Genomic DNA, 57671 nt, shown 5'->3' on the forward strand with positions numbered 1-57671 from the left:
GGGCGGAGGGGCATAAATGCCCCTAAAGAAATTTCTGGCGAAATTTCTCGCCCCGGAATTCGCCTGGCGGCGAATTCGTTGTGGTTTATGTCGGGCCGCTGACGCGTCCCTTAGTTAGGCGTTTGATTTGCCTGGCGGCAAATCTGGGTTGTTTGGATTGTTTATGATTGGTGTTGCTTTGCCTGGCGGCAAAGCGTTTATTGGATTAATGTTCTGGGTTGCAATTGGGGTTTCTTCGGAGTTTATCTGCCACGCCTGCCGGCATGGCTTCTTTTTTATCTGGTGCTCTGTATCGTTTTGTTTACAGGGGTGCCGATCTGCCGATCGGCTTGTTTTTGCGGAATGGTTTTATATCTGGCCTTGTGGATGTCTGGATGGCCTTGGTTCTTTTTCTGTATCGGCCTGGCGGCCTTTTATTTTCTGGGGTTTCTGGGTGTGGTGTGGTTTTTGGCTATGGGGCCTGGGTTTGGGCATCCGGGCGCATGTCTGTTCGAGTGTGCTTGTTCAAGCGGGTTGATTCTGGTGTTTGTTGCCGCGTTTGATCGCTCTGTTGCTGATAGGTAGTCAATAAGCCTGTTGTGGTGGTTTATTGCTCAACTTAGGGCGTTATGGCATCAGTTGGCATGCATCAGTGAGCGGTCGCGCTGGCGCGCTGGGTAGTTGACGAGCAGTAAGGCTCGGGTGGGTTGCGGGGCGGCTGCCCAAGTGGCGTCGTGTCAAGGGGTGGTGGTGGATCTTCAGAACTGGTCGCCGGCCAGCTGTGGGTGCTAGCCGGTGGTCCATATTTGGAATCGGAGGCGTGCCGTATCTCGCCTGCGCAGGCTGCAACCGGCGTGTGCGAGGACGGCACGGATGCCTCTGATGGGGCACCTACCCCGTCTGGACCAAGAGGACGTGGTGCTGCTTGCTGCGGCGGGCAGCACCACGTCCGTTTCCGTAGAACGGAGCAATGTCATGTACACCAACGCCCAGCATCCGCAGCCTTCAGGCCCGTCCCCCGTTGGGGCCGGGCCGTTCGTGGTCGTGGATGGCCGTGTGCAGCCGTGGGTCCCGTCGCAGGAGCCGGCCGGTGTCCCGGTCGGCTCGACGTTCTCGGGCCAGTCGGCTCAGGTCTCTTCCATGGAGGGGCCGTTCATCATCGTCGACGGGGTCATCCGTCCGTACGCCGTGGCCTCTTCGGGCCCGGCGACGGCGCCCGTCGGTTCGGGTCCGTACGTGATCGTCAACGGCGCCACCCTGCCGTATCCGGTGCCCTCGGCGGACGGGGACAGGTCCTCGCGTCCGGCCGCGCCGTCGTGGCAGGCCGTGGCGATCACGGCGATCATCTCGGGGGTCGTGGTCACATGCATGATGGCGGGGATGGAGATCGCCGCCATCATTGCCGCGGTGGCCCTGATCATCATGATGGGCAATCAGGTCCGTGTGTCTCTGACCGCCTGACGTCCTCCCTGTTGCGGCCGGGGCTTTCGGGCCCCGGCCTTCGGGCCGGATGGAAGGAGACCAACATGGCCCGTACTTCAGACCCGCTGCTCCACCGGGACGACCCTGAGCATGCTCTGGCCCGGTTCCTGCGTGGCCTCCAGGCCAAGGCCAGTACGGTGGCGGAGCCGATGACGCTGAAGAAGATCGCCGATGCCTCCGGTGTCTCGCAGGCTTCGCTGTCCAAGGCCAGCCATGGGGATCCCCGCACCTCGTGGCGCACCGTGGAGGCGTGGGTGCGTGTGTGTGAGGGTGACCAGGCGACCGCTCGGCGGCTGTGGGGCAAGGTGCGCGACGCCCAGGAGGAGCCGAGCAGCGACGCCGAGGCCGCGCTGGTGGCGCGTGCCGTGGCACATTGGGCACGTACCAGCACGCTCGGGGTGCCCCAGTACCTGGAGAGCGAGGAGGAGTTGCGGACAGTGCTGCAGGCCCTGCGGCGCTACGTGGACGTGCCGCTGCGGGTGCTGGCCCAGGCCACGCTACAGGGTGGTATCCCCTACAGCCGCACCACGCTGAGTGCGGTGCTCAGCGGGAAGCGTCCGATGACGTTCGAGCACCTGGCGGCGATCTTGTTCGGCTGTAAAGTGCCGGTGCGTCAGCAGCTCGGATGGGCGCGGGCGTTCGCCCGGTTCGGTGTGAACCGGGATGTCGGGTCGCAGTGGAACCCCAGGCACCTGCGCAAGCTACGGGTCCAGATGCAGCCGGCGGAGGTGCAGGTGGCGGTCGTCGTGGCCTCGCCAGCGCGGCAGCGGTTCGCGGTCACGCTGGAGCAGGCGCTGACGGAGCGGGGCGCGACCATCAAGGCCTTCGCGGCCGACGCCCGGCTGGACATCGAGATGGTCAACCGCATCTTCGCGGGGATGTTCGTGCCGGCATGGATGATCGCGAGGGCGAGCGAGGCGGGCATGGTCGGGGCCCACACTCGGACGCAGATGGTGCTGCACACGCTCACGAAGAGACTGGTGCGATCGCCGAGTCCGGAGGAGCGCCGGGAGTGGAACCGGTTCACCGCGACGCATGCCGGGCACGCCGACTGGGCTGCGTAGACGCCGGATCGGAGGAGAGGGTGGGGCAGGCATCATGAGGCGCCTGCCCCACCCTTCTGTGTGTGCCGTGACGTGTACGTCCCCCCGCCGGGATGGGCGCGGCGTCCAGGGCGGTCTGGCGGTCCGGCTTGTCGTACGCGGACACGGAGGGTGCGCATTCCTCGCGTGTGTGTACGCGGTGGCAGGGCCGGTCCGCGTCGCCGTCACGGCGGTGACCAGCTGGGCACGGCGCGGGGGTTCGCGGTCCGGGGCGCACGGCATGGGCGCCGAGCTCTCCATCGACGCCGTCATGGACGCCGAGGCGACCTCGGTGTAGAAGGTCTCCACGGAGACGGTGGGCATCTTCTCGTCCTTGTACCTCGGCATCGACTCCGCGGTCAGGTGCGACCACGGGCTGAAGTCCGCCTCGGGTGCGTGCGTCACGCTCACCGTCGAGTCCACCGGTCGTGGCGATCGGCTCGAAGGCGGACGGAGACCGGCTGGTCTTCTTCTGCGGGCCCCGGTCGTGTTCTGGACCGTGTGGAAGGCCTCCGGGACACCCCCGAGGCCCAGGGCGGGCTCCTGGGCGCGGAGCTCGAGCTTGCGGTGCCTCTACGCCCTGGGCCCGGCCGAGGGCGTCGCGGCGGTGACGGTGTCGTTGGCCGGGGCCGGGGTCGTGCAGCACGCTCGTGGCGTGGTTGCCGCTTCTGCCCGCGCAGGTGTCTCCGATGCAGGCGGAGGGCCGGGCGGCTCCGCAGGCGCGGGCGGTATCCCTGCTGTGAATGGACGGGCCGATATCACTCCTGAACCACGTGGCATTGTTCTCCGCGAGTCGTCGTCTGCTCGAGTGTTACTGCCCTCTCTTTCCTCCTCGTGCCGTTTTCTCTGCTTCTCTCCGTCGCCGCCATGTGTAGCCGCACGACCGGCAGTAATCATGCCTAGAAAAGGTTGTCGGAGTTCGGGTGGTTGATTCTGCTCGGGGCCGGGGCACTGTCTATTGTGTCCTTGGTCTTTCGAGCGGGATCCTTCTTCCGTTCCGCTCCCGGAGGGCATCCGTCTTCTCTACCCCTTCGGCAGGCGTTGGCGTCGTGACGGTCCCCTCGGGCTCGTCAGGTCGGGCGTTTTCACGGACTAGGTGCCGCCGGATATTTTTTCAGCGGGCTAATTCTGCCTCGCTCCCCCTTCTCCGGTGCCTCCTCGAGGTTTTTCAGAGGAATGTAGCTTCGCTACCCTGCGAGTGATCGTGGCGCTCCGAAGCCCGGTTCGGTGATCTGACTCCTATATTTTCGCTCCGAGAATTCACACTGTGCATAAATCGAACATTCAAGTGTTAACTTTAGTAAAGCACCGTTCCAGTTGAGGGAGGGTTTCGGCAGCGGCGCACCGCCGGGGGTAGGGGCAGGGCCCGCTCTGTGTTCGTTTGGGCGCACCGGCGGCCGCGTGCCGTGAGGGGCAGGGCCCGCTCTGTGTTCGTTTGGGCGCACCGGCGGCCGCGTGCCGTGAGAGGACGGGACTGGCGGCAGTCACGCCCTGAAAGGAGGTGCCTGGTGTCCGGCATGCGCTCGCACTCGGGCAAGACCGGGGAAGAGACCTCAGGAGGTCTGCCATGAGGGCCGGGAATGCCGGCAAACGCCGACCGGCGGGCTCGTCTGCTGCCCTTGGCCCGCCGTCGTCGTCAAGGCGGCTCAAAGGACAGTGACGTCGCCGGCGTGGCGGGCTTTGCCGGGGATCCTGGGGGGAGCTGCTGCGTTATAGGCCGCCTCTTGCAGCATCCCCCCGTGGGGGGCTGAGGGCACGAGTCGCTCCAGGAGGCTGTGCCGCCGTCCGCATGGCACTGCTGTGCCGAATCTGTCTGCTGCCCGGCTCTGCTATTCGGAGCGTTGCGAAGAGCCGTGTCTGCCGCGCTGAGCGGAAAGCGGGGCGTCCGGGCTCGAAGAGGGGGTTGGCACTGGTTTGCTGGACAGAAGCCTGTGGCCCGGAGAGTGCCGGTCGTCGGCCATACGCGGCGGAAGTCTTTCGGGGCCGACCGTGCGCCCGGCCGGTGCACGGTCCTCTTACGCGGCCGGGATACCGGCTGTCGGACTGCTCACGCGAGAAGGCAGGCGTCCATCCTGGACGCCCTGTACCTCCGGGCGTGCTGGGTACCGGCCGTCGCTGATCGCTCGGATCGGCAGTGCCGTGTTCTTTGCCCGGATCCCAGAGGTCTTTGGGGACGGCTGGGGAGGTGCGGCAAAGCCAGAACCCCGGTGGACAGCTCTCGACGGCGCAACCGCCGCCCGGCCGGTGACAGGCTGTGCGTCCGATGCCCCGCAACCCGCACGATCAAGGGCCCTGCCATTGCGCGGAGTAGGAAACAGTGGTCCATCACGCTCTCCCAGTTGAGCAGACAACCCCGTTTGTGTGTGGGGGCGGGCCCCGATCGGGACCCGCCCCCACACCAGGAACCGGAGCCTGCAGGCCGCAATGCGGCCGGTGGGCCGGGTCCGGCGCGGGCGAGGCTGCAACCAGCACCCACGCAGTGCTTCCTCGTCACCCCGTCTGGACCAACAGATGAGCAATGACGATGACTGGACACGAGCTTGAGGACAGACCTCCCCCAACTGAGGGGCGATCTGCAACCCGTGCCCACGGCAGTGTCTTTGAAGAAACCGGCTGCCGTCCACTCAGGATGGATGAGAGGGGGCCAAAAAGCGGAAAGCCGCGGGACACTGATGAAGATTCCACTCTCTGACCTGCAGCGAAGAGTGCTTGACCCTTCGCCAACAACCCCGTATTGCAGCGAGGTTGGCGCTTCCTCGATGCAGCACCAGCTGCAGACACGAGTGTTTCGGTTCGGGCCGAACACTGCACCGCACAGGGCTCAAGACGGGACAGTGTGAAAGATGGAGGGCAGCTGCGGCGCCTGTACAGGATGGAAATCCCACTCTGCTTCCTCCCTGAGTGCCACCTGGCATACCGCGGGACGCCGGCAGACACGGGGCCTACCGCTTTCCGCCGCGGCTCAGGCAGGCTGCGGGCCAACCACCAGATGCGAGGACGGCCTCACCGGGGCCAGTAAACTCCCTGACCTGCACGGTAGAGGCCGAGAGCACCATCAGCCGGGCAGCTGCGGCGGTGCCCGCCCGCTCCTTACGCCAGCATCCACGCAAGCACTCTGCGCCACCACAAGCCACAGCCAACGCGATGCCCCAGAATGCTTGCCCTGCCAGCCGTTGTCGCGTGATCGGGCCGCCCCAGGGCCACAGGACAGAGCACCCCTCATCGTGTAACGACCAGGACGCCCACGTGGTCACCGATAACCGAGACAGCCGCCTGGTGGCAGTCGCAGCGCACGCCTATACGGCTGCACTGCCCGACTGCAGGAGCAGACTCGGGCAGGCTTTCACCGTCCGGTCAAAGTCAGGCGGCCATAGATGCGGCAGCGGCCCACCTGCCACCGGCGCAAACTCCCGCCGTCGCGCCGGTGAGCGTCTCTCAACGAGCATGGACGGGCCGCTTTGACTCCCCCGGACCACGGTCCTGCCCCGGTGCCGCGTATGGCATGGCCTGCGCTTATACGCGATGCGGTATTGCCTGTTACGGCTGGAACCCGCCCACGGGCGCTCCGGCCCACATCCCACGCATGCCACCAGCAGCTCACCAGGTCCCAGCCGAAGACCGGCCGGGCCGATGGCGTTGTGACCGGGCGCGATGAAAAGAACAGCATCGCCCTTACGTCGAGCGCATCGTCCGCAGACGGACGGGGCTTTGACAGCCCCGCGGCTCTGCGCGGGGCACGGCCAGCCGGTTCTCGCCTCAGTGGTATCTCCGGAGCAGCACCGGTACCTCATCGCCTCGCCATACCAAAGCTCCGGCCTAACACACCGAAGCCGGCTGTCCGGCTCCCGTGGATACCCGCTGGAGCCGGACAGCCGCTGCTGTGGCATGCCCAAGAGCGCAAGCGACGGCGGTGTCTCCTTCCTCCAGACAGCCGTCGGGAACCCTCAGGGTTTGAGCGTCAGTGCTCGTATCCATCTCTCAACATACCTTTTCAATAGAAATTGCAATGGCTAACTACTGCAATCTTTTGGGCTCCTCTAATAATGGAGAAAGGTTGCTCCTCTTCGCTTCGGTCCAACATTATCCGGATGTGACCCTGTTCAAGATCGCTCGTGGTGGCTGAAGTCTGGTGCTCGAGCGGCTGCTCTCCTGGCGGGCTCGGGGAGAGTCCGGGGCCGTCGACGGCTGAGCCGAAGTGGCCCCCGGCACCCTGAGCGCACTTGCTCCACGCCAGAGGACACCGGATCGGCAATCCAGTTGGAGGGCCGGGGTGACGTCCGGGCAAAGGCCAGTCATGTCGTGGAATGCGGCCGCCTCTGCGGGCCTCCGACCGGTTCCACCGCAGTGAGCGAACACAGCGACGATCGGAACTGAGACAACCGTGGCGGTGCGGGGCGCGGTATCCGCCGTTCCGCCACGGCTGATGGGCTACTCCGGCATCAGGCGGGGCATCCTGGGCCTGCCGGTCCTTCCCACTCGTCTTGTCGGGCCGGCCGAGAAGGGGGAGCAACGTGAACGCCGATGACCAGACGGGCCCGAGCCAGTGGGCTGCCACGTCGCTTGAGCATTTCGACCAGCTGGCCCGCGGGGTGCTGAGGGCCGCCCGCGACGCAGCCCGGGAACTGAAGAGGACCCCTGCGGACGAGGACCGGAAAGCGTGGGCTCTCGGCGTTCTGGCGGGCCAGACACAAGCGATGCTGGGTGATGGCCAGCCGGTCCAGCCACCGGCCGAGGCCGCAGCGCAGAAGGCGTTCGTCTGCACCTCCTTGAAACTCGCTGTGCACGCGCTGGCCCACCGATGGAGTGAGGCAGACCTGGCCCTGGCGGGTCAGGCCGACGTGGCGCATCTCGAGGAACGCCAGATGGCCGACGCCTTCGACGCGCTCGGGCGACTGGTGCTCCCGCACGCCTCACCCGAGGGCTGGACCGCCACCATCTGCACCGAACTGGCCCGCGGGGACAAGGAGTGGGAGGCGGTGGTCAAGCTGGGCAAGTACATCCTGCATCCCACCCTCCTCGGCCTCGCCGACGACCTCACCCGTACCGTCGGCCAGGCCGTGCACAACATCAACGTGCACGAGCTGCAGCAACTGGGCGACTCGGTGCGGGACTTCACCGTCGCCGCTGAACCAGCACACCACGCAACAGAACCAGCCCCGGCGATCGAGGAACCAACATCCGAGGGTGATCAAGAGCCGACGGCGCTCGAACTTCAACAAGGGGATCGCCCCATTGCGGCTAACCGTGCGCGAACACGCAGGCGGGTTGTGAACCAAAACACGGCTGCCTCCGAACCTGCTCACGCGCCCCCGCCGGAAGAACCGTCGTCGAAGGAACGCAAGCCCCCGGGTACGACGCCCCCTCCCGTGCTCGGCCCCGGATTCCGTCCCTGACCGGCACCGCTCACCGGCCGACGCCACACGCCTCCACGAGACGCCCACGCTCCGGAGTAGGTTCCAACAAACCGGCACATCCCGGTGCTTGGCCGCCTGACGGTGTCTGCTCGGACGCCTGCCCGCTCCGCAAGGCCGCGCGCGTGCCCGCCGGCGTATCAGTCGCCCAGCCACGTCACCCGAACACCTCGACCGGCTGGCCCTTCGGGTGTTGAGAGCCGCCCGAACGCAGCCCGGGAGCCACGGCAGGATCCGCAAGCCCCGGACCGGCGAACACAAGCCTCGCCATGCTGGCGGAGCAGACGGGCAATGCTGAGCCCCGTCGTGCCGGACCAACTCCCCGTCGAGGCAACGGCGCAAGAAAAGTTCGTCTGGTGCCATCAACCGAGTCCAGCCACTACTCGCCACAAAGCCCACAGAGCTCGTCGGCGCACTGACAATTCGGCGTCAGCGAGAAGCGCCTCGCTGTGTCCCGAGCTTGAGCGACGGGCCGTCAGTCGCCTAACCAACCGGAAGCCGCCTACCACGACTTCAGTGCCCTCAGCACAAGCTCAAGAGACTCAACCACCACGTCGGCGTGCGCATCACGCAACCTCTTCAGTACAGTTTCGTTTCGGGCGTAGCCGAGGAATGGAACTGCGGCGTTCTGGCTTGCTTCGAGGTCGGAGGGCGTGTTCCCGATCATGAGGGCCTCCTGCGGGGATACGTCCATGGCGTTCAGGGCTCGGTTGAGGCAGTACGGGTCCGGCTTGAGGCGGTGCAGGTCCTGGGTGCGGCCGTAGATGTGCGGGGCGAAGCACTCGGTGAGGTCGCGGCTCGCCAAGTATGTGCGCACCACTCGCGGGGAGTTGTTGGTGGTGATCGCAAGGCGGGAGCCGACCGCACTCCAGGTGCGGATCAGGGGATCGGCGTAGGCCGTGGGCAACGCCGTTGCCGTGGCGCGCAGTTCCTCCTGGGTGAGGCGTTCCTCCAGCTCCGCCACCAGGTCGCTGCGCGGATGCCGGCGGTCCACCGCGCGCAGCACGACGTGCGGGTCCAGGGTCTTCAGTTCGGACTTCGTCAGCAGGCCGTGCAGGCCTCGCCCTTCGAGCCAGCCGGCCAGCTCGGCAGCCACCCGCTCCGCCGAATGACCGGCGAACAGGCGGCAGATCGGGCCGTCAAAACCGAATAGAACAACTCGTGCCCGTTCTACCAAGGCCCTCAATTCGATCTCCGCCGCTGCACCGGTCACGAGGCCACCGGCCGGAGCCTTCGGCCGGTGGGCCTGAACCGTCGCCTGCACCATCACGGGCGACCGCGGTTCCGTCGGCGGCACCGCAGTGCTCGGACGTTCAAGAGCCCGAAGCACATATGTCGCAGCATCGGACAGGGGGGGAGCACTTGGATCTTCTCCCAAAGGAGCGACCGCCGGCTCCGCGACGAGGGCATGCGGACGCTCCTGCCAGCCTTCCGGGCGATCCCGTAGGACCTCGAGGGCATCGTGGAGACGCCATGCCTCCCTGGCCCCAAGCAGGCTCCGGAAATTGGCCTGGACACCTGGGCGGAACTTCAGCCACACAGGGGCCGTGCCGTCGCCGGTTGAACGGCTGACCACCAGTGGCCCGGCCACGACGAGTTCGGCGATGTCGGACGTGGTGGCTTCTGGCACGAGTGCCTCGGCGACGAACCGGATCATGTCCAGATTGAACTCCGGGAATGGAGAGCAGAGCGCGGCCAGCCGCACCGCGGCGGGCGAGGCCAGGTACCGGAATCCTTCCGCGACGTCGGTGCCGGGCAAGGGCTCAGGAGGAGGCGGTTCGAAGGTGTCGTCCTGCGCGGCCACGAGCAAGGCGTCGCAGCCTTCTCGACTGCCGCGCATCAGGACGCGGGCCCATTGCCCTAGCGATCTGGGTGACAGGCTCAGGGCCGGTACGGGGAGCAGCTCCACGCCGCCGTAGATGAGGGGTTCAGCCGGGCGCAGGCCTGGGTTTCCTCCTCCGGGTGTCTCTGCTGCGCCGGTGCGTACCGCTGGGAGGTCCACGCCCACGTGCCGCCAGATCCCCGTGGGCAGCGGGTTGATCAAGGCGGTCGGTGCGTGCCGCGCCCAGCGGTGCAGTTGCTCCCACATGCGCCGCTCGCGCCAGGAGCGGGACGTGCAGTCGGACACCACCACGGTCAGAGAGCGTGTTCGGGTCGGATGGAGAGCAGAGAACGGGAATGCGTCATCGGCCGCGCGGCCTTGCCGGCGTAGAAGGGGCTCGGGGTGGTCGGTGCGCAGCTCCCACACGGTGACCGTGCGAAATGCACCCAGGTGGCGGAAGATCCGTGTCAGTTCCTCCGTGGTGTCCCGCCACACGGCCATGGACACAGAGCGGTCCAGAACGAGCGCCAGGTCGAACCAGCGTTCTTCGGAGGGAACGAACACTGGGAAGAGTTCTCCCGTGCGTCCATACTCGGCGACGGTTGCATCCACGTCGAAGCGCTGCGTGATCCCACGCCGCCAAGTCCGTTTGAACGGCTGGAGAGCGCGGGCGAGTCTGCGGGCGGGCAGTCGGGAGGCGCCGGGGAGGACGACGGCGTGCGATGGACGCCCGTCGCCGAGTCTCTGGCGGTCCGGAGCAGGCCGCGCCCAGGTTTTGAGGTGGTCCCAGCCACCGTCGCGTTGGCCCCGATGGGTCGGCCCGGACCGTTGTCTCGGGGTGCGGAGGGCATCGTCATCGCGTTGTGGCGCCCGGGAGGCGGCCAGCCAGAGGATCTCAGCGACGGCCACCGCGTCCAGGTCCGGTGCGGCCCGCAGGACGGCCTGGGCGGCTGCCGCCAGGCCATCGTCGTCTCTCGCCGCGCTTGGCCCCTTCCTGTCAGGCACCGCCGAGCGCCCTCATCAACAGCTGCTCGACTCGCTGGCGCTCTCCGGTATTGGCCTCCGGCACCCCCCGCAGCAGGTGCAGGGTGCCCAGTAGCTGGTCGACGGCGACCCGCTCCTTCGCCCGGACCCGGTCCACAAAGCGATCGATCAGATCCTTGGTGGGACCGGAGTCGGTGTCGATGCCTAGGTGTGCGCGGACGACCCGTCCGATGAGATCGGAGGTGGGCGCCGGCATGTCGTAGCGGACGCATCGGCGCAGGAACGGGGCGGGCAGTTCCTGTTCGCCGTTGCTGGTCATCACGATGAACGGGAATTCGGTGCACTGCACCCGCCCGCCTTCGACGCGGAAGGATTCGGCGCTGTCCCACAGCATGACGTCAGCGTCGTCCTGTCCTTCCCGGACGAGTTCGACGATGTGGTAGGTGCCGCGCTCAAGCACGTCGAGGAGGTCTCCGGGCAGGTCAAGGTCTGCTTTGTCGAGCTCGTCGATCAGGAGGGCACGGGGCCGCGGTGAAGGAAGCAGCGCGGTGCCGAGAGGACCCAGGTACACGAAGTCCGCGACATCGTCGACGACCTTCGCGGCGCGTTCGGGCTGAGTCCGCGCCAGTTCCTGATGGAGGCGTTGGGCATGGATGCGGCCGAGGGCGTCGTACCGGTACAGGGCGTCGCTGAGAGTGCTTCGGGAGGTCACGGTCCAGCGCAGGACGGGGCCGAGTTCGAGTTCGGCAGCCACCTGTTCGATGATGGTGGACTTGCCCGAGCCGGGCGGACCGGTCACCAACAGGGGGCGGCGCAAGCACAGGGCCGCGTTGACCGCATCAAGCAGCCCTTGGGGCGGCTGGAACACGTCCGCCGCGGTGCTCTGGCCCATCGTGCGCCATGGCGGAGGCGGGGGCAGCTCGACAGGGCCCGTCGACCTGCCGGTGCCTGCGTAGTAGGTGTTCCAGGTCATGTGGCCTCCTTGGATGGGCCGTGCGCCGGCTCTGTTATGGAGATGGAGAGGCGATGGCAGAGGTCCAGCCATTCACCGTTGTCCCACACCAGCCGCAGGTCGGCGATGGCTTCGCGCTCGCCGCTCTGCCAGGCACGGCGATAGGCGTGGAGAATGCCGTCCGGCAGGGAATGCCAGTACCGGTCCAGGTCCTGACGCCACTGCTGGGCGCCCCCGGCTCCCTGGCCGGGCCACACCAGGACGGGCGTGTAGGCGAGCAGCATTTCCATCAACTGCTCGCGGGCTGCTACGGGGTGGTGGTCCAGTCCGATGCCGCGCGGGTAGCTCCCACGGCGCAGTGCGGTCCGTAGTTCGTCCGGCCGCAGGGAGGTCTCGATCCCGATCCAGTCCACCGGGGCTCCTCGGGTGCAGGAGATCATTTTCTCCCAGCGGTCGCGTACCGTGCCCTGAAGGCGTCTCAGCAGACGGGTCGGGGCGAGGCGTCCGCTCCAGTGCAGTACGACCCGGTGGTTGGCGCCGAGTACCTCCACGTCGCCGGCCTCTTCGGGCCGCCAGTCGAGCAGCAGTCTGGCAGGCAGGGCGATGTCCACTTGGCGCAGCCGGAATCCGAGGGCGTCTGCCTCGTCCTGTGCCCACAGGACCGCGTCGTCCAGGGCGTCCTCCGCGCCCGCTTTGCCCGGTGTTTCGCACCGGAAGACCATGTGGTGGAGCAGGGAGCCGTCCCGTAGCAGCCAGCAGTCGAGGGCTTCGGGCCAATCGCCTGCCAGCGAGGAGTGCAGGCTGACGACGAGGTTCAGCCGTCGTTTCGCCCTGCTGGCCTGCGCGAAGGCGCGGGCGTCGTTGACGAGGACCTGCGCGTCGATGCTCTTCGCCCACTCGAGCAGGGCCGGGTCTTCAAGGTCGCGTTCGGCCTCCTGTGCCAGCAGCAGGACGAAACGTGTCACCCATCGGCGGGAGTTGTCCCCAATAGGGTGTTCGAAGGCCAGGTAGTCCAGGACGTCCTGCTCGGTGAGGTCCGGACTGTCCGAGGGGATGTAAGGTTCGGCGCTCAGGAGCAGGTGGAGAGCGCGGCGCAGCCGATCGGTCGTCAGGTCGGGGCCCAGCCAGGAGCGGATGAACTCAACGGTCTTGACGGCGGTGATGAGCCCGGTGAGGGCCGTTACCGCACGCTGACCAGCACTATTGCGTGCTGCGGCGTCTGGCAGGAGTTCGTTGCGCAGGTCGGCGGCCTGCCGTACGTCGGCCGGAGTCTGCCGTGGATCCTGGCCGGTCCCGGTGGCCAATGCTGCCAGGGCTGCCGTCACCTGTTCGCGGGCCCGGAAGCCGACCAGGCCGGCCCCGTCGTTTTCCCGGTGGCGGGCGTTCCAGGCCAGCCACAGCGGAGCGGTGGCGCTCTGGTCCCCGCAGTGCTGGTTGATGACGACGTCCTGGCCGGCGATCGGGCGGATAGCGTGTCCGGCCCTGACAACATCGACAACGGGTCCGCACTCGTCCACGCCTTGTGTGAGCACGCGGGTGAGGTTCTTGGAGAACTGGAGTTCCCTGGCGGTCTGCTGCACGGAGGAGGCCATCAACAGAGCGATACGGCTCTTGCCGTGCCGGGCTCCCAACGCGAGCTCGTGTGCAGACGGCATCGCGCCGCCAGCGTGGCACATGTCGAGCAGACCGATGACACCGCGCACGCCTGACTGCTCCACTGCCGTGGTCAGCAGCTCGTTGACGTTGACGGCGCCGTCCCGCACCCCCTCCACGGACTCCTTGCCCATGTAGTAGAGCGTGCTGGAGTCACCGGGTGTGAACCCGTGTCCCAGGAGGGCCAGGACAAACACCGCTCTGCGCTGTCCCGCGTACCGGTACCCGTCCCGCACCAGGTCGGTGATGTCGTCGCTGTCGAGTGACTGGCCCACGACGAGCGAGGCACTGTCACTCAGCCCGGGCTCACAGCCGCCCAGGCGCGGATCGAGCAACACCTCGTGCAGGCCTTTGGCGGTGTGGTCCAGGTCCTTCAGACGCTCCATGCTCGCGCACTGTGTCGCGATCACCAGTGCATGGCGCGGCGGTCTGCCCGCCGTCACCCACCCTCCCGGTCGGCAATGACCAGGGCTTCGGCCACCGGCCCGGCCACCCCGGCATGCACGAGATACGCCTCCGCCGGGTGCACCCACGGGCCGTCCGAGTCCACCCGGCAGGTTCTCGGCCGGACCAGGCGGGTGTTGGGCGCAATGTCCTTCTCCAGTTTCGGGCGAGCGGCAATGGGATCGTCACGGTCGTAGAAATTCAGCCAGCGCCCGACACACTCAGGAGTCCGCGGTGGGCGGGGACGCAGCTTCGGCCACACCGAAGCGCGCATGGAGATCGGTGAACCAAGCGTCGTGAACAGCGGGGCGTCGTGCGCATACCCATGCAGCGTTTCCCACGTCACGACGGTGCCCAGCGAGTGAGCGACGACCACGGTCGGCCCATCCCCCAGCGCCTGCGAGACCCGGCCCCTGATCCGCTTGTCCAAGGAGACACCGGACACATCATCGCCGCCGCGCTCCAAGTAGCGCACCACCTGGGCCAGTTCACGCACCATCGCCTTCGCCGCAACCCACTGCCCCAACCGGCGCCATGGCTTGAGCTCCAGGAGGGTCGTCGCCACGTTCAGGCTCCGCCGCACCCCGCTCATGACGCCCTGCTGCTGTCCACCGCCCATCGCCTCGGCGCGGGCGTGGGCCAGGACACGTCGCCCCTCTTCGGCATCGAGGCCCTCGCCGAGAGCCGTCGGCATACCGCCGTCCTGTTCCGGCTCGAACTCCCGCGCCAACTCGTCGACAAGGTCGACGAGGAATTCCAGCAGGTGTGCGGCCGTCTCCTCGCTGTCAACGCCCAGGCCGCCGCCTTGCCCCTGGTCCGGCTGGAACAGGTCGCCGTAGTACGCGAAGACCGGGTTGAAGCGCCCGCAGGACAGCTGCGCGGCCACCTCGGAATGGCCCGCTGCCCGCATGCCACGGGCCAGACAGCGGGTCCATGCCCGTAACTCCTCTTCCGCGTCCCGCGGACCACCGATGCCGTGCACGAAGACCAGCCGCGCCCCCATGAGCCCTCCCGCTGCCCCAGCTGTATCGCGATCAGATGAGCGTATCGCCCGTCCGGCCGACATGTCCGCCGATGGCACGGATCCTGGGCCGACAAGCTCGGACAGACCACGGGATGGGCAGCCGTCTGAAGGACGCAGTCATCAATGCGGGCAAGCGCGGCTCGTGCGCGAGCCCAGTGGTCTTCTTCCACTCCGCGCCGTCGACCGAGGACCGCATGCGGCTGGTGGCGGCGCTCAACGCAGGTCAGGCCGCCAGCACGCAGCTGGACATGCGGCCCGCCGACGGCGAGCACCGGGTCTGGGAGTCAGCGGGCTGATGTGACGGTGACGGGAGCGTCGGGGCAGGCGCTGAGCGCGTCCTCGAGCGCCGCCTGTTCTGCGGCGTCGACGCTCAGGCCCCAACGGGTCTTGTCGGCCACCCAGTTGGTGGCGTAGGTGCAGCCGTAGCCCTCGGCGGGCGGCAGCCACGTGCTGGGGTCCTGATCGGCCTTGGATCGGTTCGAGGCGGCCGACACTGTGATCAGCGCGCGGTCACTCAGATCATTTGCGTAGGCATCCCGCTCCCCCGACGTCCAGACGGAGGCGCCGGAGTCCCAGGCTTCGGCCAGCGGGACCAGGTGGTCGATGTCCAGGCCCTGGGACCGTCGAAGTACCGGTCGTCGTAGGGCGAGTACCACTGACCTCCGCTCAGCCTGCAGTTCGGCCCCTGCCTCGGGGCGATAACCGCTTCGGCCTTCAACACCTCGGCGCGGGTGTTGCAGCCGTCCTTGTCCGCGTCAATCCAGTGTTTGAATTTGGTGCGCTCGTAGCCGGTGCGGTCCCTTGTCCAGGCTGCTGCGCCTTATGCTGCCGGTAGACGAGTACGCGGCACGGCCGCACTGAACCACACCTTCCACGTCACGGACCGAGCTCTACAACGGCACCGGGACGCCATGTGGGGGGAATCAGCGCCAGCACGTGCCCGCCACGCATCTCCGCGACCGCGGCGTTCACGGTGAGTAGCTGATCACGGACGGCGCGGGGGGCAAGCTCCTTGTCAGCGGTCATGTAGGCAGCGGCCATGCCTGCAGCCAGCGCAGCGGCGAACGAGGTGCCGCTCCAGTGCGCGTACCCCTCGAACATCACCTCGTCCGGTTTGACCGGGGTGCCGGCTTCGCTCAACGCCCCGGTGTGGCGGGGATACTGGCAGGTGCAGGCGTAGCCGAAGCCGAAGCGGCAGGCGTCGTAGGTGGAGTGCTGGTACAGGTACGGCACCGGTGCGTCGAAGCCGGTCAGCGCACTGGTCAGGCGCTCGCCGGGGGCGAAGGCGCTCACCCAGGCGCCGTGGTTGGAGAAGCAGGCACCGAACTCGCCGTCACTGCGCAGCGCGCCGACCGAGAGGACGGCGTCCGCGAAGTCGGGCAGGGAGGCGTAGGCGGCGGGCCAGAACGGGGTGGCGCTGGCGTTATCGCCGGCCGCGGCGACCATCAGGGTGCGCTTCCCGCGCAGTTCCTGCATGAAGCCCTCGACGCCGAGCAGGCCGTCCACTCGGCCGTTGGAGGTGCCGGCGGACAGGCTGATGATGTCCGGCCAGCCGTGCTCGTCGACCGCCGCGAACAGCCGCTCTCCGAACTCGGACTCCAGGATCGCGCCCGCGTCGTTGAGGGTGCTGCGCACGGTGATGTCCGTGTTGGGCGCGACGGCCGCGACCAGGCCCGCGATGAAGGTGCCGTGGCCGACGTACTGCAGCAGGTTGCCCTGATCGTCCGTCTCGGTGCCGTGCAGGTCGCCCTGGACGTGCGCGAGGAGGGGCACCGCGCCGTAGTCGTGCGTGAGACCGTTGTCGACGATCAGGACGTCGGCGGCAGTGTCGACGTCGTAGCCGCCCTCGTCGGGACTCGGGTTGGTGCCCTGCGTGAGTGGGGCAGGCACCGGTTCGCCGCTGGAACTGCCCGCGATGGACACCACGTGGTTGCGGCTGACCAGCCGGCGCCCGGCGCGCCCCTCGTGCTCGCGCATGGCCCGCAGGGCGTGCGCGACCGCCCGGTCGCCGTGCCGGTCGCCGTGGCCCGGGTCGCCGACCTGGATGCGGGTGATGCCCGAACGGTTGGTCTCCGGGCCGACCCGCCGCACACGGTCGGCGGTCAGGCCGGTCGCCTCGGTGAAGTACATGCGCACGGTGTCCTCGACCAGCCGCGCCTCCTGACCGTCACGGGCGAGGACCACACCCTTCTCGTAGATGAACTCGGCCGCGTCGCCGGGCCCCAGGGCCAGGGAGACGTCGGGCATCGAGCGCTGGATCTGGTCGAACTGCTCGCGGAAACGCTGAGGTGCCCCGTGATGGTCGACCAGCGCAGGCGGAAGTATCGGCGGCGGAGGGGTGCGGGACAACGCCTCTTCGAGAGCGGCGCGAGCCGAAAGGGACTGGGGATGGCGCGCGCCCAGCAGTGTCGATGACCGTTGGGCCACGACCTCCAGGACATCTGTGGCACGCGTCGTGCTGTCCACATCGTCCTGCATCTCGCCCAACGTGCGGCTGGCCGTGGCCATCAGCGTGAGGGCTTCCAACGCCCGGGGGTGCTCATCGCCCCAGCGGTCAATCTGCTGACTGCAGACCTCTACAAGCTGTTCGGCGCGCTCCTGCATCGCCCGCTGATCCTGCGCGCCCGACCTCTGCTCCGCGCGAAAGTCCACGAACGCCGCATGCATCCGTATGTCGAGCCACGCCGCGCCGCTGCCGGCCGGAGGGATGAGGCTCTCGGCCTGAACGGCGTGCCGGCGAGCCTGGTCCCACTCCCCGAGTCGGGCCTCCAGCACACTCCGCTTGATGAGCGTGCCGGCCCTCTCCCAGGGGGTTTGCGCGGTGTTCCACGCAGTCCTGAGAGCCTCGCGTGCCTCACCCTCTTTCCCGCTTTCGGCGAGAACGGCAGCCATCCGAGTGTGGACGGCGCACACGTGCTGTGCAGGCACACGGCCACGCCCGACCCAGTCGATGATTACCTGAGTCGCATGCGCGTAGTCGGCCTGCGCCTCATCGCCCAGCTCGCGGAGCATGGCCACGAAATAGGACATGCCGTCAGCGGCAGCGGGGTTGTCGAGCAGATGCTCATCATCAGTGAGGCGGCCCACCTCGTCGTGCAGCTCGGCCCGGGCGTGCCAGTCGCCTCGCAGTGTCCGTTCAGCGACGTCGATCCTTATCTGCCACCGAACTGCCGAGGTCTCAGCTACACCCATCGAAGCTTCCTCCCAGCGCACGATCTTCGAGTCGTCGCAGAATGTGACGCCGATATTCCGCGGCCTCCGCCGGCGAGAGGGAGCCGGTCTCCTCCCACCGCTTCGTCCACCCGAGCAGCTCATCAGCCGCGCGCAGGAAGCCGTCGCCGGATGCATGCCCTCTGCTGGCCGACGGGATGTGGGACTCGTGGAGGGAGCCGGTCTCCTCCCACCGCCTCATCCACCTGAGCAGCTCATCAGCCGCGCGCAGGGACCCTTCGGGAGCACGCCCCATGGCGATCGACAGGGTTTCAGGCTCATGGGACGATGATTCTGAAGCAAGAAGCGAGTCTCGCAGTCGCGTGAGGCGGAATTCCGGGAACAGACTCATTGCCTCCTGCACGGACGCGGCGTAGAGGACGTTGGTTACCACCGGTGAGTATTCGCGGCTGAGCTGCTCATCCATGAGGATTCCCACGACGGGATGTCCCGGCTCGGTCTCCACGGGGCTTCCGGAGTACCCCTGGAAGTTCTTGAGCTCCTGCTCCACCGTCAGTTGGAATCCCTTGTAGGTGACTCCCTCCGCTTTATGGAAGTCGTACGGCTCGTCCGTCACGTTTCCGGTCAGCCGTGCGTTATCTCCAGGCGGAGAGTACGTAACGCGCCACCGTGCATTCGGACGGGGCCAGTCCGTCGCGGCCGGGCGCAGATCGCGGGCGCTTGATTCTTCGATGGCGATCAGGGCAAGGTCGGCCTGCGGGGCCGACCGGCGCAGGCGCCCGTGCATGACAGCCCCGTCCGGCAGTTCGAGTTCTAGCCTGGCTTCCTTCGACAGATCCCGCAGGCAGTGCATGGCAGTGAGAACGAACTGCCGCGTCATACGGAAACCTGCGCCTTTATACATGCCTTCTGCACGGATCCGCACCCAGTAGGCGCTCATGACTCGTCAGCGCTCCGCTTCACGGTGAGCGTCACTTCGAACGACGCCTCCGCTGACGCCTTCGAAAGGATCACCCCCGCCTCGGCCGCCAGTGTGAGCCCGAAGACCACTTCCATGCCGGTGACGGACCACCCGCTCCGCTCTGGCACCCGCGCAAGGGAATCCTGCGCAATCTCGGAAGCTTGCAGGATTGCTTCCTGTATGTCGCCCGCGCGATCAGCCAACGACGCTGACGGTCGTGTCCTGGGTCCGATTTCCCTGGTTCCATGGGCGTTGAGCTGCACGGTCTCAACTCGCACCAGTGGTGCGGCAGTTACCTGATGTTCCCCCATAGCGGTGTCCCCCCGCATGACCAGGCCGGTCACCTCAGCGTAGACCCGGGCGCCGCCGCACGGACACCTGTTGAAAGGCATCGGCCGACGGCGTCCCTTCAAAATGGCGCGCGGCGTTGGCAGTTCTGCCGCATGCGGGTCCGGTGAGCACTGCGGGCGGAAAGCCTGTCTGCAGTGGGTCACCTGTGTCCCGTCCGGCCCAGTCGAAGCGGCCTGCGCCCCCGCCGTACTCCACGCCGGGCGGGCAGGTCATGCGCTGGCGATGCGGCCTTGGACCGGTTGGAAGCGCGCAGGTACCCAGAAGCCTGAGCGAGGAAAGGCCCGAACCCGCTCGTTGGTAGAGGGCTGGAGCGGCTTAGGCGGCGGGTTCGCCGCAACCTAGGTTCGATTGTGGTTGCTGCTGACCGACCTCCGCTTGCAGCAGGCCGGACCTACGACGCCGGTCTCATCTGTGGGGGTACCGAGATATAGCCGCAGGCCAGCACGTTTCAGCCCGTGAAGGGACAATGCGGCACGTATAAGTGGTGAGGCGTCGCTTGCTCCCTCGGGTCACATCCCGCCGCAACTGCCCCCCAGGGTGCGCCTTCTCCGGTTTTGTGATGCCCTGAAAGGGAGGCGAATGTCCTGAGTGCGGACGCTTCCCCCGGCTGCTGCCGGTGAGCATCGGGGCTTTCCCCACTGGCGGACCACAACGGACATTGATCACTCCGGGCCTTGCCGTGTCGTACGAGCTGCTCTGTCTGACGAGGTACCTCATGCATGAGACCTTGAAAGCCGCGCTACAGGGATGGATCGATCAGATCGGTGCTGCTGGAGATCCCTTCTTGGCGTTGGAGCCGGGGGCTTTGGCCGCAACCCGTGAGCTCGCGGACGACATGCAGGCCGAAGATATGGATCTCGAGGCCCGGCGCATGCTCGGCTGGATGTACTTTTACCGGTCCCTTGCACTACCCAGACATCAGGGCGACTACGAAGCCGCTATGGCGGCGGTTGAGGAGTTCGCGCCTTGTTTCCTGGCCGGCGAGCAGGACCTGCCCCAGCCCATGGTCCCCGCCATTGCGGACGCCGCAACAGATGACGCCGCCACCACGGTTCACGGGCTGCGTTACTCCCACGACATTGCCCAGATCTCGACCGCGGCACGGGCATGGCAGCGCATCATTGCCGTCCTGCCCGATGACCACCCAGAACGGGCACTCCACCTGCGCTACCTGGCTCTGGCCCTGCAACTCCTGGCCGAGCAGAGCACGGGCCCTCAGTCCATAGGCCTCTTGGACGAGGCGATCGAGGCACGCGAACGAGCGGTGGACGTCATCCCCGTCGGCGCCCCCGGCCGGGCCTCGGCGCTGTGCGATCTCGGCGCAACTTGGCAACTACGGTTCGAGCGCACCGACGCGAACGAGGATGCGGACAAGTGGGTTGAGGCGTTCGAGCAGGGAGTGGAAGCCGCCCCCGCCCGAGACCCGCATCTCTCACGCCGACTCGCCCACTTGAGCATCGCACTGCGTAGCCGGTTCGAGCGCACCGGGAAGATGGAGGACGCGGACAAGGCCGCGCAGAGGGCTCGGCAGGCAGTGGCGGCTGCCCCGGGCCGGGACCGGCCCGACGCGCTGTCCGTTCTCGGCGCCGCGCTGCGCACCCAGTTCGAGCACACCGCAGACCCGGCACAGATCAACGAAGCGGTCGAGCAACACCGGCATGCCCTGGCAGCCGTGCCAACCGACGCCGACGACGCGAAGTACTTGTTCGGCCTGGGCATCGCCCTGGGCACTCGATTCAAGCTAACAGGCCGCCTGGAGGACATAGACGAGGCTGTTAGTCGGCTCCAGCAAGCGGTAGACGCCACCTCCAAGAGCGAGCCGGGCCTCCGCGCCCGCCGCCTGTCCCAGCTCGGTGCCGCCCGTAGCAGCCGCTTCGACCACACCGGGGCGATGGAAGACCTGGACGACGCCATCGCGGCAGGTCGGCAGGCGCTGCAGCTGGCCGCTGCGGCTGCGGCTGCGGCTGCGGCTGCGGCTGCCGCAGACGTGCCTTTGGCCACAGAAGTGCCTATGTACATGTCCAACCTCGGCTCCCCCCTGCAGCAGCGATTCGTGCGCACCGGGGCGAGCTCGGACATCGATGAGGCCGTGGACATCCTTCGCAAGGCGGTAGGCGCCACCACACGAGGCCATCCCGATCGTGCGGGTCGGCTGTCCACCTTGAGTAGCGCCTTGCAGGTGCGCTTCGAACGATATAGGCGGATGGCGGACGTTGATGAGGCCGTCGACACGGCCCGCCAGGCGACGGAGGCGACGGAGGCGACGCACCTCGGTCGAGTGGGCTGGCTATCCAACCTGAGTAACGCTCTGCAGGTGCGCTTCGAAAGTACCGGGCAGATGGCCGACCTGGACGAGGCCATCAACGTGGCCCGGCAAGCTGCGGACACCTCGCAGGCTAGTTCCAACCGCAGGGATTTGCCCGTCTGCCTGTCCACCCTGAGCGTTGCCCTGCTGATGCGCTTCCAGCGAAGCAAGCAGCCGACGGACGTGGACGAGGCCGTCAACGCGGCCCGGCGAGCGGTGGAGGCGACCCCTGGGAATAGCCCCGACCGTGCCGGTCGGCTGTTCAACCTCGGCACTGCCCTGCACACCCAGTTCCAGCACACTGGCGACGCCGCACACGCGCGGGGTGCAATGGACGCCTTCGCAGGTGCGTCCAAGACCGCCGATGCTGCGCCCTCGACCCGGATCCACGCGGCCCGGGCGGCGGCAGCGCTGGCCGTGGAGCAGGACGTGGGTACTCACTACGCCGCGGAGCTGCTGGAGAGTGCAGTTCAACTGCTGCCCGAAGTGGCTCCCCGGCAGCTCGAGCGGGCCGATCAGCAGTATGAGCTGGGAGGTTTCGCCGGGCTGGCCAGCGACGCCGCCGCTCTCGCCCTTGCCGATCAGGACACCGGCCTGGACGGCCACTGGCCCGCCAAGGCCCTGCGCCTCCTGGAATCCGGCCGGGCAGTGTTGCTCAGCCAGTTGCTGGACACCCGCAGCGACCTCACCGACCTGCAACAAGCCGACCCCGAACTGGCCAAACGACTTGCGGACTTGCGAGAGCGGCTCGACCCGGCCTTCGCCCGAGGTCCTGCCGCGGCACTCGGCAGGGACCCAGCTGTCGAGCGGCATGTGGCCGCCTTGTTCAGTGCCACGGTCGCCGAGGTTCGCGAACTCCCTGGCTTTGAGTCCTTCCTGCTCCCGCCGGATACCGAGACCCTCACCCAGGACGCCGCCCATGGCCCGATAGTGGTCTTCAACGTCAGCAGCCACCGCAGCGACGCGCTGCTGATCACGCCAGACGGGGTCACCGATCTCCCCCTCCCCAGACTCGATCTTCACTCCGTGACAAGGAAGATCAACCAGTTCCAGACAGCGCTCGAAGCACGCGACGAGGAGTCGTTGAGCGGCATCCTGGAGTGGCTGTGGGATGTCGCCGCAGAACGGATCCTCGAAACCCTGGGCTACCGCAATCAGCCACCGTCGGCGACATGGCACTGGCCACGGATATGGTGGTCACCCGGCGGTCTGCTCGGCCAGCTGCCTCTGCACGCTGCCGGCTACCACCGCCAGCCAATCGACCCGCAGAGCCCACGCACGGTCATGGACCGAGTGGTTTCCGCCTACACACCCACGGTGCGGGCCCTGCACTATGCCCGGCAACCGATCCCGGCCCCCTCCACGTCGCCGAAGGCATTGATCGTCGCGATGCCGACCACGCCCGGCGCGGGTGAGCTTCCCAACGTGGCCGCCGAAGCTGCCATGCTCAAAGATCGCCTTCCCCACTCCATCCTGCTCGAAGAAAAAGACGCGCCCTCTGGAGGGAAAGACACCTCCGACCCACACACTCCCACCAAGTCTCGCGTCCTGACGGAGCTGAGTGGCTGCGCCATAGCGCACTTTGCCTGCCACGGCCTCTGTCATACCACCGACCCGTCCCGGAGCCGGCTACTGCTCCACGACCACCACAGCGATCCCCTGACCGTCGCCAGCCTTGCCCCACTCAAGCTCGACTCGGCGAGCCTGGCCTACCTGTCAGCCTGCCGAACGACGTTCACCGGTGAACCGACCCTTGCCGACGAGGCCATCCACCTCACCTCCAGCTTCCAACTGGCCGGGTTCCGCCACGTGGTCGGGACCCTTTGGGAAATCGACGACGCTGTCGCCTTCCGCGTCGCCGATGGCTTCTATGACGCTCTACAACAGGCACCTGAAGCACTACGCAGCGGCGCGACGGCTCATGCCCTCCATCACGCCGTGCGGGCCATCCGCGACGGACAAGACCTTCGCAAACCCCTCGACCGTCGAGATACTCCCTCCCGGTGGGCGGCCTATGTTCATGCGGGCGCCTGAAGAACTGCCACACGGCAGGAGGCACGAGATGGACCAGGACATCATCGATGTCGCCCGCACAATCAGGTTCTACTTGCCGGAGCTTGTCGGCGACGAAGCCGACGCGTACGACAACGAGATCAAGGACCTGCTCGCCCGAGCCCGCGACGGTGTGGACGTCGCCGACGAGATCATGGCCGTTCTGACCCGCCCCAAAGTAAGAGAATGGGCAATACGAGTATTCGAGGACCAATACCACAGGCCACCCGCCCTCCTTCCTCGGGACCGGGGCACCGGCTACCAGTCGGCGCCCCCGCACCGCCTGGCCCCCACCGATAAGTACGAATGCCCGGTGGACGGCAAGCCCGCACAGCCTCGTGAGGAAGCGCGGTTTGTCAACGTATTTGTCTCCCGTCCGGGCAGAGAGGGAGCGGTATTCGATCTGGCTGTTTCAACGGACTACGAGGTCTTGCTGGACATTGGCTTGCGCCTTAATGCGAGCCTCCTGCAGGAGCAAGAGGCGGTTTGGCCTGAGGAACTCGTGCCCGAGGCTGGAGTGTGGTTGCGCGCGACACTGTTGCTGGACGGGATGCAGGAGTCCGTAACGGTCCCACTCTTCCTACCTCCAAACGGAGAAAGCTTCTGTTGTGCCTGTGAGCCTGGCTCTGGACATGGCGGGGGGTGCGCGAGGCGAAGGTGGGCCCGCTTTGCGGTCCGGACTCCGGAGCAACCGGCCACCGTCCGGGGCGAACTAGTCATCTACTACGAGGCCGCGGCTGTCGTCGCTGTCGAGTTGGAGCTACCGGTCGCACAGCCGGGAGCGGTGCCGAAGGCTTCGGTCATCGGGCGGCTGAGCACGACGTTCAACGACCTGGGCAAGCTGACTCGCCGCACGGCGTCCCTGCTCGTGTCGTCGACGTCGGAGCGGGTGGTGGTCAACGGTGTGGGCTTCTTGGACAACCCGTTCGCGATTGGCGCCGGCGCCGCGGATACATCCGCTCTCAATGCCCGCGAGGCCCTTTTCGACAGTCACATTGAGGTGCACGACGGCCACTTGCGGTCCCGCTACGACAGCACGTTCAGCAAGACGAACGCGGCCTACGAACAGGATCTGCGTCGTCTGGCCCGCGAGGGCGCCGAGTTGTATTCCCGACTGTTCAGTTCACCGAGCGGTGACCACACTGTCGCGTTCTCGCTGCCAGCCCTCCTGCGCCATGAAGCACGCTTACGTGGTCGCCCGCCGTTGCTGCAGATCGTCGACGACCGGTTCGACGAGCACGCCATGCTCTGGTCGATGGTGTACGACCTGCCAGTCGGGGGCGATGTTGACCGCTACCAGCCGTGCCCGGCGGTGCGCGAGTACGGGCCCAAAGGCAGGGGTGGCCCCCTTCCACCTGTCTGCCCCTGGGAGGATCAGCACAGGGACCGGGGCGATGTGCTGTGTCCATACGGGTTTTGGGGCTTGTCGTGCATGGTGGAACAGCCCCCGACGGTCCACCGTGATCTGGAGGCGGCGGTCTTGAGGGACCCCGAGGAGATCGCGGTCCTGGCCGCTGTCGGCGGGTCGCTGAACGAGCAACTCACCACTGCCCACTTGGGTCGGCTGCGCGACGGTCCGCCCACATGTGGCCTCTCCATCGCCACAGGCGCGGAAGTGGCCGATGCACTCGGGCCGGAAGCCATGGACATCGTGTACTTCTACTGTCACTGCGGTTACGACGTTCGCAGTGACACGGCCGCCGCTGACCGCTACCTCGACCTGGGCGGGGTCAGGATGCAGCCGTTGGACATCAACATGTGGGCGAGAACAGTGTGGGATGACCCGCACTGGCCGCGACGCCGCCCCTTGGTCGTCCTCAATGGCTGTCACACCACAGAAAGCACCAGCGGAACCCTGAACAGCTTCGTGCCCGCCTTCACGACGTTGGCCGGCGCATCCGGCGTTCTGGGCACCGAGGTGACGCTCGAGCAGGGCCTGGCCGGTTGGGCGATGGAAGAACTGCTCGCCCGGCTGCTGAGCGGCGCCACCATCGGAGAAGCCCTGCACGGGACCCGCTGGGCCATGCTGCGCCGGGGGAACGTCATGGGCCTGGCGTACACGGCATACTGTCTCGCCAATCTCACGCTGCGGGACCCGAAGGCCAGTCAGGGGTAGCTGTGGGCAGCTCACAAACCGTCATGTCCGTTGGCGCCTTCTGCTTCGGCGTCGCAGTCGGCTACATCACCTATCGCACCTTGGTCCGCGCCGAAAGATCAGCTGTCTCAGACCTGGCCACGGTGGTTACCGCTGTCGGCGGCGGGGCAGTGACCGGCCTGTTTGACCCACAGCAGGGAGACACGTTCGGCTGGTACTCCATCGGACTACTCGCAGGCATGGCCGCGTTCTTCCTGCTCTTCTTTGCCATGAACGGCAAGGCAGCCACAGCCGTCTTCATGGGCGCCCCAGACCTCGGCCGCCCCCAGGAAGACAAGACGCCGGAATCCGCCGGGACCGACGGACGTCCGCGCCGTTAACCGGTGCCCGGCTCCCGGGATCTGCAAGCGCAGACGCGGTCGTCTTTCAAGCTGCAGGTGGGAGCATCACCGCAGGTCAGGTCAACGCCACGCAGCACGGACGGCGTCCTGCTCACCGTCACTGAGGGATCAAGCAAGCGCCTTCATCCAATGCGTGTTTCGCCAATTCGACGTCGGATGGCTTCTGCAGGGTCCTCCCGAGTTGCGGTCCCACCAAACGACTTGCCACCGAAGCCGTCTGTGCCCAGGGCGAGGGCGCGGCGCACTGCGACGGTGCTGCGCTTGTCGGCCGCCGCGCCACGCAGGCCGATGAACGCCTCCAGTGCAGCACGGTGCCCGATCGAGCTGACCGCCGCACAGTGCGAGGACGCCCAACTCCTGGTGGAAATAGCCCTGTTCCGACACCTCACCGGCGAGCCGAGAGGCCTCGGCGCCTGACCGCAGCGACTCCCAGGCGCTCCAGTGCAGCCCCGCGACGAACGCGGGCGCCGCCGTGCGGGCCAACTGCACGGTCACGCTCTCCTCGTCCTCGACCAGCGCCGTCGTGCCCGGCACCAGGATGGCGAGGGCGGCCAGCAGGGCGTGAGCATCGGCGTCGTCGCCGTATCCGGCGGCCTCCAGCTGCGTGAAGACCCCTGCGGCGAGCCAGTACGACCGTGGAGACCAGCCCGCCGGCGGTCAGTTCGCCGAAAGCAGCGTCCGCATGGGTGTCACCGACCAGCGCGGGCAGATGCGCATGGTTCGGCACCCCGCCTGCCGAGCGCGACCACGGACCGCTGCGTGGCGACGGCCTAGTACTGCAACGGCAGCGGTACGTCTCCGCCGTCCTCGGTCCTCGATCACGCGACAGGCAGAGGCCAACCGGATGCACTGATTTCACTGTGGTCGCCAGCGACCGCGCGGCTCGTGCTTGTAGGCAATCTGTACGCCGCCCCCAACCTGCCGCGGGAATGACCTCGAGCGCCCCTATAGAGCGCATGCCAATTCGGCGGCCACATCAGGCAGTTGAGCCCCATCACAGTCCGACCGTTCAGGTGCCGCCACCCAAGGATCGGGAGTACGTTGCCGGTGCGCGTACCAGTCGGGGGAGGCAGGGATGACGCCTGGAGGACCAGCAACGCTCACGCTCCGCCCTCACGTCCGCCCGCGTCGCAGTTCGGGCGCGTCCCCCGTCGGGCCAGGTTCGTCGGGCACGTTGAGCCTCAACCTGCTCGGACCGCCCAGTGTGGTCTTCAAAGGCGAGGCCGTCCGGCTGTCGCCGGGGGCAACCATGCTGTGCGCCTACCTCGCCCTCGCCCCACAAGGAGGGCGGCCACGGTCCGTCGCCGCCGCCCAGTTGTTCGGAGACTGCTCCGAGCAGCCGGCCCGCCGCCGCCTCAACACCGCGCTGTGGCGACTCAGGGTCGAGGTCCGCTCAATGACGGGCCTTGAGATCGTGACCGGCGATGGCCGGAGTACGGTGATCCTGAGTCCCGATGTCGACGTCACCACCGACGCGGCACAGTTCCAGACGCTGATCGAGTTGGTCCTACGGGTGCCGCCGACCGACCTGGCCGACGCGGACGTGGCCCGCCTGGACAGCGCCGTATCGCTTCGTAGGGGCCAGTTGGTCGAGACCTGCCAGGACGACTGGGTCCTGGCAGCCCGGTACCGGATCGACAACCTCTACCTCGCCGCTCTCGACTACCTCATCCAGCACCACGGCGCACGTGGTGACGTCCCGGCGGTCAACGAGTACGGCGAGCGCGCCCTGGAACTGGAGCCGCTACGCGAGGACCTGCACCGCCACCTGATACGCGCCTACGGGACAGCCGGCCGGATGGACCTGGCGGAGCGGCAGTTCGAGCGGTGCCGCGCCATCCTGCTCGAGGAGCTTGGCGCCGATCCCATGCCCGAGACGGTCGCCACCTACGCGCGCCTACGCGGCGGGGGCGCCAACCGGTCGACGACCGTGGCGGCACTGGTCGCCGAGCTCGAACGGGCCCGCCGGGACGTCGGACGCCTGGCCGCCGCCGTAGACCGTGCGCTCGACCAGCTCCGCAGCATGCCCTGATTATCCGGCGCTGTCACCTTCCGCCGGTCGAAGGCATCCTTCACCCAAACGAAGGAGATGCCGAGTCAGACGTCACCCCCGACCACCTTGCCGTCTAGCCTGCCAATGAATTCAACTACTTTCCGTAACATTCTACTACGGTGCGTAACTGGACGGCGGTGATGGGCCGGTGATTGGCCCGTGGTCGTCCCGTGAGCGCGGCACGCCACGCTGACTGCACGAGAGAAGGGTCACGATGTGGCGCTGAGGGGCTGGAGACGTCGATTCCTCATCGATGTCTGGGCGGAACCGAGGGACGTCTCCGGCCTTCCCGCCGTCATGCGCGCCCGCATCCGCGACCTCACCACCGACGAGGAGCAGTACATGGGGTCGATTGCGGAGATCGAGCAGGTCATCGAGGCAAGCCTCGATGACGACGGCATCACCCCGCGGCGCTGGGAACGCTCGTGATCACCGAAGTCAGCGACGCCCTGCGCGACGTCATCCACCGGGCGACTCCCGACTATGGGAGCAGCTGGGTGGTCCTGCACTCGCTTTCCCAGGCCGACAAGACGCCGGTGCCGGAATCGAAGGGCATCCTGGCGCTGATCGCCGTCGAGGAGCACGACCACATGCGCAACCGGCCGCTCACCGAGGGCGGGGCCGGGCTGGTCCGCGCGCCCCTGTCGCTGAAGCTGCACTACCTGGCCACCTTCATGGGCGAGCACGACGAGTCCCAGCGCCGGCTGGCCCGTATCGTGCAGGCCTTCCACTCGACGCCGATCCTGCGCCCGCCGTTGCTCCAACCGCCTCTGGCCGACGAGGTCGAGACGGTCACGATCCGTCTGGTCGGCCCTACCCATGACCAACGCAACCAAATCTGGGGCGCGCTCGGCCGAGCCGGCCGACTCTCCCTGTTCTACGAGGTGGACGTCGCACCGGTCCCGGTCCTGCAACGGGACGGCGCGGCCCGCGTGGTCGAGCATCGCATCAAGTATGTGAGCGCGCCGTGATCACCGCGACGTCCACCACCCGCCTGAAGCACCACGTACGCATCGTGCACGCATCCACGGGCGCACCGATCGGCCCACTCACCGCCAGGCTCACCGAACCGCGGTACGGGTGGGGTACGCGGACAGTCCCCGACGGCGTCGTCGTCACCGCGCGCACGGATGTCGCCGCCCCGCCCGTTCCGCTGCGCCTCGCGGTCACCGTCACGGACTCCGTCCTGGCGCAGCTGCTTGTGTTCCCACCGGCTCCGGGCCAGCCGCCGCACACGGTGGTGGTCGAGCTCGCCGGAGCCGAGATCGAGCAAGCACTGCATCCCGTCCGGATGACCCTGACCGTGACCCTCGTGGCGCCGTCCACGGCCGATCCCCAAACGGGGCGTACGGTCACCGCCCGGGCCACGAAGGGCCCGAACCCCAAGCCCACGATCGCGCTGCCCGAAGTCGAGCCCGGCGTCTATGCCTCGGACCCGACTGAATGGACGGCCGCCTTCACCCCGGCTGAGCTGCTGGTCGACGGCGACCGGCTGCGCACCGTCTCCATGAACGGGCCGTTCGTGGCGACCCGGATCCGGCTGGTCGACACGACATGAACGATGAGCTGAGGAGGACCCGTGACGTATCAATCGCCCGGCGTGTATATCGAGGAGGTCCCGTCCGGGCCGCAGCCGATCGCCGCCGCACTGACCAGCGTGGTGGCGATCCTCGGCACGACGCGTAAGGGGCCGGTTCTCACACCGACCCGCATCACCGGCTGGACCGACTATGTCCGGACGTTCGGCGCCCCGACCTCGCGCGGCTTCACCGGGGAGTCCGTCTTCGGCTTCTTCGAGAACGGTGGACCGGCGGCGTGGGTGGTCCGGGTGGACCCGTCGACCGCGGCGTCCTGGAACGTCTTCGACGTGTCCGGAACGAAGAGCTTCGCCGTCACCGCCCGCTCGCCGGGATCCTGGGGATCGACGCTGGAGATCGGCGTCCGGCCCGACGCCTCCGCGGCCTCCGGGGCCTTCTACCGACAGCAGACCACGGGCGCCGCGGTGGAGGTGACCACTGCCAGCCCCTTCACCCTGCAAGTGCCGTCCACGGCCGGGCTGCGGCCCGGTGACGACCTCGTGCTCGTGCCGATCCCCGCCTCCGGTACGGTGAGCACGCCCGTGGCCGCGACCGTCGCCTCGCTGACGCCGACTACCATCACGCTGGACGCCACCGCCTCGGCGTCGATGGCCTCCGGCTCGACCGTCGCGAGCGCGCTGGCGAACCCCAGGACCACCCTGTTCCTCCCGTCCGGCAACGGATTCCACAAGGGCGACTTGGTCGTGATGACGGCCCCGAACGGCATGCGTGTCGGCGCTCTGGTGACGGACGTCGTCTCAGCCGGGACGTCGGTCACTCTCACCCTGGCGACCGCGCCGGACGCCATTCCCGGGGCCGCGTTCGTGCTCCGCCGGGCCGACTTCCCGGCCATCGCCACGGTCGCAGGCAGGCCGTCGGGCACGCCGCCCAAGACCAACGTGGCCATGTCGGCCCTGTCCTTCGAACGCCCCCTCACCGCACCGCTCGCGGACGACCTGCGGGCCTCCGCCCCGCAGAGCGCCGCCGCCCGGATCACAATGTCCGACGGGCGCACCGCGGTGTGGACGGGAGGCAACCGGTTCGAGGTGGTGGGCGCGGTTCCACCGCCGAGCGGGCCGGTCACGGTCAACGCCCCCGTGTTTGCGGTGCTGCTGGCCGACACCGGCCTGAGCATCACCAGGCTCAGCGAGGCCGTCGTAAGTGCCGGCTACGGATTCCTGCCCGCTGGAGCGAAGGTCAATTACACCGGTACCGGCGCCACCACCGTCGTCGCCACCCGCACAGCGACCGGCTTCAGCCTGAATCCGGCGCCCAAGCCAGGGGACACCTTCACCGAAGCCACCTTCATGCTGCAGGCCAACGCGGATGCCGGCATCGCCGTCCGTTGTGCCGTCGAGCCACGGATCGGTGACCGACTGAAGATCGAAACAGCCTTCCTGCCGATCACCGGCGTCATCTCCGGTAACGGCGACACGTACGTCTTGCGTTTCGCGAACGGAACGAACGTGAACACCACCCAGACCCGGTTCGGGCTGTTCGCGGTGGAGGGCGCTTCGGTAGTCGCCGAGAGGTTCGCGCTCTCCGTGACTTCGGACGGCGTGACCGAGCCCTTCAAGGGGCTGTCGCTCAGCCCCGACCATCCGTCGTACTTCGCCAAGGACGGCGTCGTGAACGGGGTTTCGGCGCTCGTCACCATCGGGCCACGGACGGCTGACGCTCCCGCCTTGTCTCTGGAGTCCGCGCCGTTCTACGTCGCGGCGGACATCATCGGCGCGGACAAGCCCGCGGCCAATGAAGACTTCCGCCAAGGCCTGACTCGCCTGGAGGAGGTGGACGAGCCCGCGATGGTGATCTGCCCGGACCTCGTCACCGTTGAGGATCCGTTGCTGCAAGCCGACATCGTGGGACAGATCGTCACCCACAGCGAAACCTTCCGCCGGTTCGCCGTGATCGACACACCGGCCAAGTTCGACACGCCGAACGAGGACTCCGAGCTGCTCGACTGGCGCAACAAGACATTGTCGTCCACCTACGCGGCGGCCTACGCACCGCACTTGCGGATCGTCACCATCGACCCGGACTCGCAGGACAGGTTCACCACGGTGCCGCCGTCGGGTTTCGTGGCCGGTGTCATCGCCAGGACCGAAAGGCTGCGCGGCGTCCACAAAGCTCCGGGCAACGAGATCGTGAGCGGCATCATCGGGCTGTCGCAGACCTACACCCAACGCCGGCAGGACCTCCTCAATCCCGGCGGCGTCAACCTCATCCGGGCCTTCCCCGGTCGTGGCACCCGCCTGTGGGGCGCCCGCAACGCGACCGACGACACCACCTGGCGCTACGTCAGCGTCCGGCGACTGTTCAACATGATCGAGACCTCGGTCGACCGGGCCCTGCAGTGGGTCGTCTTCGAGCCGAACACCGCCCAGACGTGGATCCGAATCAAGGTCTCGGTGGAGAACTTCCTCGACCAGCAGTGGCGTGCAGGCGCACTCGCCGGGACCAAGCCCGAACAGGCCTACCGAGTGCGCGTCGGTCTCGGCGAAACCATGACCGAGACCGACATCGACCTCGGCCTGGTGATCACCGAGGTCGCCATCGCCCCGGCCAAACCCGCCGAGTTCGTCGTTGTCCGGTTCAGCCACAAGCGACTGTCCGAGTAGGAGTGACGGATGAATCCCATGACCACCCTGCACTTCGCGGTGAGCTGGGGGGACAGGCAACAAACCTCGAGTTTCTCCGAAGTCAGCGGCCTGACGATGGAGGCCGAGGTCATCGAGTACCGCGGCGGCGCCGACCCTCAGTTCTCCGCGCACAAGCAGCCCGGCCTGCGCAAGTTCTCGAACGTCACGCTGAAGCGGGGCATTGCCCCCGCGGAGGCGGGCAACGGGCTGTTCGAGTGGTACAACTCGATCACGATCGGCGCCGTGGAGCGCCGTGATGTCACGGTCAGCCTCCTCAACGAGGAACGCGATCCGGTGATGACGTGGAAGATCAAGGAGGCCTGGCCAGTCAAGCTGGAAGGCCCGGGGCTCAAGTCCACCGGTACCGACGTCGCCATCGAATCGGTCGAGTTCGCCTGCGAAGGCATCCAGATCGAGACCCGGTGATCTCGTGCTGCCGCTTGCTTCGTCCCTCGTCACGCCCTTCACCACGGCGCATTTCGTCCTGGCCATCGACGGACTGGCGTCGGTGAACTTCGCCAAGTGCACCGGGCTGGCCGGGGAGGTCAGTGTGGAGGAATACCAGGAGGGCGGCGAGAACCGGTTCGCCCACCATTTCCCCAGTCGGGCCTCGTTCCCCAACCTCGTGCTCAGTCAGGGCGCCGGACCCGTGCAGGAACTCTGGGAATGGTTCGCCGAGTTCCACGTGACCGGGCTGGTTGCGCCGAGGGACGGGACCGTCGTGCTGATGAGCTCCGTGGAAGGGGCGATCGCCCCGGTCCGGGTGTGGGCGTTCACCAGGGGCTGGCCGGCCAAGCTCACCGGCCCCGACCTGGACGCGCAGTCTTCCGCGGCGGCGATCGACGTCATCGAGATCGCCCACCACGGGCTGTCACTCAAGAAGGTGCTCTGATATGGCCGTTGTGATCGGACAGATCGTCACCGAGACCGTCCTGGCCTCGGCGCCCACAGACGCCCCACCGCCCGGAGAGCCCCGCGGCGAGGCGGACATGGACGTCATCGTGCGCCGGGCGGTCGAGCGGGTGCTGGAGACCCTCCGCCGGGAGTGGGACCGATGAACCTGACCGCGACCCAGCTGACCAAGCTGACCATCGACGCCTTCGCGGACGTCAAGTTCCAGCAGCCCACCGGCCTTAGCTGGCAGGCACTGCTGAACCCGACCGAGCTGTCCTTCTCCCGCAAGAACGTGTACCAGGCGACCCAGTCCGCGGGGGCGTCGGCGCCGCAGCAGTCCTTCAGTGGCGGCGAGCCGGACCAGGTCCAGATCGACCTGCTGCTGGACGGCACCGGCGTGGTCGGCGAGCCCGGCAGCATCGGCCCCCTGCTCGACGCACTGCTGGAGCTGACCCGGTTCCAGGGCGACACCCACCAGCCCTACTACGTGCACACCTACTGGGGACGGTTCAGCTTCCGCGGTATCCTCACCCAGGCCGACGTCACGTACAAGCTGTTCGACCGGGCCGGCGAACCGCTGCGGGCCACCGTCAAGCTGTCGCTGAAGGAGGCGCTCTCCGCCGAGGAGGTGTCCGCGCAGGACCGGGCGTCCTCGCCCGACCTTTACCAGACCTGGCTGGTCAAGGACGGCGAGACGCTCGACGCCATCGCCTCCCTGGTGTATGGGGACCCGGCTTACTGGCGGCCGCTGGCGGCGGCGAACCGCCTGACCAACCCGCGCGGCCTGCTCACCGGCCAGCTACTCATGCTCCCCCCGCTGGCGGCCGGACGATGAGCCCGGCCGAGCAGGACCGCCCCGCGTTCGAGGTGCGCGTGGCCGGGACCGCGCTGCAACCGCTGGTGGCTGCGGACGTCGTCGAACTCGACGTGTCCGAGGAGGTCGGCCGACACGGTCGCCTGACCCTGATCGTGCAGAACTGGGACGCGGACAGCCGCAGCGTGCGACACAGCGACGACGGCCCGTTCGTCCCCGGGACGGCAATCGCTGTCTCGCTCGGCTATCACTCCCAGCTGGCCACCGTGTTCGACGGCGTCATCGCGTCGCTGACCACACACTTCCCGCGCGACGGCCGCCCAGTGCTGCGCGTCGAGGGGCGCAGCAAGTCCATCCTCCTTGAGCACCCGCCTCGGTCCCGTCAGCTTGCCGACGTCTCCGACGCGGACGTCGCTGCCGCCGTCGGCGCCGACTACTCCCTCTCCACGGACGCTGCGGACGGGATCACCAAACCCTTCGTGGTGAGCGACCGGATCAGCGACTGGGAGCTGCTCAAGCACCGTGCGGGCGAACTGGGTTGGGTCACCTACGTCCGCGGCGACACCCTCGTGCTGCGCCCGCCCGCGCAGAAGGTGCAACCGATCCAGGTGGAGCATGGACGCCACCTCGTCGAACTGCACCTGACCCAGGACCTGACGCATGCAATCAGCTCGGCCGTCGGCGTCGCCTGGGACCCGGCCGCGCTCGACGCCGCCGAGTCCGAGCAGAGCGCCGCCTCAGCGGGGGTCGACATCGGTGACCGGACCGCGCACGACACCGCCGCTGACGACTCCGGCTGGCCGTTGCGGGACGAGCGGGCCGAGTCGCCGGCCGTCGTCGCCTCGGACGAGGCCGACGCCCGCGCCGTTGCCACGCAGCGCAATGCCGCGCTGGCGCACTACTTCGGGTCCGGCGTCGTCCAGGGCAATCCTGCGCTGCGCTGCGACGGCTGGGTGTCCATCGCGGGTGTAGGCAAGCGGATGTCCGGCCCGCACTACGTCACCGCGGTGCGGCACCGGCTCTCGGCCGACGGCTATCTGACGGAGTTCCAGGTGGGATCGCCGCCCGCCCTGCTCCCCCCTTCCAGGACCAGGGACCGGGGCCTCGCGCTGGGTGTCGTGGAGGCACTGGACGACCCGCAGTCGCTGAACCGGGTGAAGGTCCGGCTGTCCTGGCGGGCGGACGCCGGGGACGGGGTCTGGGCCAGGCCGGCCAACCTCGATGCGGGCGACGGATACGGCGCGGTCCTCGTCCCGAACGTCGGCCAGGAGGTCCTCGTCGGGTTCGTCGACGGCGACCCGGCCACGCCCGTCGTCCTCGGGTCCCTCTACAACGGCACGCAGCAGCCACCGGTCGTCGTGGACGCCGACACCAACGCGGTTCGGGCTCTGATGACGCCCGACGGCCACGCCCTGCACCTCGAGGACGGCGACTCCGCCGCGGCAAAGCTCCTGTCCGGCAAGGGTCACAGCCTGGTGCTTAACGACAAGGGCTCCGAAGTCGTCATCACGCACGCCGACTCGGGCAACGCCATCCGACTGTCCGCGGACGGCATCGAACTCACCGCGGCGCAGGGCGACATCAAGCTGTCGTCGTCGGCGGGGACCATCACGCTCGATTCGCTCAAGCTCCAGGCCAAAGCTTCGGGGCCGTCCGCGATCGAGAGCTCCGCGACCTTCGAACTCAAGGCGTCCGGGTCGCTGGGCCTCAAGGGCTCACTTGTCACCATCAACTAGTCACCAGGGAGATGATCGCCATGCCCGCGGCAGCTCGAGTCGGAGACACCACGGTGCACGGTGGCACGGTCGTCGGACCAGGGGTCGCCACCGTGCTGGTCGGTGGCATGCCCGCAGCGGTTATGGGCGACACCCACGCCTGCGTGATCCCGTCGCCCCCGCCGCACCCGCCCGCGACGCCGTTTCTGGCCGGCTCGTCCACGGTGATGATCCTGGGCCGGCCCGCGCTGCGAGCGGGCGACTGCTGCGCCTGCGGGGCGTCCGTGGCGGTTGGTAACCCGACGGTGATGATCGGATGAGCGCCGGCGACTACCCGCAGGTGGGCCAGGGTTGGGCCTTCCCGCCCCATTGGGTCCGCCCGGTGCCGGGGCCCGCGTCCGTGGTCACGGATCACGGCGAGGAGCGCATCGAGAGGTCCCTTCAGGTCCTGCTCCGGACCCTGACCGGAAGCCGGGTCATGCGGCTGGGTTTCGGCTCCGGCGTGGACCGGTACGTGTTCGAGCCGCGCACACCCGACGCCTGCTACCGGCTCGCGGACGACGTGCGCCGGGCACTGCTGCTCGGTGAACCCCGTGTCATCGTCGACTCCGTCGAGGCGGTAGCGGCCGAGGACGCGGACGACCGGGTCGACGTCGTCATCGCGTACCGGATCGACCGCCACCGCCGCCCGAACAGCCTCGTCGTCCCGTTCTACCTGGCGGGTGCGCGATGACCCGGCCCGCGGAACGCATCATCGCGGCGATGGCGGCTGCGGCCCGGCTCACCCCCTTCGACAACGAGACCTCCTGGTACGACGCCCTGTTCGCGCACGTCGAGGGCGAGGACGTGCTGGCACGCCCGGATCTGCCCGACGGTGCCCTGCTCAACGCGTTGGCCCGCGAATACACCGCACTCGACGAACACGTCGCCACCCTGCCGGAGCGCACGCACGTCGCCTGGCTGGAGCGGATCCTCGGCATCCCACGGCAGCCCGTCGTGCCCGACCGGGTGATCGCCCACGTCACCGTCGACCCCAAGCTGGCACCAACCGTTGTTCCGCTCGGCACCCGATTGCGGGGCGGCAAGGACGCCTTCGGGAACGAGCGGCACTACGCCACCCTGGACAGCCTCACTGCCCACGGCGCGGCCCTCGTCGGCGTCCGCACCCTGCACCCAGGCGGGACTGAGCCCGGCCGACCGGGCATCGCGAACCAGGCGACGAAGTTCCCGCTCGTCCCCTCCACCGGGCCGGACGCCGTCCACACGCTGCGGATCTACTCCCCGGCGCTGGCCTTCGACGTCGGCGACCTCACCGCCCGGCTGACCTTCGGCGACGCCATCGGGATGCATCTGCTGGCCCCGGCCGTCTGGCGCTGTTCGAAGCCGGATGGCGGCGTCGGCCCGACCACCACGGGGACGGTCACGGACACGGACTCCGACCGGAGCGTCACGGTCACGCTGTCGGGCAGGTGCGGGGCACCGGAGGGCGAAACTCCGTGGATCGAATGCGTCATCCCAGCAACCGCTCCCGTACCGGAGGCGCTGGCGTTCATGACCGTCGACGTGGCAGTCGTCGGACGGACCCCGTTCGTGCCGCAGGCCGCCTCCTACAACGACGGCGCCATCGACGTCACCAAGGAGTTCCAGCCGTTCGGCGCCGTGGCCAAGCGCGGCGACGCCTTCTACCTGCGCTCGGACGAGGCGTTCTCGAAGCCTCTGAAGAACCTGACCGTCACCGTCTCCCTGATGCAGGCGAACGGCGGGACCCTGTGGGCCTCGGCCGGCGGCAGCGGCATCCCGGCGGCCACGGCGGGCTACCTCAAGGCCCAACTGGCCACCGTGCAGAGCCAGGTGGGCTCGGCCTACGCCAAGCACTTCAGCGACATCATCGCGGCCCTCGACGACACCGGCGACCCCTCAGTGGTGTGGCAGCGGCGGGTGGAAGGCCAGTGGCGGCGGATCGGCAACCCCAGTGACCGGTTCGGCTCGATCAGCACGGACGTGTCAGGGGCCATAGGGTCCGAGCGCTTCGCCGTCGCCGGCCAACAGGGGCACTATGTGCGGGCCTTCCTGTCGGAGGGCGACTTCGGCTGGATGGACTACCAGAACGCCGTTGCCGCCTTCGCCACCAAGGCCGTGGCCGGTACGACGCCGAAGCCGACGATGCCGACGCCGCCCGTGCCTCCGATCGCCTCTGGCGTGACGATCTCCTACACGACGACGCCGGTTCCGGCAGCCCGGGTGGAATCCCACAGCGGCTGGCGGCACACGGTCCAGCAGGACGGCACCACATTCCAGCCGTTCCGGCGCACGGTCTCGGACTCGGGAGCGACCGGCATGGTGGCGGTCGGCCTCGATCTGCCCGTGTCGGCCGTGGGTTCCAGCGTCTCGGTGTACTTCGATGTCGACTCGGCCTCACCCTGCGGCGCCGCCGACCCGGTGGACGCCCGCTGGGAGTGGTGGGACGGCGCGATCTGGCAGGACCTCGCCGTCGCTGACGGATCACGGCAATTGCGGGAGTCCGGCCTGCTGCGATTCATCGTCCCGGCCGGATCTATGCCGGGTTGCGCGGACGTCGACGCGGCGACGGGCCGCTGGATCCGCCTGGTCACGACCGCACCGGAACGACTCGGCACGATCCAGGGCGTGCACGTGGACACGGTCCTGGCGCAGTTCGTCTCCGCGGCCGCCGACCCGCAGGCCGACCCGAGCTCAGCCACCGCACTGCCGCCGGGCACGATCAAAGGCACGCTCTCGCCGCTGCGCGGGGTCAAGAAGGTGACCAATCTGTCGTCGCTGCCCGGCCGTGGCCCGGAGCCGGATCCGGCCTACCGCGCCAGGGCGTCGGCCAGAACCCGGCACCGCGACCGCGCGGTGCTCCCTTGGGACTACGAGCAGCAGGTGACGCTCGCCTTCCCCGAGGTCGCCGCCGTCCTGTGCCTGCCCCACACCAATCGTGACGGCGCGCGCGAGGCCGGGAAGGTCGGCCTCGTTGTCCTGCCGGACCGGCCGCTGGGCCCAGCGCCGCGCCCGTCGGTGAGCCTCACCGGACGCATCATGGACACAGTCGCCCCGGCCCGGCCGCTCGGCGCCGAGGTCGCCGTGCTGTGCCCGCTTTACGCCGCGGCCACCGTCGTCGCCTCCATCACACTCCGCCGAGGCATCGCCGCCCTGACCGGCAAGGAATCAATCACCGCCGCGCTGGAGGCGTCGTTGCATCCGGTCGGTCCTATGCCCACGCGGTGGGGACGGCCACTGTACGCGTCGACGCTGATCTCGTTCCTCGAGCGCCAGCCCGTCGTCGACGTCGTCACGTCCTTCCAACTGCACAACGCCGACGGGGCGCCCGTCGAGGTGATCGAGGTCGACCGATGCCGCGGCCTGTACTGCTCGTCCGCCGCACATGAGCTGACCTGTGAGGAGCAGCTGTGACTTCGCAGCAGGCGACGCCGATCGCGCCCTTCGTCCCCGTCGAGCCGGACGCCGACTGGGAGACCGTCCGAGCCCGGGTGATGGCCGACCTCACCGGCGCCGTCCCCGAGGCGTGGAGCGACCACAACCCAGTGGATCCCGGCGTGACGCTGGCCGAAGTCGCCGCGTTCGGCCTGGCCGACCTCCACTACCGCGTGGCCGAGCGACACTTCGACGTTTGGCCGCTGGAGGTGCGGGGTTGGGAGCGGGACGCCCATCGGTCCTGGCATGCGACGCTCCCCCAGGGCTCGTTGACGGCGATCGCGGGCGCATTGGCATCGCCTGGACCCACCTCGGCCGCCGAACTCGAGCCGCTGGTCCGGGCCTGCCCGTCGCGGGCGGAGGCCACCACGCTGATGTCGAAGCCACCGTGGAGCGCGGCGTTCAGTGTCGAGCAGCGCTCGCCTGTGATCGCACTGATGCGAGCCCGGCTGGTCCGTCAAGTGGCGCAGGAACAGGCCCACGTTGTCGCCGAGGCCGTCGCGGCACAGCGGGACTGGGCCGATCCGGTCGCCGTCCGGGACGCCCGGGCCGCCGCCGAGCTGGCCTACACGCTGCCGCTGTGGGACGAGGAGATCGTCGCAGTCGTACGGCGGGAGCGGCGCCGCCTGTCGCAGGAGACACTCCTCGCCCGGCTGGCCGAGGTCCGCGCCGCCACTGTGGCAACGGTCCCAGCGACCCGGGCCGCGCTCACCGAAGACGGCCTCGACCCGGCCGAGGTGGAGGCCGCACTGGCCGCCGAATCCCAGCCGCCGGGGATGCTGCCCGAAGACCTCGAGGACTTCCGGGGCCGCTCGCATATCTGGCCGCCGCACCCGATCCAGACGCTGACCTGCGAACCGGTGACCGCGGAGGACTACGCGCGGCGGGCCCGCGCACATCCCGGGGTCCACCGGGCCTGGGTCGTTCCCGGCAGGCTCGAGGGCATCGCCTGGAACGGCCTGCCCACCGACACAGACGTGCTGCCAAGCCTCGCCGTGGACGAGGACGCCCCGGCGATCACCCTGGTGGTGGAGCCGGTGGGCGAACTCACGGCCGGCCATCACGATTTCCTGCGATCCGTGCTCCGGACGGCGATCGGACCGGAGGCGGGAGTTCCCTTCCCCGACTGGCGCACACAGGTGAACGCTCTCACGCCCCGTCGCGTCATCTGCGACGAGGTCGGCGCCGGCCTGCTGACCACCAAAGCCGTCTTGGTCAGGGGAACACTCACCACCGGCATCGGGGCCGACCGCGATGTGGTGATCAAAGACGTCCGGGCCCGGATCAACTTGTTCTTCACCGAGGGCCGACCGGAGTCGCGGACACCCGCGCCCGAACCAAGCGTGGACGGTCCGTGGCCGCGGATCGACCAGCCCTCCACGGGCTGGATCCCCGGCACTCCGATCCGGTTCACCGAAGTGGTCGAGGCGATCGTGTCCAACACCGAGGTATGGGGCGTCGACAACCTCGGTTTGAAGCTCGAGGATGGGCCCACGTTCCTCACACTGTCCGACGGAAGCCTTGCCCTCCCCAGCAACGCCGTACCGAAACTGGCTGCCGCGGACTGCCTGCGGGTGCAGTTCTCACTGGTCACGGAGGGCGGACATGCGTAGCCCCGACTACACCCGGCTGTCCGCCCAACTGCCTCCCGTCTACCAGCAGGCCGAGGCGTCCTTCGCCCAGGTGGACGCGTATCTCGGACTGGCCGACGAACTGAACCGTGCGATCGTCGAGCGGTTGGAGGACCTACTGCTCACCCTCGGGCCGGACGCCTTGCTGCGCTGGCCCACCGACGTGCCCCTGGATGCCGGGGCTGACGCCCTGCTGCAGTCCTACCTCGCGACCTACGACGAGGTGGCGGCCTGGGCTGGCTTCGCCTTCCCGGCGAACTGGCCGAAGGACGAGCCGGGACTGGCCCGCCGCCGCGAGTTCCTGGCCCGGTCGGCGAGGCTGTGGCGCCGCCGGGGCACACCACGCGGCTTCCTCAGCTGGTTCGCCCTGTACTTCGGCATCGCCAGAGCGGACCAACTGCCCTACCTGCTCGAGCATTACAAAGCGCGCGGCACCGAGCAGACGATGCCGCCGTACTCGGCAACGCTCTTCGTCCCGAGCCCGCCGTTCGACGACTGGGCCAGGCGGGAGGAGGTGAACGACTTTGTGCACCGCTACGCGCCCGCCCACGTGTACATGCGGGTCTGCTTCGTAGACCCCGCGTTGTTCACGGAACCGCCCTTCATCGACCCACCGGTGCTGCCCCTCTCGCCGACCCAGGCGCAGCTGAACAACTACGCCAAGGCGGTCGCCGATCACGAGGCGCGACTCCACACGCTGGTGTGCTCAGCGGTGTCGGACATCGACCACAAGAACGGCATCCACATCCACGAATGCATTGATGAAGGCCGCCCCAACGACCGTCTCGGCGTCGGGCGCCTGCCCACGACGTAATGGCCCGCAGGCAGTCAAAGGGAGAATCACATGACCGCCAACCAGTACCCGTTCTTCGAGAGCGGTCAGACCCTCACCGCCGCCGATCTGAACATGGTCCAGGGGTTCCTGCACGCCCGGGACTGTTTGGTCGGGCGGATGACCGGCTTCGGCGTGAACTGCGGCCTCGGCGGCACCGTTTCGGGCGCAACCCTGACGATCCAGCCAGGGCTGGCGGTGGACCAGACCGGCGAGCCGCTCGTGCTGCCCGCCGCACAGCAGATCACCCTCGCACCACCGGCATTGACACCTTCCTACGACTTCATCGAAACCGCCCCTGGCGGTTTCAGCATCGTGCTGGAGGCGGCGGACGTCCCGCAGCCCGCCCCGGACTGCGGCGAGGCCGACTGCGCCGGGCACGCCACCCTGCACACCGTCGGCGTCACGCTCCGAACCGTGGCGGGCCGCGTCACCGGTACCCGGATGGACTTCTCGAACGAGGATCTGCTGAAGGCCGAGCCGATCCGCCTCGCTTTGGACTCGACGCCGACCAATTCCTACACCGCGCTGCGGGACGCCGTCGCGAACCGGCTCACCAACGGCACCGAGCCCCTTGCCGACACCGCGCTGATCGCGAAGCTGAAGGCGACATCGATCGCCACCACCGACTCGCCCGGAATCAAGGGCTACAAGAGCGGCTGGCTGAACATGGTGCTGTTTGCAACCCTCGACCTCCTCCGGGTTCGGGCCCTGCTGCAGCTCGGTTGCGACCGGGAGACCACCCGCCCCGGTGTGGTGCTCGGCTGGGTGCAACAGGTGGACGGGGCCTGGGTGTTCGAATGCGGCTACCGGCACGTCTGGGAGCCGCCGCGGGGCCTGACCGAGGCGTTCTTCGGAGGGAGCTGCGTCAACCCGGTCGGTCGTTTCCAGGACGGGTTGGAGGCACTGCTCGCGGGCTACGCGCCACCCGATCCGGTGCCGAAGGGAAACCTCGACCCCCCGGTGTTCTGCCCGCAGGGCTCGATCCTTTTCAAGGGCAAGTGTGTCAGCGTCTACTACCCGCCCAAAGTCTTCCCCGGCAAGTGGGCCGAGAAGTGGAAGATCGACCCCCTCGGCCCGATCTGGTACCCGCCTCACGAGGAGAATTGGAAGGAACCCTGGAAGATCTACGAGACGGAAGGCTGGGACTTCTTCGAGGACGGGGTCATCGGCGCCACGGACTACCTGGGGCGCAAGGCCGACGCCGTGCAGGACGTGCTGAAGAAGTTCATCTCGGACAAGGGCGGTGTAGCGGACATCCAGGTGGTCGCCGTCGGCGCGGTAGAGAACTTGAAGGGCTACCTGCCATCGGGCGGCTTCAGCCCGTCGGACACGATCGTCCTCACCGCGAACGCCGCTGGGAACGTCATCGCCACCGGCCGCGTCCCCGCCGTGCGCAACACCCGCAACGTCGGTGCGGCGCTGCCCGCGGCGATGATCGCCGCCACCGACGCAAAGGCGGCCGCCACCGAACTGCGTGGCCTCACTCAGGCGGTGGAGACCCGTATCGATACCGCCGAGGCCGGATTCTCCGGCCTGATGCACGACTTCACCGCGCTGCGGGGCGAATTCCAGTCCTACAAGGGCGGCACCTTCGATACCAGCGGATACGGGGTCCGAATCGCCACGATGGAACGGCAGTTGACGAAGTTCGAGGAGGTCAATCGCCGAGTCTCCACGGTCGAGGGCAAGGTGGACGTCCTGGCGAAGCTGCCCACAGGCGGGGGCAAAGGGATCGAAAAGGATCTCGGCAAGGGCATCGCCGAGTTCGCGCGCACCACCGTGGCCGCGATGCGGTCGCTGCCGGAGGTGGAAAACCGCAACTTCCAGCGGTACACCGCGGCTGCCGACAGGGCCCGCGCCGACCTGGAGAGCGCGATCGCGGCAGACGACCCAGAACTCATCAGCGAGGCCACCCTCGCAGTGCTGGACACCGTCCGCACGATGGTCAAAGCCTCCGGCGCCGGCCCGGAACACGGTCGCACGCTCGACACGCAGCTGCGGAACCTGGGCGGGCTGATCACGTGACCGATGTCGCCGTGGACACGGTGCGCCTGCGCGGACCGCACGCGCGGCGGCTCGCCGCCGTGGCCGCACGCGCGTTGCCGACAGCGCTCGATCGCGCCCTGGCCGACGTCGACGACGTCCATGTGGACGAGGTCGTGGTCACGCTCGACCTCGATGTGACGGCCTATGACGATGAGACGCTCGCCGTCCTGTGGGCGGACGCCATCCGCACACAGGTCCTCGCCGCCCGGCCAGACCCCAAGCCGGACGCCGCCCCCAGAACGCCGATGCGCCATCCGACGGTCACTCGAGCGCTCGGGCCGATGGACGTGCTCGCCGGCATCCGCGCGTTGGGCGCAACGGGCCCGGGGCCGGGCACGATCCTTCCCCGCGCCGTGCTGATGCTCGCCGATCCGTTGACGGCGCGAGCCGTGGCCGACGTGGCCGGCCCCGACGAGTGGGCGTCTTTGCTGCGCATGCTCACCCGCACGCTGCGGCTTCCGGGGCCTGACCAAAATTCACCTGGCCAGGTCCCGGTAGCACCAGCGGACCCCGCTGAAGCCGTCCCCGCGCGCCTCCTTCCGGCGCCCGAGTCGACTGTGCCCGGCGCGCAAGAGCTGACAGCGGACGAAGCCGACGTCGCCACTGAGCAAGTGGAACTCCCATACCGGCCGGGCGCCGTGCTCGACGTCCTCGACGTGCTGGCACGGCTCGTGGACGAACACGCGACCACCGTCGAAGCCGCGGCCGTCACCCGAGTCGCCGGTCTGGTCCTGCTGTACCCGTGGCTGGCCGAGCACTGCCGCCGAGCCCAAGACCTGCACCCCGGCCTGGACGGCCTCGACGTCAGGGAGGCGGCCGTGGCAGCGATCATCGACTCCGATGATCCTGCCCTCGCGGACGACCCGCTCGTCGGGCTGCTGGCCGGACGAAGGTCGCCGAGGCCGGGCGGGATCCGCCTGCCGCTGCCTCGGAGGGAGGAGGTGGCCGAGTCCGCCGTCCAGCTGCTGATGTCGTTCGCCGCCCTGTTGCCCGGGTTCGGACGCTCCTCACCGGGCTTCGTCCGCGACTCCTGGATCGCCCGCTTCGGCGTCGTCGACGTGGACAGGGATCCGGCCCTGCTCATCGCGGCCGCCCATCCGCTTGATGTCGTCCTCGCGCGGCTCCCATACCCGGTCGGCCTGATCAAGCTGCCGTGGTCACCGCCCCTCGCTGTGCAGTTCCGGTCATGACTGCGGTCCCTGCACCCGTTTGCGAGCTGCATGCCGCGCTGGAGATGCTCGACGCCCTGATCCAGGTGCGGCTCGAAGAGCGCCGCGGCGGGCCGTGCGAGCGGCGGCTGAGCATCGACGACGACTCGGAGGGCCTGCCCGACGTCCGGCGCTTCGGCGGCACCGGCCCGCTCGCGGAAATCGTTGCTGCCACGGGTCTCTCAGCGGCCGAGGCCGTGATCCTCACGGCGGCAGTCGCGCCCTACGCGGACGAGCGGTTCGACGCGCTCTACAGCATGCTCACCGACCGCCCCGGCGTCGCCGCCCTGACCGGAGAGGTAGCCCGCACCCTCGTCGCGCGCTCCTTCCGGAGCAGGCTGGATGCCGCGGTTCTGCTGTCCTCGCGGGGGCGGTTGCTCACCCACGGCCTTCTGTCACTTGACCCGCCGGGCGACCTCTCGGGGGTGTTGAGGCCGGATCCGCAGCTGCTCGCCTGGGTTCTGGGCTTGCCGCCGCAGCCACACATCGCGACGTCCGATTTCCCGGCCCGGCCGTTGACCACCGTGCACACCCTCGACGACGTCGTCCTGCCCGCGACAGCCCGGGCCCGCATCGACGACCTGACTGCGCGGATCGCGCACCGCGACGTCATCGTGGAGGAGTGGGGATTCGGGGCGCACCACGACAACGCGGCCAGCCTGATCGCGCTCTTCCACGGCCCGCCCGGGACCGGAAAGACGATGACCGCGGCCGCGATCGCCACGTCGGTCGGTCTGCCCGCGTACCTGGTTGACCTGTCGGCGCTGGTCTCGAAGTACATCGGCGAGACCGAGAAAGCACTGGCCAAGGTCTTCGACCGTGCCACCCGCGAGCGATGCATTCTGGTCTTCGACGAGGCCGACGCGGTCTTCGGCGCCCGCACCGAGGTCGGCGACGCCCATGACCGGTATGCCAACCAGGAGGTGTCCTACCTCCTGTCGCGGATCGAGCAGCATGCGGGGATCGTCGTCCTGACGACCAATCTGGTCGCCAACATCGACTCCGCGTTCCAGCGCCGGATCCACGTCGTGGTGGAGTTCCCCGAACCGGGGCCCGGAGAGCGCGAACGGCTGTGGGCCATGGTCGCACCGGCGCGACTGCCCGTTGACGGCGGCGTCGACCTGGCCGAGTTGGCACACCGTTATCCGTTGACCGGGGCGCAAATCCGCGAGGCGACCGTGGACGCCGCCTACCTCGCCGCCGCCGACGGCCGGATCGTCACCGGCGAGCATCTGCTGACCGGGATCCGCCGCCAGTACGAGAAGTCGGGAAAGTCGGTGCCGGCGTGAGCCCGGTCGCCGGCCGGGCGAAGCCGGAGCAGACGACGGCGACGCCGACGCCACCGGCGGCCGCGGCCGCGGCCGCCCGCATTCTCCCCACGAAGGTGCCACGACCGGACGGCGAGGCGACCGTCGTGGGCCTCGGCCCGCTCGTCGCCGGCGGGCTGACGGCCGTGCAGGCCGAATGGGGCGTCACCGGCGGCACAGTGGTGCTCACCGGCGCGGCCCCGTTCGCAGATGTCAGGGGCAACGCCGGATTTCGCTCCGACGGTTCCCTCGATGGCATCGTCCGCATGCGTACCAGTGTGAGATTCCTGGGCCTCGACCTGGGCGAGGTGACGTGGACGGTCAACAACTGGAGTCCCGAGGTGCCGCTCGCCACCCCCGCGGTCACGCTGCGCGGCAGCACGCTCGCGGTGGACCTGCGGGCGCTGCCCAAGGGCGCGACGTGGACGGCTCAAGCCAGCATCGACGCGCCCCGCCAGGGGGATCAGGCCGTCGTCCTCCTGCCCGGCGACACGGTGGCCCCGGGTCTGCCGCTCAGCCCGCGCGTAGCCGAGATCTACCGCGGTCTCGGACTCGACGTCACGCAACTGCGAGTACACGCGGACACCCCGGTCGGCGGTGCTCCGGCCTTCGTCACCGACCAGGACCTCTTCTTCGCGCCAGGGATCTACGGCGTGGACAGCCCGGAGACCCTGAAAGTCCTGGACACCGCGGTCCGGGCCGCGCTGACCGGTGTGCTCGGCGCCGTCGGCGGCGAACCCGCGCCGGTTGTACCCCCGGCCCCGGTTGTACCCCCGTCGCCGCAGGGGGGCGAGGCACCCGCGGCAGAGACGTCCGACGTCCCGCCGACCGTGCCCGAGACCTCACCCGCGGCCGAGGTCGCGGACAGCGCCTCCGAGCGGACCGGCGAAGAGGTGCCGGCCCCGGCAGCGGCACAGGTCACCGAGGACGGTGCGGCCACGGGCGAACTAGGGACGGCGCCCAGCGAAAAGGCCGCCGCGACTCCACCGGCCCCGGCCGTCCAGCTAATCATGCCGGAGCCGCCCACCGGCCTGACGCCCACGGCCGCGGCCCGGGGCACAGCGGTGGCCGGCGCCGCGGGCACGGCGGCACGGGCCGCCCGCAACCTGCCCGACGCCAACGCCGACGTCGCCGGGTCCCGGGCGGCCGTGACCGAGCCGGTCGCCGAGACCGCCGCCCGCGCCCGCGAGGAACTGACCACGCAACTGGGCGAACGGCCCGCACCGAGCCCGGAGATCGTCGAACTCTGCGAACGCATCCGCACGGCGATCCGGGAGAACCGGCCCGAAGACGAGGACCGGCTCCTGGAGACCGACCCGACACAGGAGGCACAGAAGGCCGGCGCCACCATCACCGGTTCAGTCAAGGGCCAGGTCCAGCAGGTCGGCAGCAGCTACGACGCCATGGCCTCGCCGCCGCCCGGCTCCCCTGCCCTGACGCCCACGCCGATCCAGACCCCGTCCCCCGCCTCGCCCAGCATGGGCGTCAATGCCACCTCGGCGGCCCCCGACCCGATCCCGCCCGAGAACACCACGCTCCACGCCGACGTCGCCGCGACCGACCAGAAGATCGCCAACTCCGGTATCGACACCCGTGTGACGCGGGAGATCCCGGACGGACCGTTCGCCGCGGCCCGGGACGCCCGCGGCGGGCTTGGTGAGGTTGCACAGCGGACTCCGCAGCAGATCCAGGCCGAACAGCAGCAGGCCATCGACTCAGCCCAGGCCGACATGGCCCAGCTGCAGCAGCAGGCCGTCGCGGCCATGCACGGCGCCAGGTCCGGGACGGTCACGGCGGTCGGCGGCGGCCAGAGTGCAGCCGTCACCTCGGAAGAGCACACGCGGGAGTCGGTCTCACGTCACGCCCAGCAGATCTACGACGACGCCCAAAAGCAGGTCGACGGGCTGCTGCAACCGCTGAGCCGGACGGCGATCGCCCAGTGGGAGGCGGGTCTGACCCGGCTCTCGCAGGAGTTCCACGACTCGCTCGACCGGGTGAAGCGCTGGATCGACGAGCGACACTCCGGCGTCGGCGGCACCATCCTCGCGGTCGGTGACTACATCGGTGGTCTGCCGGACTGGGTCACGGACGAATACAACCGTGCCGAGCGGACCTTCGGGAACAGCGTCTGTGACCTGCTGACGGGCATCTCCACTGATGTCAATGGGGTCATCGCGGCAGCGCAGGCCGTCGTCCAGCACGCGCGCGCCGACATCGATGCCGCATTCCAGGCGATGGCGGCGGAATTCCCCGAGTGGGCCGCGCAGGAGCGAGCCCGCTTCGGCGGGATGCTGGACGGGCTCAGCCAGCAGGTCACCGCGGCGCAGACCGGATTCGTCCGCGACATCTCGCAGCGCGCCATCGTGGCCGTCAACCAGGTGCACGCCGAGGCCCAGGCGCTGCGCGAGGAGGCCGGCGGGCTGATCGGCCGCGTGGTCGCGGCCATCGAGGAGTTCGTCGACGACCCGGTCCGGGCCATCATCAACGGCCTGCTGCGGCTCGTCGGCATTCCGCCCGCCGCGTTCTGGGCCCTGATCGCCAAGATCGAACAGGTCATCTCCGACATCGCCGATGACCCCGAGAACTTCGTCAACAACCTCGTGGCCGGTGTGAAGCAGGGCTTCGAGCAGTTCTTCGACAACTTCGGCACGCACGTCCTGCACGGGTTCTGGGACTGGTTGTTCTCGGGCCTAAAAACGCCGATCCCGATGCCGCGCGACTTCTCGGCCAAGTCGCTGTTCAGCTTCGCCCTGCAGCTCATGGGGATCTCCTGGCCGCGGGTGCGGGAGATCCTCGTACGCCACATCGGGCCCACCGCGGTCAAGGTCATCGACGCGGCCTGGCAGCTCATCTCGGTGCTGATCGAGCGAGGGCCGGAGGGCCTGGTCGACCTCCTCAAGGAGCAGCTGACCCCAGAGAATCTCGTCAGCATGGTCCTCGACGCGGCGGTCCACTACCTGGTCGAGACCCTGATCCAGCAGGTGGTCGTCCGTGTCGTCGGACTGCTCAATCCGGTGGGGGCCATCGCCCAGGCGATCGACCTGATCTACCAGGTGTGCTCGTGGATCTTCCGCAACGCCGCCAGGATCTTCCGGTTCGTGGAGGCGGTCGTCAACGGAATGGCCGACGTCATCGCCGGCAACATCGCCGGCCTGGCCTCCGCAGTCGAGAAGTCCCTGGCCTCACTGATCCCACCCGTCATCGACTTCCTCGCCGGTTTGCTCCACCTCGGCGGGCTTCCCGGAGAGGTCGCCGACGTCATCACCCGCCTCCAGACGGTCGTGTACGCGGCCATGGATCACATCATCGGCTTCCTCGCCGAGCGAGCCATCGCCCTCCTCAAGCGGTTGGGTATCGGCGGCGACAAGGACGCCGAACACGGTACAGACGACGAACTCGGCACCACCGTGCGATTCACCGCCGCCCACGAGAGCCATCGGCTTTACGTGCACAGCGCGGACAACCGGGCCGAACTGATGGTCGCCTCGGCGCCGACGACCATCCCCGAACTGATCGAGGGCTGGAACAAGAAGCTGGCAGCCAGCGAACCCGCCGACGAGGAAAAGCGCAGGAAAGCTGCCGAGCTGATCAGCACACTCAGCGGTGCGGCGGCGACCGCCAATGCGGAGGCGTCAAAGCTGGTGGCACAGTTCGACAACGCGGCACGTGACCCCAAGGACACCGTGGAGCCTCCCGACGACAGCGCTCTGGAGGCCAGTGAGCATTCCCTCGCCAGCACCCTCGACGAGCTCTTCACGATCTTCGGCGAGGACAGTCGCGCGGACAACCTGGCGGCCGTCCGGGTGGGTCTGCCGTCTCAGGGGCTGGCCCACACCGAGACGGTGCTGAACAGCTGGAAGCGGAATCGCATCGACCCGCCAGAGGCAAAGCCGCTCGAGGGATCGCGGGCCAAGGTCTGGGACGCCGCGTCGTTCCAGCCCGACAGCCTAGTGCCCTCGGAGGTCCTGAGCTCGGGCGCGAACCACGTCAAGCTGCTCGGATACTTCGAAATGGGGGTTGCCCGCAAGGGTGCGGACACAGCGGAGTTCCGCGCCTTCGCCCTGATCAACAAGTCGGGCGGTCACGACGTCCGTGCGCAGTTCTTCCGGTCCCTCGGTTCGCGTGTGGCAGCCAAGCTGCGCGGCGACGGCGCCGCGCGGCTCTCCGGCAGCGGGGACAGTGACCTGCTGACCAAGGTGCGGGACATCGGCTACAAGTCGTCAGACTTCAATTACGGCACCTTCTCTCCGTGGCCCGACGGCCCGGTCTCGATTCTGCTGCACAACGTGGTCGTCCCGAAGGGCCCGATGGTGGCGCTCAGCGCGCTCGTCCGCGGTGACACCGTCGGGGGCGTCAACTGCGAGGAATTCCTCGCCGAGGTACGGCGCGACCCGAAGGGACGGAGCTTTCTGGCCGGGGAGATCCGCGACATCCAGACCGGCCAACACGAGTGGCTGCCGGTGTCGATCGCCGACGAAGTCCTGCAGCATGCGTTCGAGACCGGACGGGAGGATCTCCGCAAGGGCCTCGGCTGGATCTCGCTGCTGCAAACCCTGCGCAGCCCTACCAATGGGGTGCTGTGGAAGATCGTGCGCGACCCGGTCGTCCTACCCGGCGAGAAGCCGCAGGAGGGTCAGGTCATCGAGGCTCGCGGGCACGTGGCGGTGCTCTCCCGGGACCGGTACACCCTCGTCCAGGACGGCCTCACAGTGGGCACGGGCCAGTTCCACGACCAGCTTCGTGCGTTCTTCCGGCAGAACAGGTCGATGGATCCGGCGGCATGGGTGGACGCCCTGCTGGCCTACCTCCCGTCGATCATGTGGACGGGTTCGAACATTCCCATCCCCATCGAACTGCGGAACCAGCCCATCGGGGCTTTCTATGCCATGCAGTCGGGACTGTACGCCCCCGGCATGACCGTGGCACAGGTGCAGGCCGAGGTGCAGGAGCGCTTCGAAAGGCAGATCGTGGCAGCATTCCGGGCGGCGAAAGCAGGGATTCGATGAACGACTCACCAGGACCAGGCCTGGCGTGGCTGGCGGCGCGGACCGGCAGGGATCCTCGCGAGCTGACAGCCTCGCCTACGGCGGCGCTCACTGCACTGGCACAAGCCGTGCGCGAGGCGGCCGACTTGGTCGCCCAGACGGTGTCCGACAGCCCGGAGGTACGAGAGCAGGCCCAGGGCGAAGCCGCCGAGCTCCGCCGGCAGTTCGCCGCGGCGCCTGGCCCCGCCGATACCTTCCTGGCCCAGGTCGCCGCAAGCCTTCGCACTACGGCCGATAGACTCCGCCGCGAGTGACGGCCCGGATCGATAACGGCGGGACCGTCCTGGCAGCCGGCCGTCCGACGGGTCCCGACCCATCGGCGCTGCACGGCACACCTCGCCAGCCACCTTTCCCTCGTTGCTGCGGCGCAGGACGGCGATAGGTATCGGTCATTCAGGCAGGAAACGCGTTGGGTGTTGGGGACCGAGTGCTTCGTGCGCCGTAGATCATAAGGCGCTGGACACGTTCTGGGCGACTTCACCGAGGCAGACCTGCGCGATGCCGACCTCGCCGGCATGGACCTCACCGGGGTGGCGTGGTGCCGGCCCGGATCCGGGCTGCGGTGAGCGGGAAGCGGAGGGCCACAATCGGGTGATAGACGCTTCCGGGCTCTGTGCATGGAGCGCCGCCCGGGAAACCCTGGGGTATGGGCGATACGACAAGGCTCGGACCCGGTACCCAGGAGCTGCGGATCGCCACGGCGATGACCGGTGGCGTGAGCCTGGCGATCTGGATGGGCGGCGTGGCCCGCGAGTTGAACCTGCTCCAGCAGGCGGCCTGGTGGCGTAACACCCTCCAGGAGGAGGATCCCCTGCCCGAGCCGAACGTCACCGCCGGCGGTGACGAGCGGGCCAAGGTCCTGTACCTGCGTCTGCTGGAACTCCTGGACACCACCGTCTCCATCGACGTGCTGTCCGGCACCAGCGCGGGCGGCATCAACGCCGCGCTGCTGGGCCTGGCCCGGGCGAGGTCGTGGGACCTCGGGCCACTGCGCGACTTCTGGCTGAAGTCCGGTGCCTTCGAGACGCTCCTGCGCGACCCCGCGCAAAAACAACCGCCCTCGCTCCTCCAGGGCGACGGCGTCCTGTTCCGCGAACTGCTCAACGGAATCCAGGAGTTGGGCCTGGCTTCACAGCCCGGGAAGCCATCGTCCGGCACCGTCGCCAACGACGTCACCAACAGTACGCAGGTCTTCATCACCACCACGCTGCTCACCGGAGAGACGGGACGGTTCACCGACTCCTACGGCACCCAGGTCCAAGACGAGGACCACCGGGGCCTGTTCGTCTTCGACGAGCACGTCCTGGGCGACGAGTCCGGCGAGCAAGCCGTGGCACTGGCGGCCCGCAGCAGCGCCTCCTACCCGGCCGCGTTCGAGCCATCGTTCCTGCCCTACGACACCCGGGTCGAGGGGACCCGCGACGTTCTCGAGCGCCCCGTGATGAGGAAGTACGCCAACATCACCCGCTCGCACTGGACCGCCGACGGCGGTCTGCTAGCGAACCGACCGATCAGACCGCTGCTGCGGGCCATCTTCGACCGGCCGGCCGAACGTCAGGTGCGGCGCGTCCTGCTGTACGTCGTCCCTTCGGCCGGCGCCGCGCCCGATGCCCGTGCGACGCCGCCGCGGGAATCCTTCGAGGAACCGTGGACTCTGGGCGAGGCCTTGATGAAGGACCTCGGTGCCGCGCTCAGCCAGTCCATCAGCGCCGAGCTGACCGAACTGCGCGACCACAACGACCGCATGGATGCGCTCCGCGACACCCGCCGCCGTATGGCTGAGCTGGGCGCCCGGGGGCGTACGGCGGCCCGGAAGCTGGCCGAGTGCCAAAGTCAGCTCGGCGAGGACGAGGGGGCGGATGCCGCCGTGGGTCGGCTCCTGACCCCACAGATGTGCGAGGACTTCCGAATCCGGGAGGGCACCTGGCTGGCCCGGCCAGTGATCACCGCCCTGATGCGCGCCCTGACCACCCGGCCCACCAAAGCGCTAGCCAAGACGTGGCTGACCGCGATGGCTCCGGGCGGCGGCGCGGAGGAGATCTGCCGGGACGCCGCGGTGAAAGCGGTCACCGGGCAGTGGAGCTTTCCAGGGCCGGACAACCCGAGTGAGGCGCTGTACGGGCGGCTGGCCGGGTTCGGGGTGGCTCCGTTCGATGGTGCCAAGGCGACCGTGCTGGCGATGCTCAGGGAGGCGTTCGTGTGCTGCCCCGAGCAACATACGGAGCTGGCGAAGGTCGTGCGCCGGGTGCACCGGGCGTTCGTACCGGACGAGCGGCCGGACGTCGAGGAGCTCGTCGAGCGTGCGACGAACGAGGGACAGGCGCGCGGCTGGGCACTGGAGGACGTGGCGGGCGACGCCATGCGGGCGTACTGGGACCAGCGCGGTCGACCGGCTCCTCCACCGCAGCACGGCGACGGGGAGGACCTCTCCCTCAAGGGCGCGTGGTCCCGGCTCGCGACCGCCGTGATCAGGCTGCGCGAGCTGGTCCCGCGGCAGGTCCTCGAGCAGGCGGCGGTTGCCGCGCCGCCGGTGGCCACCACAGCTCAGGGAAGACGTCAGCGGGCGGCCGCGGAACTGGGTACCTACCTCGGCTTCCTTCCTCGCGAGCGTGACGGCGTCGCGCTCGCGCTGTTCGACCTGCACGTGGCCACTCGTTCCGTGCTGCCCGTGGGTACAGAGGTCGAACAGCCGGTCGAACTGGTGCAGGTCAGCGCAGACACACGGTGCGCGCTCGCACCCCGCCGGCCGACCGCTGCGAAGAAACTGACCGGGCTGCAGCTGCACCATTTCGGGGCGTTCTACAAGTCGTCATGGCGGGCGAACGACTGGACCTGGGGCCGGCTGGACGGCGCCGGCTGGCTGGTTCACCTGCTGCTGGACCCGCGGCGTATCCTGACCGTCGTACCGGACGCTGAAGAAGGAAAAAGCCGGGCCGAGGCGTTCTACAAGCAGCTGTGCGACCTGTTCGCCGACGGCAAGGACCCGGACCAACCCGTCGACGAAGCCCCGGACGGAACCGTCACCCGGCTCACCAAGAAGGCGATCTGCGGCGAGCTGCACTTCCTCGACCACCCGGACGAGAGTGTGCCGACCAGTCTGCCCATAACGTCGCTGTGGATCGCGCAGAGCTGGCAGCGGTGCGTCGCCGAGGTCGAACTGCCGGTCATCGCACGGGAGATGCTCAGCACACCGACCACCCGGACACACCCATGGGCCACGAAGGTACTCGACGTCGCAGGCAGCCCCGAGCGAGCCCGGGCAGCGGCCCAGACTGCGGTCTCCGCGGTCATGAGCGGCGACTGGACCGCGCAACAGCGAAAGCTGATCGAGAGGGAACAGCGAGCCGCCGAGCAGCAGAAACCGGGCGCGCCGGAGCGTCAGACCGGCGTCCCGGTCCCGCGGGCGGACCTGGCTGCCCTCGCCGCCCTGTTGGCGTCCTGCCCGGTGCCCGACGAGACCTTCGGCGGCGAGCTGGGGCAGCCGCTGCTGACCCGCACCGTCAGCAAGGCCGTCGCCGTGGCCACCGCCGGGGTCTCGGGCGTGCCCCGGATTCCGGCGCCGCTGAAACCGTTTCTCGCCTCGGCCCGCACCATCACGCTGGCCGGCTACCGCGCCTCCGCCCTCACCCGCGGCCGGTCCCGCACTCTGATCCTCACCGGCGCCGTCGCCCTGGCCGTCGGTGTCCTGTTGATGATCCAACGCATCACCTGGCTCGGTCTGACGGGCACGGTGCTCGCGCTCCTCGGCTCCTATCTACTCGTCCTTGGCACCTGGGCACACTGGCGAAAGGCGCTGGTCGCCGCGGGAGCACTCACCGTCGTGGTAGCAGTCTTCTTCACCGGCTGCCCGGTCGGTCGCCGCGCGCTGTTCGGCACCGGCGGCCACGACTCCGGCGTGGTCGGCCGGGACGTCGTGCCTTGGCTGCGCACACCGTGGTGGCACCCGATCGTCGCGCTGGGCGGATTCGTGCTCCTGGCACTGCTGCTCAGCGGGGTATTCACGGCGGCGGGGCGGGGCATCCGGCGCCTCATCAGCCGGCCGGCGAACGTGCCCACGCCCCCGGGCCGGGATCACAGTCCGGCTCCGGTGTAGCTGCTGGCCGAGCTGTACCGCTGCATTAGGACGGATCTCGCCCGGGCCGACGCCGCCTGAGTACCTTGCCAGCCTCGACGCCATTGACTGCCCAGGATGCACGGGCACTCCTCACGCAACATCCGCAAGCACACCTGGAACGCGTCGAGCCAGCCTGGCACTGATGGGCCTATGAACCGAGAGGCTGACGCATATCGAGGTAGCAACGCAGACGCACGCCGGGCTGGCCAGGATTACGAGTCACGCGGTCTGCCGTCGCCCACTGCGCAGCAAGAGCATCCTGGAAGGCAAGCGCCGTTGCAGCATCAGCGGCCGCGAGGACGACGACGACCAACCCGGGCTCCTGCACGTGCACTTCATTGATCGGGTTCATGTACCGCACTACGCCATGGCAGGGGGCGGGGTTCCGCTCATCCGGCAGCATCACTCGATCGAGCAATGGATACCGTGTGCCATGCCCTCGGAGGCGTGCCGCAGTTCACACGCAGGCGTCATCAACAGGGGAACAGGCAGCGGCAGTTCCCTGTTCTCCTATGCGTGGCTGCGGAGGGGCAGTGTCCCCGGGCCTCACCTTCCGCCCACGGGGACGACCGTCCGGCTAGGGCCCCATGGAGCCTTCCGCCGGGAGGCAACCGCTGCCACCACCTACGGCCCCGGCTGGCCTCCCCCGTCCAGCCGGGGCCTTCGCCTGTGCGCTGCCCGCGCCGCGGGTGTTACCGGGCGCGTGTGACCGTGATCGGCTCATTTGGGCATCGGCTCAGCGCTTCGGTGAGCACGGCGGACTCGGCGGGGTCGGCTGCCAGCTGATAGCGGGTCTTGTCGGCCACCCAATTGGTGGCGTACTGGCAGGCGTAGCCAGCCGAAGGCGGCATCCAGGTGCTCGGGTCCTGATCTGCCTTGGAACGGTTGGAAGTAGCGGACACCGCGATCAGGGCACGCGGGTCGTCGAGGTCGTTGGCGTACGCCTCGCGATCCTTCGCCGTCCACGCCGACGCGCCGCTGTCCCACGCCTCGGCGAGCGGGACCAGGTGGTCGATGTCCAGGCCCTGGGGCCGTCGAGGTACCGGTCGTCGTAGGGCGAGTACCACTGACCTCCGCTCAGCGTGCAGTTCGGCCCCTGCCTCGGGGCGATAACCGCTTCGGCCTTCAACACCTCGGCACGGGTGTTGCAGCCGTCCTTGTCCGCGTCAATCCAGTGTTTGAATTTGGTGCGCTCGTAGCCGGTGCGGTCCCCGGTGCGCACCGGGAGCTGCGCGAGGAGGTCGCGTACGGGGGCCGTGACGGACTCACCCGGTGCGGTGGCAGCGGGGGCGGCGTGTGCAGCGGTCGTCGGGATGAGGAAGGCGGCGCATACAGCTGAGGTCGCTCAGGGCCTGGTAGGCGGTGATGGACTTGCCGCATCCGCTGTCCCCGTTGAGGACGACGGAGTGAGTGCGGCGGAGTGCATCGACGAGAAGGCCGACTTCCATCAGGCGGGGGCAGGCATCGACGTCGGCCGGTCCCAGACGCTGCCCGGCCAGTGCGGCGCCGATGTCACGTGTGCCGGTGAACGCAACCGGGTGCCAGGCCGAGGCGGCTTCCTGCTGGCGGACCTCGCCGGCCAGGGCGGGCAGGGCGATGTCGTCTGCGCCGGATACCTCAGGCCCGATGCGGCACACCCGCCACCCCTGATCGAGCGGCGCGATGAGCTGGTCGACCACCACGCGGTCGCGTTCCGAGTAGCCGACGATGAGCAGGGTGCGCGGGTGGTCGGCGACGAGGCGCTGGATGCGGTCCTCGAGGCCGGGGGTGAGGGTGCCGGGCAGGTGGGGAAGCATCCACGGCTGCTCAGGACGGGCGGCATCGCCATGGGGTTTGAACAGGATTCCGGGAGGGATGTCGGTCCCGTACTGGCGCCGGTAGGCGCTTTCCAGGGCGGTGTCCCAGTTGAGGGACACGACGCATTCGACGACACCGGCATGGATCAGTGCGGCGAGGGCCTCGTGAGCAGCGGACGGCTGTGCGCTGCGGGCACGGTCCAGGTTGGCCATGTCCTGCTGGAACCGCCACCGGGCCGGTGCGGAGCTCTCCACGGCCCGCCAGGCTGCGTCCCAGCGAGCGAAGTCGTCTGCCATGAGCTGTTTCGCCGGCGCGTCGGACGTGCCGAGTTCGGCTGCGAGCGCCTGCCGGGCCGCAGGGTCGGCGTCGAG

The 57671-nt window shown here is 68.5% G+C and carries 38 protein-coding genes and 4 pseudogenes (1 of these 42 running past the window's edge); 28 read left to right on the forward strand and 14 right to left on the reverse strand.

Going from position 1 to position 57671, the window contains the following annotated elements; all coding sequences use genetic code 11:
* Window positions 1-1106: 1106 nt before the first annotated feature.
* On the reverse strand, window positions 1107-1403 hold the full coding sequence (locus ACIBN2_RS45355) for a hypothetical protein (RefSeq protein WP_399143653.1): 297 nt from the start codon (window positions 1401-1403) through the stop codon (window positions 1107-1109).
* Between the two features lie 102 nt (window positions 1404-1505).
* On the opposite strand from ACIBN2_RS45355, the gene ACIBN2_RS45360 reads away from it, so the two are divergent.
* From ACIBN2_RS45360 to ACIBN2_RS45370, 3 genes are all read left to right on the forward strand, one after another.
* Window positions 1506-2525, forward strand: coding sequence for a hypothetical protein (locus ACIBN2_RS45360; protein WP_399143654.1), 1020 nt, complete (start codon window positions 1506-1508; stop codon window positions 2523-2525).
* Between the two features lie 169 nt (window positions 2526-2694).
* Complete coding sequence (locus ACIBN2_RS45365) at window positions 2695-2841, forward strand: hypothetical protein (protein ID WP_399143655.1); 147 nt, start codon at window positions 2695-2697, stop codon at window positions 2839-2841.
* Window positions 2842-7054: 4213 nt separating this feature from the next.
* Entirely contained in the window at window positions 7055-7936 is an 882-nt protein-coding gene (locus ACIBN2_RS45370) for a hypothetical protein (protein WP_399143656.1), read from the forward strand.
* A gap of 520 nt (window positions 7937-8456) precedes the next feature.
* On the opposite strand, the gene ACIBN2_RS45375 is transcribed toward ACIBN2_RS45370, so the two are convergent.
* From ACIBN2_RS45375 to ACIBN2_RS45395, 5 genes and pseudogenes are all read right to left on the reverse strand, one after another.
* Entirely contained in the window at window positions 8457-9221 is a 765-nt protein-coding gene (locus ACIBN2_RS45375) for an HAD family hydrolase (RefSeq protein WP_399143696.1), read from the reverse strand.
* Between the two features lie 198 nt (window positions 9222-9419).
* Window positions 9420-10781: pseudogene (locus ACIBN2_RS45380) on the reverse strand (SAV_2336 N-terminal domain-related protein); the annotation flags it as partial.
* On the reverse strand, window positions 10774-11733 hold the full coding sequence (locus ACIBN2_RS45385; protein ID WP_399143657.1) for an AAA family ATPase: 960 nt from the start codon (window positions 11731-11733) through the stop codon (window positions 10774-10776). The pseudogene ACIBN2_RS45380 and the gene ACIBN2_RS45385, both read right to left, overlap by 8 nt.
* On the reverse strand, window positions 11730-13751 hold the full coding sequence (locus tag ACIBN2_RS45390; protein WP_399143658.1) for a hypothetical protein: 2022 nt from the start codon (window positions 13749-13751) through the stop codon (window positions 11730-11732). Before ACIBN2_RS45390 ends, ACIBN2_RS45385 begins: the two co-directional genes overlap by 4 nt.
* 53 nt (window positions 13752-13804) lie before the next feature.
* Window positions 13805-14812, reverse strand: a complete 1008-nt coding sequence (locus ACIBN2_RS45395) for a hypothetical protein (protein ID WP_399143659.1) — start codon at window positions 14810-14812, stop codon at window positions 13805-13807.
* A 113-nt stretch (window positions 14813-14925) separates the two neighbouring features.
* Between ACIBN2_RS45395 and ACIBN2_RS45400 the strand changes: the two genes are divergently transcribed.
* Complete coding sequence (locus ACIBN2_RS45400; protein WP_399143660.1) at window positions 14926-15129, forward strand: hypothetical protein; 204 nt, start codon at window positions 14926-14928, stop codon at window positions 15127-15129.
* Here ACIBN2_RS45400 and ACIBN2_RS45405 read toward each other — a convergent pair.
* The 4 genes and pseudogenes from ACIBN2_RS45405 to ACIBN2_RS45420 all read right to left on the reverse strand — a co-directional run.
* Window positions 15118-15632: pseudogene (locus ACIBN2_RS45405) on the reverse strand (HNH endonuclease family protein); the annotation flags it as partial. The gene ACIBN2_RS45400 and the pseudogene ACIBN2_RS45405 overlap by 12 nt on opposite strands.
* Window positions 15633-15709: 77 nt before the next feature.
* Entirely contained in the window at window positions 15710-17080 is a 1371-nt protein-coding gene (locus ACIBN2_RS45410; protein ID WP_399143697.1) for a S8/S53 family peptidase, read from the reverse strand.
* A 931-nt stretch (window positions 17081-18011) separates the two neighbouring features.
* The gene (locus ACIBN2_RS45415) at window positions 18012-18944 is read right to left on the reverse strand and encodes a trypsin-like peptidase domain-containing protein (RefSeq protein ID WP_399143661.1); all 933 of its coding nucleotides are present in this window, start codon (window positions 18942-18944) and stop codon (window positions 18012-18014) included.
* Window positions 18941-19168 carry a CU044_2847 family protein gene (locus tag ACIBN2_RS45420; RefSeq protein WP_399143662.1) on the reverse strand — a complete coding sequence of 76 codons (228 nt, stop codon included), beginning with the start codon at window positions 19166-19168 and terminating at the stop codon, window positions 18941-18943. Before ACIBN2_RS45420 ends, ACIBN2_RS45415 begins: the two co-directional genes overlap by 4 nt.
* Before the next feature lie 863 nt (window positions 19169-20031).
* Here ACIBN2_RS45420 and ACIBN2_RS45425 point away from each other — a divergent pair.
* The 3 genes from ACIBN2_RS45425 to ACIBN2_RS45435 are packed head-to-tail and all read left to right on the forward strand — an operon-like array spanning window position 20032 to window position 26148.
* Complete coding sequence (locus ACIBN2_RS45425) at window positions 20032-23655, forward strand: CHAT domain-containing protein (protein ID WP_399143663.1); 3624 nt, start codon at window positions 20032-20034, stop codon at window positions 23653-23655.
* A gap of 28 nt (window positions 23656-23683) precedes the next feature.
* Window positions 23684-25789, forward strand: coding sequence for a CHAT domain-containing protein (locus ACIBN2_RS45430; RefSeq protein ID WP_399143664.1), 2106 nt, complete (start codon window positions 23684-23686; stop codon window positions 25787-25789).
* A gap of 2 nt (window positions 25790-25791) precedes the next feature.
* On the forward strand, window positions 25792-26148 hold the full coding sequence (locus ACIBN2_RS45435) for a hypothetical protein (protein ID WP_399143665.1): 357 nt from the start codon (window positions 25792-25794) through the stop codon (window positions 26146-26148).
* Window positions 26149-26336: 188 nt separating this feature from the next.
* On the opposite strand, the pseudogene ACIBN2_RS45440 reads toward ACIBN2_RS45435, so the two are convergent.
* Window positions 26337-26939 (reverse strand): annotated as a pseudogene (locus ACIBN2_RS45440) (ATP-binding protein); the annotation flags it as partial.
* A gap of 404 nt (window positions 26940-27343) precedes the next feature.
* Between ACIBN2_RS45440 and ACIBN2_RS45445 the strand changes: the two are divergent.
* The 21 genes from ACIBN2_RS45445 to ACIBN2_RS45545 all read left to right on the forward strand — a co-directional run bounded on the left by ACIBN2_RS45445 (window position 27344) and on the right by ACIBN2_RS45545 (window position 55482).
* Window positions 27344-28201 (forward strand): BTAD domain-containing putative transcriptional regulator, encoded by an 858-nt coding sequence (locus ACIBN2_RS45445; protein ID WP_399143666.1) that lies wholly within the window; start codon window positions 27344-27346, stop codon window positions 28199-28201.
* A gap of 318 nt (window positions 28202-28519) precedes the next feature.
* A complete protein-coding gene (locus tag ACIBN2_RS45450) occupies window positions 28520-28651 on the forward strand; it encodes a hypothetical protein (protein ID WP_399143667.1) in 132 nt (43 codons plus the stop codon).
* Window positions 28648-29193 (forward strand): Pvc16 family protein, encoded by a 546-nt coding sequence (locus tag ACIBN2_RS45455; protein WP_399143668.1) that lies wholly within the window; start codon window positions 28648-28650, stop codon window positions 29191-29193. Before ACIBN2_RS45450 ends, ACIBN2_RS45455 begins: the two co-directional genes overlap by 4 nt.
* Window positions 29190-29780, forward strand: a complete 591-nt coding sequence (locus ACIBN2_RS45460; protein WP_399143669.1) for a hypothetical protein — start codon at window positions 29190-29192, stop codon at window positions 29778-29780. The genes ACIBN2_RS45455 and ACIBN2_RS45460 overlap by 4 nt, the downstream gene beginning before the upstream one ends.
* 21 nt (window positions 29781-29801) lie before the next feature.
* Window positions 29802-32420: a phage tail sheath subtilisin-like domain-containing protein gene (locus ACIBN2_RS45465; RefSeq protein ID WP_399143670.1), complete on the forward strand. Its 2619-nt coding sequence runs from the start codon at window positions 29802-29804 to the stop codon at window positions 32418-32420.
* A gap of 18 nt (window positions 32421-32438) precedes the next feature.
* Window positions 32439-32867: a phage tail protein gene (locus tag ACIBN2_RS45470; protein ID WP_399143671.1), complete on the forward strand. Its 429-nt coding sequence runs from the start codon at window positions 32439-32441 to the stop codon at window positions 32865-32867.
* Window positions 32868-32871: 4 nt separating this feature from the next.
* On the forward strand, window positions 32872-33333 hold the full coding sequence (locus ACIBN2_RS45475) for a phage tail protein (RefSeq protein WP_399143672.1): 462 nt from the start codon (window positions 32872-32874) through the stop codon (window positions 33331-33333).
* A gap of 1 nt (window position 33334) precedes the next feature.
* Window positions 33335-33499, forward strand: coding sequence for a hypothetical protein (locus ACIBN2_RS45480; RefSeq protein ID WP_399143673.1), 165 nt, complete (start codon window positions 33335-33337; stop codon window positions 33497-33499).
* Window positions 33496-34170 (forward strand): hypothetical protein, encoded by a 675-nt coding sequence (locus ACIBN2_RS45485; protein ID WP_399143674.1) that lies wholly within the window; start codon window positions 33496-33498, stop codon window positions 34168-34170. The genes ACIBN2_RS45480 and ACIBN2_RS45485 overlap by 4 nt, the downstream gene beginning before the upstream one ends.
* Complete coding sequence (locus tag ACIBN2_RS45490) at window positions 34167-35885, forward strand: phage baseplate assembly protein V (protein WP_399143675.1); 1719 nt, start codon at window positions 34167-34169, stop codon at window positions 35883-35885. Before ACIBN2_RS45485 ends, ACIBN2_RS45490 begins: the two co-directional genes overlap by 4 nt.
* A gap of 20 nt (window positions 35886-35905) precedes the next feature.
* Window positions 35906-36184 (forward strand): PAAR domain-containing protein, encoded by a 279-nt coding sequence (locus tag ACIBN2_RS45495; protein WP_399143676.1) that lies wholly within the window; start codon window positions 35906-35908, stop codon window positions 36182-36184.
* Window positions 36181-36597, forward strand: coding sequence for a GPW/gp25 family protein (locus ACIBN2_RS45500; RefSeq protein WP_399143677.1), 417 nt, complete (start codon window positions 36181-36183; stop codon window positions 36595-36597). The genes ACIBN2_RS45495 and ACIBN2_RS45500 overlap by 4 nt, the downstream gene beginning before the upstream one ends.
* Window positions 36594-39296, forward strand: coding sequence for a baseplate J/gp47 family protein (locus ACIBN2_RS45505; RefSeq protein WP_399143678.1), 2703 nt, complete (start codon window positions 36594-36596; stop codon window positions 39294-39296). Before ACIBN2_RS45500 ends, ACIBN2_RS45505 begins: the two co-directional genes overlap by 4 nt.
* The gene (locus ACIBN2_RS45510; RefSeq protein WP_399143679.1) at window positions 39293-40930 is read left to right on the forward strand and encodes a hypothetical protein; all 1638 of its coding nucleotides are present in this window, start codon (window positions 39293-39295) and stop codon (window positions 40928-40930) included. The genes ACIBN2_RS45505 and ACIBN2_RS45510 overlap by 4 nt, the downstream gene beginning before the upstream one ends.
* Window positions 40923-41762, forward strand: coding sequence for a hypothetical protein (locus tag ACIBN2_RS45515; RefSeq protein WP_399143680.1), 840 nt, complete (start codon window positions 40923-40925; stop codon window positions 41760-41762). Before ACIBN2_RS45510 ends, ACIBN2_RS45515 begins: the two co-directional genes overlap by 8 nt.
* A 30-nt stretch (window positions 41763-41792) precedes the next feature.
* A complete protein-coding gene (locus ACIBN2_RS45520; protein ID WP_399143681.1) occupies window positions 41793-43808 on the forward strand; it encodes a hypothetical protein in 2016 nt (671 codons plus the stop codon).
* Window positions 43805-45019: a contractile injection system tape measure protein gene (locus ACIBN2_RS45525; RefSeq protein ID WP_399143682.1), complete on the forward strand. Its 1215-nt coding sequence runs from the start codon at window positions 43805-43807 to the stop codon at window positions 45017-45019. Before ACIBN2_RS45520 ends, ACIBN2_RS45525 begins: the two co-directional genes overlap by 4 nt.
* Entirely contained in the window at window positions 45016-46326 is a 1311-nt protein-coding gene (locus ACIBN2_RS45530) for an ATP-binding protein (protein ID WP_399143683.1), read from the forward strand. Before ACIBN2_RS45525 ends, ACIBN2_RS45530 begins: the two co-directional genes overlap by 4 nt.
* Entirely contained in the window at window positions 46323-51350 is a 5028-nt protein-coding gene (locus ACIBN2_RS45535) for a hypothetical protein (RefSeq protein WP_399143684.1), read from the forward strand. The genes ACIBN2_RS45530 and ACIBN2_RS45535 overlap by 4 nt, the downstream gene beginning before the upstream one ends.
* Window positions 51351-51856: 506 nt before the next feature.
* Window positions 51857-51955, forward strand: a complete 99-nt coding sequence (locus tag ACIBN2_RS45540; protein ID WP_399143698.1) for a pentapeptide repeat-containing protein — start codon at window positions 51857-51859, stop codon at window positions 51953-51955.
* Window positions 51956-52035: 80 nt separating this feature from the next.
* Complete coding sequence (locus ACIBN2_RS45545; protein WP_399143685.1) at window positions 52036-55482, forward strand: patatin-like protein; 3447 nt, start codon at window positions 52036-52038, stop codon at window positions 55480-55482.
* Between the two features lie 169 nt (window positions 55483-55651).
* On the opposite strand, the gene ACIBN2_RS45550 is transcribed toward ACIBN2_RS45545, so the two are convergent.
* The 3 genes and pseudogenes from ACIBN2_RS45550 to ACIBN2_RS45560 all read right to left on the reverse strand — a co-directional run.
* The gene (locus ACIBN2_RS45550) at window positions 55652-55855 is read right to left on the reverse strand and encodes a DUF6207 family protein (RefSeq protein ID WP_399143686.1); all 204 of its coding nucleotides are present in this window, start codon (window positions 55853-55855) and stop codon (window positions 55652-55654) included.
* 340 nt (window positions 55856-56195) lie between these two features.
* Window positions 56196-56818 (reverse strand): annotated as a pseudogene (locus ACIBN2_RS45555) (HNH endonuclease family protein).
* A protein-coding gene (locus tag ACIBN2_RS45560) for a hypothetical protein (protein ID WP_399143687.1) crosses the window boundary here: on the reverse strand, window positions 56769-57671 show its 3' portion. Its footprint extends 141 nt past the window's final position; 903 of the gene's 1044 nt are visible here — the last part of the coding sequence; its start codon lies beyond the right edge, outside the window; it ends in the stop codon at window positions 56769-56771. Before ACIBN2_RS45560 ends, ACIBN2_RS45555 begins: the two are co-directional and overlap by 50 nt.

This window comes from Streptomyces sp. NPDC050534, assembly GCF_044457745.1.
In the GTDB taxonomy this organism is placed as follows: Bacteria; Actinomycetota; Actinomycetes; order Streptomycetales; family Streptomycetaceae; genus Streptomyces.

Coding starts and splice junctions, on each gene's coding strand:
- ACIBN2_RS45355 (WP_399143653.1), bottom strand. CDS start 1,403: ATGATGATCAGGGCCACCGCGGCAATGATGGCGGCGATCTCCATCCCC.
- ACIBN2_RS45360 (WP_399143654.1), top strand. CDS start 1,506: ATGGCCCGTACTTCAGACCCGCTGCTCCACCGGGACGACCCTGAGCAT.
- ACIBN2_RS45375 (WP_399143696.1), bottom strand. CDS start 9,221: ATGGTGCAGGCGACGGTTCAGGCCCACCGGCCGAAGGCTCCGGCCGGT.
- ACIBN2_RS45385 (WP_399143657.1), bottom strand. CDS start 11,733: ATGACCTGGAACACCTACTACGCAGGCACCGGCAGGTCGACGGGCCCT.
- ACIBN2_RS45390 (WP_399143658.1), bottom strand. CDS start 13,751: ATGGAGCGTCTGAAGGACCTGGACCACACCGCCAAAGGCCTGCACGAG.
- ACIBN2_RS45395 (WP_399143659.1), bottom strand. CDS start 14,812: ATGGGGGCGCGGCTGGTCTTCGTGCACGGCATCGGTGGTCCGCGGGAC.
- ACIBN2_RS45400 (WP_399143660.1), top strand. CDS start 14,926: ATGGGCAGCCGTCTGAAGGACGCAGTCATCAATGCGGGCAAGCGCGGC.
- ACIBN2_RS45410 (WP_399143697.1), bottom strand. CDS start 17,080: ATGCCCGACGTCTCCCTGGCCCTGGGGCCCGGCGACGCGGCCGAGTTC.
- ACIBN2_RS45415 (WP_399143661.1), bottom strand. CDS start 18,944: ATGAGCGCCTACTGGGTGCGGATCCGTGCAGAAGGCATGTATAAAGGC.
- ACIBN2_RS45425 (WP_399143663.1), top strand. CDS start 20,032: ATGCATGAGACCTTGAAAGCCGCGCTACAGGGATGGATCGATCAGATC.
- ACIBN2_RS45430 (WP_399143664.1), top strand. CDS start 23,684: ATGGACCAGGACATCATCGATGTCGCCCGCACAATCAGGTTCTACTTG.
- ACIBN2_RS45450 (WP_399143667.1), top strand. CDS start 28,520: ATGCGCGCCCGCATCCGCGACCTCACCACCGACGAGGAGCAGTACATG.
- ACIBN2_RS45470 (WP_399143671.1), top strand. CDS start 32,439: ATGACCACCCTGCACTTCGCGGTGAGCTGGGGGGACAGGCAACAAACC.
- ACIBN2_RS45480 (WP_399143673.1), top strand. CDS start 33,335: ATGGCCGTTGTGATCGGACAGATCGTCACCGAGACCGTCCTGGCCTCG.
- ACIBN2_RS45485 (WP_399143674.1), top strand. CDS start 33,496: ATGAACCTGACCGCGACCCAGCTGACCAAGCTGACCATCGACGCCTTC.
- ACIBN2_RS45490 (WP_399143675.1), top strand. CDS start 34,167: ATGAGCCCGGCCGAGCAGGACCGCCCCGCGTTCGAGGTGCGCGTGGCC.
- ACIBN2_RS45495 (WP_399143676.1), top strand. CDS start 35,906: ATGCCCGCGGCAGCTCGAGTCGGAGACACCACGGTGCACGGTGGCACG.
- ACIBN2_RS45500 (WP_399143677.1), top strand. CDS start 36,181: ATGAGCGCCGGCGACTACCCGCAGGTGGGCCAGGGTTGGGCCTTCCCG.
- ACIBN2_RS45505 (WP_399143678.1), top strand. CDS start 36,594: ATGACCCGGCCCGCGGAACGCATCATCGCGGCGATGGCGGCTGCGGCC.
- ACIBN2_RS45515 (WP_399143680.1), top strand. CDS start 40,923: ATGCGTAGCCCCGACTACACCCGGCTGTCCGCCCAACTGCCTCCCGTC.
- ACIBN2_RS45520 (WP_399143681.1), top strand. CDS start 41,793: ATGACCGCCAACCAGTACCCGTTCTTCGAGAGCGGTCAGACCCTCACC.
- ACIBN2_RS45530 (WP_399143683.1), top strand. CDS start 45,016: ATGACTGCGGTCCCTGCACCCGTTTGCGAGCTGCATGCCGCGCTGGAG.
- ACIBN2_RS45545 (WP_399143685.1), top strand. CDS start 52,036: ATGGGCGATACGACAAGGCTCGGACCCGGTACCCAGGAGCTGCGGATC.
- ACIBN2_RS45550 (WP_399143686.1), bottom strand. CDS start 55,855: ATGAACCCGATCAATGAAGTGCACGTGCAGGAGCCCGGGTTGGTCGTC.